Raw genomic sequence first — 56522 nt, 5'->3', positions numbered from 1 at the left:
TGCTGCAGTGCTTCATCATTGGTATATTCTCTAACAAATGGTTTCATAAAAGCCTCCTTTTGCTGCTTACTGCTATTGTTAATAAACAATTCTGGCTTTATTTAAACCGGCTGCCGTTAAACTCTTACTTTTCACCTATAGAGCGTGCGGTTCCATATAGTCCAAAAACTTTGTTTCAAATAAGTGGACATTATAATTAACCAGGCCTACCACCGTTTTTGTAATAAAGGAATCTTCATTGGCCTGGCCCGGCTCATAGTTTGATTTAATAATGCCATATTCTTTAAATGTGTCATTATGAATGTTTTTCAAATCCTCCCTGGCTTTTTCCAGGTCTTTCACAGTGTAAGTCACCTGTGATCCTGCTTCGCAACAGTCCGGAAACCTTCCCCGGAGTAGCTCTGCCGAACGTTCCATAATGTTCAGAATGATTTCTGATTTGTGTCTCTGCGATTTCATCGTTTCAGGCTGCATTTGCTCAATGTCTTTCATATGGTGCTTTTCCTGGATAATTATATCATCCCTTGAATTGTAATATTAAGCGCAACACGTAAAAAATAAAAAACACCCATGGTATCCCTGGGTAAAATGAAAGTACCACCAAACACTCACACGGAGGGATACCATGAGCTACTCTCATCTTACCATGATCGAACGCGGACAACTAGAGGCTCTGACGAGCCTTCACTGGTCCATCCGGCGAATTGCGGCTTTTCTGGGCCGACATCCATCGACTATCTCCCGGGAACGCCGGCGCCAGGCATCCTCCGATACCTATCAGGCCGCTCAGGCGCAGGAAGCTTATCATCAACGGCGGAAAGCCTGTGGGCGAAGAGGCAAAGCGACGCCCGAGCTGCTTCAAGCCATTACTCATCATCTCCATGCCACCTGGTCGCCCGAACAAATCGCCCGGTACGCCCCGGAGGTTACGGTGGGATGCGGGACGATCTATCGATGGCTGTATCAGGGGTTATTGGCGAAGGGAGACCTGCGCTGCCTCCGCCAGAAAGGCAAACGGAAGAAGGTACGGGAAACCCGTGGCCGTTTCACGGTCGGCCGGCGTATCGAGGAACGCCCCGCCGCGGTCGAGACCCGGCAAACCTTTGGCCACTGGGAAATGGATACCATTGTTTCCTCCCGTGGAAAAAGCAAGGGCTGCCTGGTGACGCTCACCGAACGCAAAAGCCGGTACCTGTTAGCTGCTCCCATGCCGGACCGGCGGTCCGGGACCGTAGCCACTGCCGTGGAAACGCTGATGGACCAGTATCCCCGTGGTGTCTTTGAAAGCATAACGGTGGATCGGGGCAAAGAATTCGCCTGTTTTCCCGCCCTCGAAGCCCGGGGCGTGCCCGTCTATTTCGCCGACCCCTATGCCGCCTGGCAGCGGGGAACCAATGAAAATGCCAACGGCCTTCTGCGGGAATTTTTCCCGAAGGGTATGGATTTAGCCCGCCTCAGCCGGCAGGAAGTGGACTACGTCACCGGACTGATTCATCGGCGCCCCAGAAATTGTTTACATGGGAAGACCACGGAAAATGTGTTTCATGAAGAAGTGTTGCGCTTAAATTGACAATCTAAGATCCAAAAAAAGAATAATTGCATGAATCTTGTCGGAAATAAATACTACTTCCTGGTCCTCTCTCTGCATTATGAAGCCACCTTTATTAGATTTTAGTTAACCTGTGCCTGTTGCTCTAAAATCTATACCCTTTTTATCCTTTTATCATACGGTGAATTTTATAATGTCTCCGTCCATTTGCAATACTTAATAAACGAGGCTTGTCATTACATTTCGGTTTCAAAGGCTTCCCCGCCGACAGTTTTAAAACGTCACAATTTTATCCTAAGGCAGGGATAGTGTTCCACGTGAAACAGCTGTGTGTAGAAAATCAACTACTCTCAGCTGAGCAGTTGATTTTTTGCACTATGGCTGAAATATTAAAACGTCAAAAAACAACCTTTGGCAAAAACAAGTGTTCACGAAGATCAGGAACGTATGCCATACTAAAAAACCGCGCTCTTCTATGAAGAGCACGGCTGCGCGGGTTGTTGCAATTAAACAGGCTGTTTTATTTTTTGCTAGCTGCCGGTCTTTTCTTTGCCGGTCTATTTTTATGGCTTAGCCTTTACTTTCCCTACATACACATTATATAAATATATTTACCTGCTTTTAACCAATAGATTGACAGCTTCCTGAATCAGCTCTTCGCTGTCTTCTCCTTTCTCTATCTGCTCACGAACGCATTCTTCCAGATTTGTGCTTACTACAAGGCCAATCGTGCGGTCAAGCGCTGTGCGCGCAGCATTCATCTGGGAAACGAGCTCCTTGCAATCCTTTTCTTCTTCCATCATGCGCAGAATGCCCCGGACCTGGCCTTCCACCCGTTTTACCCGGTTTTTCATCTGATCATTGTATTCCATCAAAACTTCCTCCTTTCAAATAGATTATTTATATGTCTGTCATTTATCTTTTCATTACCCTAAGGGGTATATAAAAAATATAAACGCCACTGCTGAATTTGTCAAACATATGTATAAATACAACAGCCCACGCACAGCCGTTAGCCTTTAAAATGTTTTCGATCCTTGCAATCCCCTTCTTTCTTTCTATATGATAAAAGAATAAGACTATACAGATAGCGGTGACTGAGCGTGTTAGAAGACACAGGAGAACGAATCATCCCTTCAAAAATGAAACCGACCAATGGTATGCTGCTCGAACATATGGCCCGTTATTATTTTGCCATGCCTTATGCCAGGGGGCGTTTGCTCGATATTGCCTGCGGGGTCGGCTACGGAGCCCAAATGACGGCGAAAGGAAAAAAACGCGAAGTGGGTCATGTTCTCGGCGTCGATATTGATGCTGAGGCAATCACATTTGCCCAAAAACACTATTATCATCCCCAGCTTTCCTTTCAGACCGGAGATGCACTTGACGAAAATCTTCCAGCACGAATAGGTACATTTGACACCATTGTTTCTTTCGAAACCATTGAACACGTGCCTGATGACCATACCTTTATGAAACGCATGTATGCCCTGCTCCGGCCTGGAGGTACGCTCGTCGTTTCTACGCCATTCGGCCGGGGAAGAGACAGACCCAGCAATTCTCCTTTTCACTACCACCAGTTAACCCTGGAGGAATGGAAAGAACTTTTAACCGATAAAGCCTGGCCCTGGCAGGAGTTGCAGCTTTATTACCAGCAGGGCGTCGCTTTCGAACGGTCCGCTCGTCCGGGTGTCCACTATCCTTTTGGCGTCGCTGTATGCATTAAACCGGAGAAATAAACACAGCAAGATCCCGTGCCTATTCCGGCCGGGATCTTTTTCTAAGCTCATTTCTTTCACGCAGTATCGCCAGTTCTGTTACGAGCTTCTTCTGGTCTTCATATGAAATATTTCCTTCAAGCAATGATTGAATTTCTTCCAGTCTTTCCCTGTCCTCTTCGTTTAAATAGCGAAGCTCTTCTTCCATGAAGGTCGTCCTTTCATGTGCAGGATAAAATATTTATTCTGGGCGGATACTGATAATCTGTTTGGCCTGACTGATGATGGTAAGCGTCCGGAGCCACCGGACCACTGTAAAGGCTACTATCCCCGTGAACAGTGAAAGCATAAAAAAGGCAAAATTCACCGCCATGCCCGGCAGGTTCAAATCAGTTATTACCAGGAGTAAAAAGATTATAAACAAAAGAACACTGATGGCAGCCATAATCCCCCACCGTCGGCACTTTTTCCGGTATTCCTCTAAAAAGTAAAGCGTCCAATGGTCCTGAAAGGAAGAAGCGTCTTTTTCCCCTTCGAATATGTGAAGAACTGGAGAAGAGCAAAGAAGCGTCCACTCATCTTCAGAAATTTTTCGCAGTCCCTGATAGTCTTTCGACATAATGAACTGGTATTCCTTTTCTTCTTCTCTTACTTCTGACAACGAATACCCGAGCAGAGAGCAGTCCTGGACCTGCCATCCTTTTTGACGCTGCTCCTTCAAACGGCTTTTTTCTTTGTCATAAGTAGTGAAAGGCATAAAAGAAAATAAAAATTTGGTTTCTCTTCGCAAGTAACTATACACCTCCTGTATATGAAATACACACAGTTGGAATTTAATAAGATAAAAACGATGAAGGGCAGATTAGCGCCGGGGAAGATCATAAGATTGAACGAAGTATATATCTTTATGCTACCATGAGCTATCTGCAGTCACAAATACTCTACCTGCCGCCGACTTCGGTTCAGGCGTTCTCCGCTGCTTTTCCCATAAGCCTCAGAAGTCTTTCTTTTTCTTCCTTTGTAAACTCTTTTGTCATAATTTCTGTCCATTCCTGCATTGTTTCCACGACTTCTTTTTCTATTCTCCAGGCCGCACCAGTAAGAAAAAGGGTCTTTTCTCTCCGATCTGAAACGCTGTCTTTTCGGTAAAGATACCTTTTTTTCAAGTCTTTTTATTGCGCGCGTGACGGTGGCTTTGTCCATCACTATCTGCCTTGTGATATACTCCTGCGATACATTTCCCTGTTCATACAGCGTTAAAAGTACAAGCCCTTCTGTATTCCCTAAACCAAAATGATTGAACCGTTTATCGATATACTGGTGAGTAAAACGCTGAATAATGGCAGCCCATTTGCCAACAGAATAAATTGTTATGCTATCTCTTCTCCTCCGAAACTGTACGGCCCTGGAAAGCTTTAAACAGAAAAACAAACGCTGCTGCGACCGCTGTGATTCCTGAAAAGGCATAAATAAATTGATTGGGGCCGAGCGGTCTACCCGCCAAACGACCGATAGCATTCAGCACAAGCGGAGACAAAAACTGCCCAAAATACATAAAGCTTTGCACTGTTTTCCTTTGGCCAGCGCATTAATAATTAGTTGCACGCGCAATTAATGTGCCTGTCTATACTTCTCCAGCATAAAAAGGGGCTGTCCCAAAAATAGGACAGCCCCTTTTTCTGTGCGCAAATAAAGAAAGAAATCATCCTTCGATGATATGGTTAAGTCACCACAACCTCCATACGACAAGGATGATTTCTTATGTTTACCGATGATAACACACAGCGCTTTCCGATACCAACGAGCCTGGAACCCATGATCCCCGAAGGGGATCTGGTGCGGATCGTCAACGACACCATTGATCGGCTGTCCGAGCGGTTTTGGGGTCCCCAGGCTTCTTCGGTGGGACGGCCGGCTTATCCGCCTCCAACCATGACCAAAATTGTCATCTATGCCTATGCCCGGGAGTGGTATTCGGCCCGGGTGATCGAACAGGCCCTGCAGGAAAACCTCCGCATGGCGTGGCTGGCCGGGGGTCGAACGCCCAACTTCCGAACCATTAACCGATTTCGCTCCGAACAGATGCAGGGGTGCATCGCTCCGCTGTTCCATCATGTGGTCCAGGAACTGCTCGATGAGCAGTTGATTACCGGGGAGCATTATTTTCTGGACGGCACCAAGATCGAGGCGGAGGCCAACCGGTATACGTTTGTATGGCGCAAATCCACCGTCCGGTATGAACAGCGGCTGCAGGAGCAATTAACTGCGCTCTGGCAGGAGCTGACGCCATTCCTGTCCCTGCCCGACGGGCAGGAACGGATCGACGCTGACACCCTTCGGACGGTGGCGGTCCAGATGGCCGGGCACCAGCAGGAGGCCGAACAGCGTAAGACCGATGCGTCATCTCCCGGCGAGCGCCGGGAAGCCAAATCCGCGTTTCAGTGGTGGCGGAAGCGGCATCGCCAGATCGAACGGGATTATCTGCCGCGTCTGGTCAAATATGAGCGGTACCTGGCGACCTTCGACGGGCGGAACAGCTTTTCGAAAACCGATCCGGATGCCACTTTTATGCGGATGAAAGACGACCACATGGGTAACGGCCAACTGAAACCGGGGTACAATATCCAGATCGGCACGGAAAACCAGTACATTGTTGGCTATACGGTGCACCCCAACCCGACGGATACCCGGTGTTTGTATCCGCATCTAACGATGCTGGACGAGCGACCCCTGCCGTTTCCGGGTCAAATCATTGCCGATGCCGGGTATGGCAGTGAACCCAACTACCTCACCCTGATCGAGGAAGGCCTTCCGTTTTTGATTCCGTATCCCCGCATGCGCCAGGAGCGGACCCGTGCCTTTCAGCGGGCCATTCATCCGGTGCAGAACTGGACCTATGACGAACAGGACGACCTGTACTGGTGCCCGAATCACCGAAAAGTGCGGTTTCAAGCCTATGAGCGGCGTACCGACCGCTATGGATACCAGCGGGATCTCAAACGGTATGAAAGTGAAGACTGCACGGACTGTCCGTTGAAACCCCAATGCACCACCGCAGAGGGCAACCGGCAGGTTCGCATCAACCCGGTATATGAAGAGGGCAAGGCGATCGCCCGCCGGGCGTTAACGAGTGATCAAGGAGCATCCACCTATGCCCGGCGCAAGATCGAAGCCGAAAGTGTTTTTGGGCACTTGAAAGCGAACCGCCGCTTTCGCCGGTTTGCCCTCCGGGGCACCGCCAAGGTGACCACGGAATTTGGATTGTTAGCCGTCGCTCACAATCTACGAAAAAAAGCGGAAACCACGAAAAAAGAAGCCGGAGAACCATCTCCAGCTTCCGTTTAAAAGAGCTATCATTCGATTTTTGGGACATCCCCTTACGCACTCTCGTTATAAAATAAAATAGAAGCAATCATAATCATATAGCCAGTCACTACCACTAGCGAAGGGAGCATGTAGGTAAACGCATTTCTGGTCCGGTCCCTTTTCACAATGATCATTACGAGCCCCGTGAGTACGAACCCGGCTACAGCCACCACCGTGGTCTGGTTGCTCGTATCCACCCAAATACTCCCGCCGCGGTAAAAGGCGTCTCCGATCGCTGTTACGAGTACGTTGAAAATATTGCTTCCAAGAATCGTACCAATCGCCATATTCACATTGGCAAGCCTCAGCGCTACAAATACGCTAACAGCATCCGGCAGGGAAGAGGCAGTTGCGACCAGAATACTGCCGACCGCTGTAGCGCTTATTCCCGTAGTAGTCGACATAATGTCTCCGAATATAGACAGAGTGCTTCCGGAAATAAAAATAATCACAGCAAACGTGATAAATTTAATAATAGTTCGCCGGATGTTTACATTTTGATCCGGCGAAGCTGTTTTTTCCTCTTCAGCAGTATCGTTCTGCTTTTGGGATATATAAAACATGCCGCCGAGGTAAATAATAACTACCAGTAAGCTGATAACACTTACGCCAAAATAGGAAAGCGGGTAGTGAAGTATTAGGCCGCCGGCCGTCACTACGCAGAGCAAAAGCGCAATGATGGCTGTATAAAGATGATCATCTGATACTTTAAGAAATAACCGTTTGTTTCGAAAGTAAATATCCAGTAAAAACAAAAAGAAAATATTAAAAATAATACTTCCAAGTCCGTTCCCTACTGCGATATCGGCGTTGCCAATCACACTAGCCGAGATCGTCGCGGTTAATTCAGGAAGAGACGTTGCAACGGCCAGAAGGATAGTACCCGCAAGCAGACCGCCAATTTTCGTATTTCTGCTGATAATATCTGCATAGCCTGACAATTTCACAGCTGAAAACACTGAGACTGCAGCAGAAAGTATAAATGCAACGATTGATAAAGTAGCAGTAATAAAGCATTGACTCCTTCCATCTATTTACAAATCACAGCTTCGAACTTTTAATATTAAAGAACTCCTTCCCGTTTTACCCTCTCGAATATGATAGTAACCTTCATTCTCTTATTCTCAGGAGGCACTACAGGATGTTTAAATATTTAAAATAGTAAAAAGCTTTTATCCCTGCAATGACTCCAAACGAAAAATATTATAAACATCTCCGAGGTTGCACGCGAAACTATCACATGGTTTCCAGGCCAGCCTAACGCCAATTCTCATATTGGTCCTGGATACTGTCTATTTCTATTAAACAGCGCTGCAGACCCGGCGTTGGGCAAAGCTGGTTATAACGACGAATTTTTTTATTTATTTTGCTGATTTCTTTTTTTATACGGTGTTCAGAGGCCTTTTTATACAACTGCTGGTTCAATACTTTCTCGAGCTCTTCCCGTATTTCCCGCTGAAGCCGAACCCACGAAGGCACAAATCCATTTCGCTTTAAAAGCGTATCAAAGGTGTCGCTCTGCAGATATTCTTTCGAAAGCGGCTTCCCACGTCCCTGCAGGTTGTCAAAACCGCCTTTTTTTTCGTGCTCCCGGATTAATTCACCAATCGGGTCGCGGTACGTTAGTCCTTCTTTTTCATCAGCCAGCTTCTCATTATATTCCTTCGATAATGCCATCTGTTCTGCTCCTTTATTCTAATGATAATTTTATTTTAACAAACAGAGCGCAGAGAGTCCTTCTAGAGACTTTCCCAGGCTTCTTCCGCCTCTTCCATAAGACGCTTAATCATGGCAGCTGCCGGCTCCTGTACACTAAGGCGTGTTCCTTGGCCGCTCCACAGAGACATAAATGCAGACTCGTTTTGCCTGGCCGCTTCCCGGCGAATTGGCTGGGTAAGCATGTTCTGGACTGGATACGGTGGCCATTTGTGATCAAACGCTTCCATCCACGCCATCATTTTATTCGTTATTCCCCTGGCCGGCTTGCCGCTGAATATAGTAGTAATGGCAGTGTCAGTTTCTTTACTCGTTAATACAGCCTGCTGGTGGGCGGGCGGGGCACCGCTTTCCCTGCTTGTTAAAAACGCAGTGCCCATCTGCACGGCTTCCGCGCCCAGAGCATGCGCAGCCAGAACACCACGACCATCCATAATCCCCCCAGCTGCAATAACTGGAATATCGACTTTATCTACGACCTGCGGTACCAGGGCCATGGTTCCTACCATCGCTTTCTCAAACGATTCTGCAAAGGTACCCCGATGTCCGCCTGCTTCACTTCCCTGGGCCACCACTGCGTCCATTCCTGCCTGCTCATTCCGGGCAGCTTCCTCCACGGAGGTGGCGGTGCCGATCAAAAAGACGCCGTGGGCTTTCAGCCGCTTCATTTGTTCAGGAGAAGGAAGCCCAAAGGTAAAGCTGCAGATTTCAATTTTTTCTTCTATAACAACTTCGAGCTGTTCTTCAAAAAAAGAGGGCAGCTTTTCGGGCACTGGTGCAGAGTCTAAATTTAACTTTTTATGAATCAGGGAGAGCTTTTCATTGGCTTTCTGCACATCTCCAGGAACCACTTCCGGGGTTTCCGGCACAAAAACGTTCACCGCAAACGCACCCTCTGTCTGCTTTTTAACACGTTGGATGGCAGAACGAAGATTCTCCGCGTGCATATACCCGGCTCCTATAGTTCCAAGTCCGCCAGCTTTTGTGACTTCTGCTACTAACTCCGGGGTAGTGATCCCGCCTGCCATCCCGGCTTGAATAATGGGTTTTTCAATTCGAAGACGCATAAGTAATTCAGGACGTGCCGCCATGTATGCTCTCTCCTTTATGACAATGTTTTATACAATTAATTGGAAATGTATTTATTATATCACGACACCAGACACGCCTGAATCTTTTGAATCGAGCCTAAAGTTTCATTATGCATTTTTCGAACAAAAAACAGGGGGCATAAGCTCGCTGCTTTTTACAAAATATTCTGAAATTGTTTTGCCCGTTCTTCCAGGCTCCTCGCTGCTGTGCCAATGTGTTCAAATTCTTCCACAGCCTGTTTGATGTGCTCCTGGCTGTTTTCCATCCCCTTCTGGGAACGGAGCGTGCCTTCGCTTATTTTACTTACTTCCCCGGTGATGCCCTCGACGTGCCCGTTTACCTCCTGGATAGAGGAATGGGCCCTCGTCGCCAGTTTCCGTACTTCATCTGCCACCACTGTAAACCCCCGGCCATGTTCCCCGGCCCGTGCTGCTTCAATGGCCGCATTTAAAGCTAACAAATTCGTCTGGTCTGCTATCTCACGAATCGTTTTTACGATGCCGCGTATAGAATCTGCCTGCTGTTCCAATGATGCGAGAATATCCAGGTTGTTATTTGCTTCTTCCACCACCTAATGAGAGCTTTCGGTGATATCACGGCTTTTTATCATCCCGTCCTCCGCTCTTTTCAACAGCTCCTCAGACATACTTTGTACGGAATTCGAAACTTTTGTCATCTCATTCTCCCGAAGTGTAATGTCTGTCGCTGCCTTCAATATGGCATGTACTTTCCCCCTATCATCAAATACGGGCATGTACGTAGCTTCAAGCCTTACCAGCTTGCCGCTTCTCGTCATCCGCTGGATTTTATCCTGAAAAGATTTTCCCGCGCGCAGATCCTGCCAAAATTTTTCGTAATCCCGGCTTGAGGCAAAATCCGGGGTACAAAACTGCCGGTGGTGCATACCAGCCATATCTTCTTCATGGTATTCCATTGCAGCAGCAAAATGGCGGTTCGCCCACAGAACTCTTCCATTGAGGTCAAATTCGATTAAAGCAAGCGATTGCTCAAGCGCGCGCAATACCTGGGACGCTTCTAAAACCTGGTCATTGTTTTTTATTGTTTGCATTACTATTACCTCTCTAGTTCTTTTTAATTATATATAATCAATACTTTATACTCATTAGGCTATTTTAAAAACACTTTTTTTAATACATATTTATAAAAAAGTCTTAATTATTCAATAACAATAAAAAAGACCTATTCTGTAAGGTCTTTTTTCGAATACATACATGTCTGGTTACGGCCTTGATCTTTTGCCTGGTACAAAGCTTCATCCGCCTGTTTAAAAAGCTCTCTCTCCTCCACAGCAGTATCAGGGAAAGTAGAAACTCCGGTTGACACAGTAATGTTCAATGTCCGGTGCTCTGTTATGAAAGGATATTTTTCCACCTGCTGACGTATGCGTTCAGCGATATCAGCTGCCCTAAAACCGGAACAGCCGAACAATATGATTGTAAATTCTTCCCCGCCTTTACGATATACAGAATCCTCAGGCCGGACCATTTCGAGAAGCACCGCGCCGAGCTGCCTTAGGATGTCATCTCCGGCTGTGTGACCGTATTGATCGTTAATATCTTTAAAATGATCGATGTCAATAATGAGTAGAGATACTGCCTGCTTTGTTTTCGAAGCCTGCTCCAGGTTTTTTGTTAAGGAATAAGTGAAGCTCCTTGGATTATCAAGGCCCGTAAGAGGATCCTTTAAGGATTCTGCACGGTACTTGTGAAGCAGCTGGTTGGAATAAGTCAGCCGCTTTACCATATATACAGCTGCGAATACTCCAGCAAATGAAACAAACCAATAACTGAGCGCTACTTCTGTATAAAGAGCGACAGTGTTTAACTGATAAAGCATGATAACGAGAAAATAGAGATTGGAGCTGAGAAGCATATAGAATGCTGCAAGCCACGGGTCCCGTACCGCACGGGCGATAAAAACCGATACCGCCGTGCTGAAAATAATCATGCTGAGCGGGTACAAAACGATTACTCCCCCTCCAAATGCGAGACGGGAAAACGAAATAATAACCGCAGCTGTGACTGCAGGCATCCATCCTCCAAACAAAGCACTGATCATAATTGGAATATGGCGAAGGTCGATCAGCGTGTATTCATTAACCTTGATGCCAAACTCGATTAAAACCATGCCGAGCAATCCAAAGAGCACGCCAGTCATCAACCTCACCGGTGTAGTAGTAATTTGTGAAAAAGAGTGCTCCCGGAATACTTGATAATAAAAGAAAAGGAATGACACCAAAATAGTTAAATTAACAAAAAGCTGACTTAACACCATGGCCCCCTCCCATCATTCAGTCCCCGTGCACGAATGTATCCCGTGGTTCGATCCTTTTAAGATGTAGTTTCTACGCTGGTTTGGGATACCTGGGCTTCTTTTTCGCCTTTTCACCTTTTCTTTGCTATACTACTTACTATACCGTCCAGACTGTTAACTATAAGGAGAATTAACAATGAGCAAACGAGTAGATATTATGCACGCTGCTGCCCGTATTATCCGCAGGGAAGGGTTTAACCGTCTTACGCTCCATGCGGTGGCGGAAGAAGCTGATGTAAGTAAAGGCGGCCTGCTTTATCATTTTCCTAATAAAGAACAGCTCATTTATGAGATGAACGCTTATGCGCTTGCACGCTTTCATGAATTAATTGAAGAAAAACGCCATGTGGCGGGAAGTTATATTAAAGCATATGCAGAAGCAACACTCGAAGAGCTTCGTTCAGGCAGTAATTTTTTAATAAATGCGAGTCTGCTGGCCACCCTTGCTGATCATAAAGAAGTGCTCGACCTTTGGAAGGAATACAACGAACGCTGGAAGACACTTTTTGCTTCTGACACCTTTCACGCTGATGATGCTTCCATGATCCGGCTGTTAAGTGACGGTATTTGGTTCTCCCATATTTTTGAGATTAACACCATGCCTCTTTCACAGGCTGAGCGTCTGCTTCAAAATCTTTTGAACCGTCTCGGCGAAGGAGAGCTGTAATGGTTTATGCGCTCATTATTATCTCTGTCGTTTGCGAAGTATTTGCCTCCTCCATGCTGAAGCTTTCGTATGGTTTTACCCGGCTGCTTCCCTCTCTCGGGTTTGCAGCGGGTATGGGCATTGCTTTTTATCTGCTTGCTCTAGTTCTTCAGACTCTCCCTCTTGGTGTTGTTTACGCTACCTGGAGCGGCCTTGGCACCATATTGACTACCGGCATTGGAGTTTTTTATTTCAGGGAAAAAATGAACAAAACGAACGCCGGAGGCATTATTTGCCTGGTAATCGGTATTCTCATGATGAATTTAGGATGAAAGGAAGGGACAAATTATGCGTGCTGCTCTTCTATTATTGGCCGCCATTTTATTTGAGGTCGTTGCTTCTACGTCTTTAAAGCTCTCCGAAGGATTTACCAACCTTATTCCCTCTCTAACTGTTTTTATAGCATTCATTAGTGCTTTTTTCTTTCTCAGCCTTGCTTTAAAATCGATCCCGCTGTCTGTCGCTTACGCTATCTGGGCAGGACTTGGCACGGCTTTAACAGCCGGAGCAGGCATTGTGCTTTTTCAGGAATCATTCGGATGGATGAAGGCCATCGGGCTGTTTTTAGTTATTTCCGGCCTTATCCTGCTTCATGTGAAGAGTGGCCGCCGTAATAGAAAAGGCAAGTATTTTCCCCGTGCCCGGCACACTTAAGCTTCGTTTTTAAAAACCCGCAGTCTCCGTGAAACATGGATATGCGGGATTTTTTTCTCACATTTTTACATAAAATTTTAAAAAAAGCGTTTACTCCCGACATTTATAAGGTAAAATTACCATAGAATACCAGAAGCCAGTATTTTTTCACATAAGCTTTTGATGAATACATGAAAGTAAAGAAAGGACGAATAATGATGAAAAAGTGGATTACAGGAAGCAGTGCCGGTGTTTTAGCACTTGGCGTAATTGCCGTGCCCGCTCAAGCGGAGGAATTGAATACCGGTGACATTTTACAGCAGTCAAACGAAACGATGGCTGAACTTGACAGCTATTCTGCCACTACAGAAATTTCACAGGAAATTACAAACGCCGCCGGTAAAGGTGAAACAATGACAAACAGCTCCACCTCGGAGCAGGATATTACAATGGATCCTTTCGCCCTCTACCAGACAACTAACACAGTCGATCCAGTCAGCGGTGAAGAAGTGTCTACAGAAATGTACTGGACAGAAGACGGTTACTACGTCGAAATGCCGGATGGCAGCTGGACTATGATGCCCGCTGATATGATGGGGAGCATGGAAGAGATGACTACAAGCCCCGGCATGCATATGGAAGCATCGGAAGCCTTCGCTGAAGAAATGGACATAGAGGAGACAGAAAATTCCTACGTACTCACCTACGAAGGAAGCGGTGAAGAAATAGAAGAAGCGGCCAGTAAAATGATGCAGTCTGATATGGGAAGCGGCATGGCAAATGAAGAAATGCTGGAAGAAACGTGGAGCATGATCGATATTAAGGATGTCTCCATGAGCTTAACCCTGGATAAGGAAACGCACTACATGACAGCGAGCACTATTAACCTGGATGCTTCTTATGATATGGAAGAAATTACAACAGACATGAAGCTGACAGCTGATTCCACTTATTCCAATTTCAACAGCGTGAGTGATATTACTGTTCCAGAGGAAGTTATGGACAACGCTGTACCGATGGATGAAATGGAAGGCATGGATGGAATGAACGAGATGGAAGAGATGCCTGAAGAAGGCATGGCCGGAGAAGACGCTTCCATGGAAGAAGACGCTGAAGGCGGAGAAATGCCTGAAACAGCCAGCTCCCAGCCGGCTTATATGGCTGCCGGCCTGGCCCTGAGCGTGATTGCCGGCGGGGCACTGCTTTGGACCAGACGCCGTCAGCAGGCATAATACACTTTTAACCATGCAGCAGCCTTCGCCTTCTCGGTGAAGGTTGTTTTTTTCTTTATGGAACGTGTATTATGGAAATAATAGTAACGTCTATTATGGTCCGTTATGTCCCTTTACTGGAGTGAACATATATGGAAAAAATATTTATTGCGATGATTGTTATCGGCCTGAGCATCACCGGCTACTTCGGTTATCAGTGGTTTGACGCCAGAGCCGGAGTAGATAAAATCTCTACGAATGAAGAAGATGTCATCGCCGATTCTTCGGACGATGCACCGAAAACCCCGGATAAAAATGTTTCTGAAGGGGAGAACGATTCCTCCGGCGAAGATGCTGCCGAAGAGCCTGAGGCCTACACGCTGCCTGAAGGAGAAAATTCAGACAGCGGTACAAGCGAAGTCCCCGCCTCTGAAAACAACGAAACTCCACCAGTGATGAGCGATGAAATAGAAAAATGGAGTAAAGGCGAAAATGTAGCCAAATTAAAAATCCCGGAGCTTGGAAACTCTTATTCTGTCTATTGGGGTACAGACGACGAATCGCTTGACCAGGGCGTTGGCATGTATGTCAGCGAATGGACAACCACTCCGGCGGAGTCCCGCCATACAGTACTCAGCGGTCACCGGGACACGGTTTTTACGGGACTCGACAACCTTGAAGACGGGGATTCTCTCATCGTCGAATATGACGATACCCAATACGTTTACCGGCTGCAGAAAACATGGGTGACGGATGCGGAAGACCGCTCCGTAATTGTTGATAAAGAGGAACCAACGCTTACGCTTACTACCTGTTATCCTTTTGATTATATCGGCAGCGCTCCTGACCGTTACATTGTAGAAGCCACACTCGAACAGACAAACAGCCTGTAAGCATTCAGAACGGCTCCGCCGGCCAACCGGCAGAGCCGTTTTCTCATTTCTTCAGCATCGATTTAAATGTATATCTCCCTCTTGCTATAATGAAATTTAATTGTTATTCTATCGATATCGGTTTTCGATATCGAAAACCGAAAGGATGATTGATCATGGAAGACAAAACACTTCGTAAGCTTTTCTTAGGCTTTATTCATATTCATATTCTGCATCACGCCTCCGAGCATCCCATTTACGGGCGGTGGATGCTCGAAGAGCTGCAGGAGCACGGCTATTCCATGAGTGCAGGCACTCTCTACCCCATTCTTCATACAATGGAAAGGGACGGTCTCTTACACAAAGAAAACAAAAACGTAAACGGAAAGATCCGCAAATACTACACCACTACCGACAAAGGAGGCCGCATTTTGCAGGAAGCCCGCGCAAAAGCTTACGAATTGTTTAAAGAAATTAAGTAAGGATAGGAGAGAACAGCATGGCAAAAACCCTGGGCCAAAAATGGATGGAAATATTTTTAATTTCCACACGGCTGGGCCTGACTTCTTTCGGGGGGCCCATCGCCCATTTAGGCTATTTTCACGAAGAATACGTGCGGCGAAAAAAATGGCTCGACGAACAGAGCTATGCGGACCTGGTCGCATTATGCCAGTTTCTTCCCGGTCCTGCGAGCAGCCAGGTGGGCATCGGAATAGGGATCATCCGAGGCGGGCTCGTGGGAGGATTTATTTCTTTTCTAGGGTTTACCCTCCCCTCTGTTATTGCCCTGGTGATATTCGCCCTCCTGCTTGAAGGGCTTGATGTCAGTGATGCCGGCTGGCTTCAGGGGCTTAAAATCGTGGCGGTGGCGGTAGTGGCCCACGCAGTATGGGGCATGGCGCAAAAACTCACTCCCGATCTTCAGCGTCGTACCATCGCTCTGCTCGCCATGAGCAGTACACTTTTATGGCAGACCTCTCTTGCACAGGTGCTAGTCATACTCGCAGCAGGCGGTACCGGCTGGCTGCTGTACCGCTCGGCCCAGGAGGCAGATAATACGGCGGTCATCGAAACCGTGTCGCGCAAAACAGGGTTTTTCTGTCTGACCCTCTTTTTTGTTCTACTCGCTGTCCTTCCACTTGCGCGGGACTGGACCGGTTCTGCCTTCATTGCCATGTTTGACAGTTTCTACCGGGCCGGAGCGCTTGTATTTGGCGGCGGCCACGTGGTTCTTCCTCTACTGGAACGGGAATTTGTCCCAACCGGGTGGATGAGTGAAGAGACGTTTCTCGCAGGCTACGGAGCGGCCCAGGCTGTACCGGGGCCTTTATTCACCTTCGCTTCTTATCTGGGGACTGTCCTTTCTGGCTGGCAGGGGGCCCTTATCGCTTCTGCAGGTATTTTTCTGCCCGCGTTTCTGTTAATCATTGGAGCTTTGCCTTTTTGGTCCCTGCTCCGTAAAAACACCCACATAAAAGGGGCTTTAACCGGCGTGAATGCCGCGGTCGTCGGCATCTTGCTTGCTGCCTTTTATAATCCAATCTGGACGTCATCAATTACGACCTCGCTTGACTTTATACTCGCTGCTTTTTTGTTTACAATGCTTGCTTTTTGGAAGCTGCCGCCGTGGGTCATCGTAGTGAGCGGGGCAGCTGCAGGCGCTGTTCTTTTATGAACAGCGTTTTTTTAATGCTGTTTTCGGTACATACGCCCAGCTGCTGTACGAAGTCTTCAAGAAATGGGATACTGGTACCAGAAAAAATTGAAATTATCAGGAACGAGAAAGGAAAGATGTGAATGGCCAACCAATTCGCCGGTACGCTGCGCAGTGCCTGGATGCTCGTCCGTGCCATTGCTGTTATCTCTTCGAGCATGCTACCATCGTTTCTACAATGCTGCCGCTGTTTTTGTATTCGTCGCTCTCTATTCCTTATTTGACAGCTATTTTTATTCTTTTGGCCATCGGAGCTTTTCTTATCCACGGGCTTCTCACTCACGCTTTTAATGATTACGCCGACTACCTTTCCGGGACCGATGCACATAGCCCGGCTATCCTTTCCGGGGGCAGCCGGGTGTTGCAGACTAACGCCATGTCGCTCAAATCATTGTGGCTGGTGGGAAAATGGCTCGCTATTTCATTAATTGGCGCTGCCGTACTTTGCTTTATTTTTGGCTATTTTAAAGTAGGCGTGCTTCTTCTTATCGGAGTCTTCGCAGCTGCTTCTTACTCCCTGCCCCCACTCAGTCTCAGCTACAAACCATTTCTCGGAGAATGGATCAGCCTTTTTCCATCCATATTTTCTCTTGGCATCGGCGGAGCCTGGCTGGCACTCGGCACGGTGCCCGAGTGGGCCCTGCAGAACGCGTTTATCAATGCCATGATCTGTCTTGCCTGGGTGATGGTCCATCATATTCCGGACCGGGAAGCAGATATGCAGGCCTCTCCCGAAAAGCGAACCACTGTAGTATGGTTCACCCGTAAATTCGGCTCTCCTTATGCCCATATGCCTGCTGTATGCTATTTAGCAGTCTCGGCTCTATCCATTTTCTGGCTCGGGAGCGAACGCTTGGAGGCCGCTATCGGGCTTGCCATACTTATGGCAGCGTCCCTTATACTCGTCAGCCGCATGGATAACTCCAACCCCGAGCATGTATCAGCTGTTGAAAAGACTCTTTTACTGATTGCCATGATAAACGCTGGGTGGCTGGGTATTTTTATTTAGAATCGGCAATGCAGCGATTTAGAAAGGGAATTTGTTGTTTTCTCTTTTTAATTGTCTGCTATAATAAAGCATCACCTTTGAAAGGAATGGCATACTATGGACGGCACAAAGCGTAAAGATATTACCCCGGGAGCGGAAGTAGATATTGTCTTAAAAAAAGATCAGCGAAGCGGCGCACTGACCCGCGGAGTAGTCAAAGATCTGCTTACCAATTCCCCAAGCCATCCGCACGGCATAAAAGTCCGGCTTGAAGACGGCCAGGTCGGCCGCGTCAAGCATATTCATTAGAATGAAAGCTCCTCTCTTTGCTCAAAGAGACGGAGTTTTTTCATTTTATAAAACGAAAATAAACTATATTAATATACCAATGACAGGAGGCTTATAGTGAAATTCCAGCAAAAAGGAAGGAGTACGGAGCGGTTAATCCTGCGCCCGTTGCAGCCGAATGACTTCGATAACTACAAGCAGGCACTCTCGGAGCGAAAAGCACCTCAACATTTTTATGATCCTGGACGCCCCAAAATCAACCGCTTTACTAAACGGCAATTTACAAATATGATTCAGCAGCGCGAGGATATGGCTGAGCAGGACCGCACTTATGTATACGATATTTTCCACAAAAACGGCAGCCACCTGGGACATGCAGACATCACTACCCTAATACGCGAGGAATTCCAGTGGGGGATGCTGGGCTATATTATCCATAACCAGCACTGGAATCAGGGTTTTGGCAAAGAAGCTGTACGTGAGGTTCTAAAGGCTTCTTTTGAAGATTTGCATTTTCACCGGATTGAAGCCCACATTAATGTAGATAACGAGCCCTCCATCTCTATTGCAGAAAAAGCCGGGATGGAATATGAATGTACACGCCATAAGTTCATTTATGAAAATGATACATGGACAGACAACCTTATTTATTATAAGAACTCATAAATAAAGTGTTTCACGTGAAACATTTTATTTCTTATCTGGTTTCATACTTTCACACGCATCTATATTTTATTCTTCTAATCAATTAACACTTTATCACCATAATAAATGCGGGGCCCTTATATTCACATAAGGACCCCGCATTTATTATATTAGTATTATTTTAAGGCTTCAAAATCACTTTAATGCTTCCGTCTTCTTTTTCATCAAAGATACGGTAGCCTTCGGCCGCATCTTCTAATGCAATAGGGTGTGTGATAATATCGGTCGGGTCAAATAGTTTGTTTTCAATCATGCGATACAGGCTAGGCATCATGTGGATAACCGGCGCCTGGCCCATCGTAAGCGCGACGTTTCTTGTGAAGAAGTCACCAATTGGGAAACTGTTGGCTTCTGTGCCGTAAACACCAGTCAGCTGTACTACTCCGTTTTTCTTCACGGACTGAGAAGCTGTCACAATCGGGCTGATGGTACCAAACTGATTGTCACTCTCAGAACCGAATGTTGTGTCCGGCGGCACGGTACCATCCATGCCTACACAGTCCACTACTACATCTGCCCCGCCTTTTGTATTTTCATGAAGAAGCTTGCCTATTTCTTTCGTATCGCTGAAGTTGTACGTTTCCACATTGTTTGTTCTTCTTGCATGCTCAAGACGATGAGGCACCTGATCCACAGCAATAACTCGGGAAGCCCCTTTCATCCACGCAAACTTCTGGGCCATTAATCCGATCGGCCCGCAGCCTAAAATAATGATCGTATCCCCATAAGTCGCTCCACTGTTTTCAATGCTCCAGAATGCAGTAGGCACGACATCAGAAAGGAACAATACGCTTTCGTCCTTCAGTTCACTGTCTTCCGGTACTTTAAAGGAAGTAAAATCAGCATACGGCACGCGCAGATACTCTGCCTGGCCGCCCGGGAAGTTCCCGAAATCCTCAGAAAATCCGAACAAACCGCCCATTTCAGCATGCGGGTTTGAATTGTCACACTGGCTTTCCATTTGGTGAGTACAGTAATAACATTCCCCGCACCCAATGTTAAACGGGATGACAACGCGGTCTCCTTTTTTTAATGTTTTGACATCAGGGCCGACTTCTTCTACGATCCCCATTGGCTCATGACCGACAACATAATCCTCCGGAGCTGGAATACCGCCTTTATATAAATGCAAATCCGATCCACAAATACCACTGGCTGTAATGCGTACAATCATGTCATCGCTGCGCTCAATTTTCGGGTCTGCGACTTCTTTGACTTCCATGTGTTCTTTGCCTTGAATCGTTACTGCCTTCATTATTTTAGACCAGCCTTTCTGTTATTTTGATCTGTGTCTGGAGTTACTGGTTTTAAATACTGTTTCCGCTTATATGACTTCGTAAACTTCGAATTATTCATATCCTAAATAACGAAGGGCCGGCTGCACCGCTTTTTCGAGCGTCGTTATTTTCTCTTCTGGAAGACCGGGCCACGTATCAGGCTTGGGATTGATGCGGCTGGCACCCGCCTTGATCCATTCTTCATTTTCCTCTCCCGATACAGAGGGCGGGTTTATAAATGCAATCAGGCTCCGTAATTCTTTTTCAGGCTGTTGCAGTAATTCTTCGTATCGGAGCCATTGCTGCTGAGCCTCTGGAAGGCTTTCGATCACCCGGCCTGCATGCAGCAGTGATTTTGAAATCCAGGACCCGAGTTCATTGTAAGGTATCTCCACCTGGTGCAGCTTTTCAAGTTCAAAATAATCTGGATGCAGCCATTGATAGACACCAAGCTTTTCGGCCTCGGTGGAAGGGTCTGAAGGATCAAGCCCTGTATCTTCCATCGCTTTTAAGATGGTTTTTCCCATTTTCATCGTCTGAAAACGGTTAAAAGCTACGGCAATTTCACGGGGATCCCGGTATAAAAAAATAAATTTTGCGTTCGGGAACATGTCTATTAAGTATTCCACTGCGTCTGTAGAAAATCCGGAACGCTCGACACTCGTGTCGCCTCCAAAACGATCCTGCATCCATTCAAATAACCGCAGATACTGCTCTGATAGCGAACCTTCTGGAAAGGCCGGTACCACTGCTTCAAGCTCTTGATACAGCTTGTCCGGCTCATTAGTTAAATGAGGAAGAGTGATTGAAGCAATAGCCGGCAGCCCTGTTTTTTCGTTAAACAGAGAATTTTCTTTTCTTTCATAGAGAATTTCTTTATTGTACAGCCCTTTCTTTTCATACGGGGCCAGGCGTACCGGTTCTTTTTGGGCAAGCAGTTCCCAGAACTCTTTGCCTGTCCAAACTTGTTTATCGAATCCCTTCCATCCTTCCCCGCTGATCCCGAAATTGTAATGGACAGAAAGAATCATTTCGGACAGACTCACAAGTTTAGGATGGAGGTTAATGCAGTTGGAAATGGCTGTTGATCCGCTTCTTCCGGTAGAAATAATAAACACTGGTTCAGTCATTGAACGCCCTCCTTTTTATCATGATACGTTCCCCTTTTTCTCTACCCTCTTTTATCATGATTATGACGCCTGAAGCTGCTTTTAGATTATTTCAGTGCAAGAGGAAAAAATATGAGCAGGAGAAGGCTTCTCTGACGAAATCAACAGCTTGGGCTGCATCCGGAGGGTTTGGCTTTCGCCAGGTTTGACCAAACGCCGAAAAGGAAATAGCCTGCTTAAATACATCCTAAAGGAGCTTTCTTATGTCCAGGGAACAGCAAAAACAAGATGCAGCAGCGAAAGCTGTTGAGTATATTCCAGATAATTCTATTGTCGGTCTGGGCTCCGGATCCACTATGTACTGGGTTATGCAGCAGCTCGGAGAACTGGTGCAGCAAGGGATGCATGTCCAGGGTATCCCCTCCTCCCCCACTACAGAACAATGGGCCAAGGAATTTCACGTGCCGCTCGTGTACTTTTCCACCGAAATTACGAAAGCAGATGTGGCTATTGACGGAGCAGATGAAGTGGACCCCGGCTTTCATATGACCAAGGGAGGCGGCGGCTCCCTGTTAAGGGAAAAAATTATTGCCGACGCAGCAGACAAGCTGATAATTGCTGTGGATGAAAGCAAAATTGTCCAACAGCTCGGCTCCTTTCCACTGCCGGTCGAAGTCACACCCTTCGGATGGCAGAAAACAGTACGTGACATCCAATCGCTTGGCTGCGACCCTGTCCTCCGCCGAAGCCATGGTGTTCCATTTGAAACAGATAACGGCAATTACGTGATTGATTGTGATTTTCAGTTGATCGAGCGCCCGGATGAGCTGCACAACCAGCTAATTCAGCTGGTCGGAGTTGTAGAAACTGGTTTATTTGCCGATCAGGCAGATATCGTCATTGCAGGTACAGACAGCGGAGCAGAAATGTTCGAAAATAAACGGTAAAATCAACCATTATAATTCCGTTAACAAACCCGGAGGCAGAAAGCCTTCCGGGTTTTTCCTACATTCGCAGCAACTGCGCATTGATAGCGACTACCACCGTACTGATACTCATCAACAAAGCCCCGACAGCCGGACTGAGCAGAATGCCAATTGGTGCCAGTACTCCGGCGGCAAGTGGAATAGCAGCAATATTATAGCCGGCAGCCCACCAGAGATTCTGTACCATTTTCCGGTACGTTTTACCGGAAAGATCAATAACGGAAAGCACATCAAGTGGATTGCTCTGCACAAGCACAATGTCGGCCGTTTCCATGGCGACATCTGTGCCGCTGCCAATTGCAATACCGATGTCTGCGGTCGCGAGTGCCGGCGCGTCGTTGATGCCGTCGCCCGTCATCGCCACCTTCCGCCCGGACTGCTGTATTTTCTTCACCTGCTCTGCTTTATGATCCGGCAGCACTTCCGCGTAGACCTCTTCAATACCGAGCTGGCCGGCTACCCAATCTGCTACCCGCTGATTGTCCCCTGTAAGCATAATCGATTTGATTCCTTGTTCATTTAGGCGCTTCACGGCTTCTTTGGCAGAATCCCTTACCATGTCAGCGAGCGCTATCATACCGGTCAGTTCTCCATTGACCAGTACAAATACCACCGTTTTTCCTTCTTCTGCTTTTTCCTGGAAAGTTTTCTCATCATACGCCAGCTGCTGGTCTTTCATATAGCCGGGACTGACAATTTTCACTGCAGACCCGTTCACAGATCCTTCGAGTCCCTGACCGGTCATCGTTTGGAAATTTTCTACCGTGTGCAGCTTGATACTGCGAGCTTGGGCTTCATTAACGATTCCTTCCGCCAGCGGGTGCTCCGATTCCTGTTCTACGGAGCCGGCGAATTCAAGCACCTGCTCTTCAGAATAACTGTCACTTGGAACAACGTTGGTTACGCCGAAGCTTCCCTGGGTCAGAGTCCCTGTTTTGTCAAAAATGACTGCGTCGAGCTTCCGGGCACTTTCAAATGGCGACCGGTTACGAATTAACAGTCCCTTTCTTGCAGATAATGCCGTAGAGACAGAGACGACAAGAGGAGCTGCGAGTCCAAGGGCGTGCGGACAGCTGATAACCATCACCGTCACGGCCCGTTCTACTGCACTGTCTGTCGAACCGCTTACCAGCCGCCAGATAACAAACGTCACGATACCCGACCCGAGCGCAGCATAAAACAGCCATTTAGCTGCCCGGTTTGCCAGGTCCTGAGCCCGCGACTTGGACTCCTGTGCCTCCTGTACAAGCGTAACTACCTGCGAAAGATACGTCTGATCGCCGGTTTTTGTTACTTCAATTGTTAAGCTTCCGTCCTGGTTGACTGCTCCTCCAATTGCTTCATCCTGCTCGTTCTTTTCCACGGGGAGCGACTCCCCGGTCAGCATGGATTCGTCCACCGAGGACCTTCCTTTAATAATCGTGCCGTCCACCGGCACTTTTTCCCCCGGCTTAATAAGCAAATGGTCTCCCTGTTGAAGTTCGTCCACGCTAACTTCTTCTGTATCACCGTCTGCTTTCACCCGGCGGGCTTCATGAGGCATGAGCTTAATCAGCTCCTGCAGGGCGTTCGATGCACCCATAATCGAGCGCATCTCGATCCAGTGCCCGAGGAGCATGATATCAATTAATGTAGCAAGCTCCCAGAAAAACTGAGTGCCTTCCCAGCCAAATACCACCATCGTGCTGTAGCCGTAAGCTACGACGACAGCAAGTCCAATCAGCGTCATCATTCCCGGACTTTTTTGCTTCAATTCGTCTCCTGCTCCGGTTAAAAACGGCCATCCGCCGTAAAAAAATACGACTGTTGCGAGTCCGAAAAGAATCCACTGATCAGAAGGAAACGCCCAGTCCAGGCCGAGGAACCCCTGGATCACTGGGGTCAAAAGCAAAATAGGAATGGTCAATATGACTGATACGAAAAACCTTCGCTTAAAGTCAGCAATCATAGCGCTATGGTGCTCGTGATGATCATGACTATCGCCGTAACCTTCGTGTTCTTCATGCTCTTCATGATGCCCCTGTCCATGGTCGCCGTGCTGATGTGCCATTACTCCGCCTCCTTTAATATAACTCCTATAAATACCCTACCCCTGTATAAAAAATGATAAACAAAAGACTCTTCGCATAACAAAGCAAGGATAAGGGAAAAGAGCTCTGCAAACTACGTATTAGGAGGCGACAATTTTATGCAGACCGACTATCAGGGTATCACCATCGAATCTGTCAAAGGCGATATTACAAAGCAGGACGACCTCGAATCTGTAGTCAATGCCGCCAATGCCCAGCTTTTAATCGGCGGAGGCGTCGCCGGTGCCATTCACCGGGCGGCAGGTCCCGAGCTCGAAGAAGCCTGTAAACCGCTGGCTCCTATTTCTCCCGGGGAAGCAGTAATTACGGAAGGATTTCAAATGCCAAACGATTATATTATTCACTGCCTCGGTCCCGTCTACGGTGTCGACAAGCCTTCAGACGAACTCCTTCGTGCCTGCTACCTTAACACCATGCAGCTGGCCGAAGATAAAGAGATTGCAAGCATTGGATTCCCAGCCCTCTCCACTGGGGCCTTTGGCTATCCCCTTGAGGAAGCTCTTGAAGACTTTATGCCTCCCTTTTTAGACAGACTTTCTCATGCTGCTTCTGTCCAGCATATCCGGTTTGTGCTCTTTAGTGACCAGGACGCTGCCGTCTACGAAAAATATATCGAGCAGGCTGTTTCGCCCTAACCTCTCTAAGAACCAGGGACCGCAGCAATAAAAAATAACTGTCACTAAACTACTGGTTCGTGACTATTCGGCTAAGGTGCTCCAACTTTCGAATTGAATCTGCCGCTGCTGGTTACGTTTCCTTTTACGAAGGGAAAATAGAGACATATCTTTCTTTGAAAGGAGACTATATATGAAAAAATTCTTTACTGTCTTCGGTCTCGCAGCTCTATTTGTGACAGGATCGGCTGTTCCGGCGCACGCTTCTGAAACTCCAACAACTGTCCAGCAGGAGCAGAAACAGGAATTCACCCCTTATGAAGCGGTTCAGACGGTGCATGATCAGAAAGGCACAGAAGCAGAATTAAAAGTTGACCAGTATCCTTCCAGCAATGAAGAAGGCCAGACTTACTATCAGGTAGAGGCGTTGGATCCTTCGCTTATTGAACAGGGAGAAGATGGCCTGCTTCGGACGTACCATGTATATGAAGATGGGCGCATTCTGGTCATATAAATATTAACCCCGTGCAGCCAGTGCTGTGCGGGGTTTTTCTACTAAATGGTAGGAGGTTTTTTCATCAGGAGGGGCCGGTAAAAATATTCAGGGTCCTTCCAGCCAAGCTCGGCGTGCAGAAAAGTAAACGTAGTGCGGAAAAACTGCTGCACAGTCGAGCCAGCAAAGCTGTCTGTAAGAGGAAGAAAGTATTCGCTCGCCTGTGGATCGTAATAGGCTTCTTTAGGCTCGATTGCCGGGCTGTTTAAATCCTTTTCCTGAAAAGGGTACGGCAGGACAAAAAAGGAAGGATGGTCTGTATTATCATCACCGGGCCAAAATCCAAGCTCGATAAACTGTTCATCAAAAGCTGCCTTTTCAATTGTTTTTTCTTCGGGAAACGGCTCTGGAATATTTTCCACGATGAGCGTCGAGACGTCAAAGGTGCCCCAGAATAACCCCGGTTTAATTTTACGGCCTCGCAGTGGTCCGATAAAAGCTAATTCTTCCTGATACGCCGCCTGCATCATTTTAAGTCCCTTCATGGCCTTTTCAGCATCGTACCGTTTATGCACCTGGTCTTCAGAAAGCCATACCGTTACCGGCATCTCCTGTGGCTTGGGATAGATGCGCACGTGGATGCCTGCCTGATGAAGACAGCTGAAAATCCATTCGTAGTACGTCTGAATAGGCGTCCCATCTTCAAGCTTTGTGGCTTCCACAGTATCTTCCACTACCGCCAGAAGACGGCTGTTCCGTATATCTATTTCGAGTTCAAAAGCTTTCCCGTCCTGGATCAGCATCCCTGTAGAGAAGCCATTCGGAGTAATCTCAAGCATCACGTGCGCCCACTGAGGCTCCTGCGGGGCTGTTTCGAGCCGTATCTTACCAAGAATCTGAGACAGAAGCTGCAGTGTCAGTTTTGTATCCTTCCATTCCTTAAAAGGCATGATTTCCACTAAACGTTACCCCTTTCTCCCGGAAGCTTTTTTGCTTTCTGATGACTTTATACTACACAGCGTCCTCATCCATATACATAACTTCCCAGAGATGGCCATCGATGTCCTGAAAACTCCATCCATACATAAACCCGCCGTCCATTGGCTCGTTGGACGGAAGGCCTCCTGCATCCAGAGCTTTTTGAACAATCTCGTTCACCTGTTCTTTGCTGTCTGCAGAAATGGTCAGGATTGCTTCCGCCCCGGTATTGGTATCAACTACACTTTTATTAGTAAACGTTTGAAAAAATGCTTCGTGAAGCAGCATCACATACATACCGTTCCCCAGTACCATGCACGCTGCATTTTCATCCGTGAAGCGCTGCTCAAATGAAAAGCCGACATTTTGAAAAAACTCCATGGAAGCTTCGAGATTTTTAACTGGAATGTTTACAAATATTTGCTTTGTCTGCAGAGCCATTATTCTTAAACCTCTCTTTCTTGACTTGATTTTTCCTTAAACGACTATGTGCCAAAAAACACCGAATTGGTCTTTCAGCTGGCCGTAAGAGGAACTGAAGAATGTTTCTGCCAGAGGCATGATTATTTCTCCGCCCGGTTCAAGAGCATGAAACGTTTTGGCAGCCGAGGAAGCATCATTTACGCTGAGCGCAATGGACACCAGGCTTCCTGAAAGCTGTTGCTGGTCCGGAGCCCCGGGTAACGTATCGGAGAGCATTATCTCCATGTCTTTAATTTTTAAATAAGCATGCATGATTAGTGATTCGGTTCCCGGCGGTAATTCCATCCCTTCGACTTCCCCATAGGTCTGACGTTCGATCACCTCTGCCCCTAAAGCCTTTTCATAGAATGCGGCTGCCTCCCCGGCCTTCCCTTCAAATGTAAGGTACGGGTTCATTCCGATAATCATTGGCGCTCCTCTCCCCTCATATGAATAATTATCTTTATTATAGCACGGCCGCCGCTGCTTTATTTCTTACCGATTGCGGTTTCGGCCTGACGCCTCAGAAAATTATTCATTAACAGGGATAACGAAACGAGAATAGGAGGATCATCGAAGCGCGGCGGATATAAATATATATCCTTTTTTTCCAGCGGCCGTCCGGCTTCTACATGAAGCGCTTCTCTTGAGCGGGTGCGGAACGTATGGTGAGGGATTAAAATGTCATTCACCTTCATTTTCCAGGCAATTGACGTAGCCATTACATAATACACTCCTGGCTTTACACACGGAATGTGATATTCATCTGCAGTATCGCAAAGCGTACCATAAAGCGGTACACCTTCCGGCATCGGACGGGGAAAAAGGCCGATTAATACAAATCCTTCAAAAGGGACTTCACTGTAAATACGGCCTTGAATACTCGTTTCCACCGTAGGAAGAGCCGGCTCTGCCCAGTGCCGTGTCGTTTTTAACGAGGAAAAAGAATTTTCTGCAGAGGCCGCGGAAACACGAAAGGCACCCGGCGTCATTCCCACCCTTGCAGCAAAGCTCGTAGTAAATGTCCCTACGCTTTGCTGGCCAATTTCCATCCCGATATCACGCACAGGGAAAGTGGTTTCAATCAGCAGTTCTTTGGCCCTTTGAAGTCGTAGTCCGGAAAGATAGTACAACGGAGGCACTCCAACACTTTTCTTGAACAGGCGTGAAAAATGATACGGACTGTAAGCGGCCTGGGCGGCCAGTCCGGTCAGGTCCAACGGTTCGTGAAGATGAGCTTGCATATACGTAATGGCATCATAAACAGCCGCCGAATATGATTGTTCCATCAAAACTACCTCCCGACTTGCGGCCTAATCCTGAAGATATTCTGTTTCATTCAAGGGGTTCTTTTATTAATTATATCAGAAAGCGATTTCATAAAACCTCTGGCTATGTAAATTTTTCCTTAAAATTGCCCCTGCCTCATGGCAGGGGCACAACTGTATTCTATCCGGGCTGTACCGCTTCTTTTATACGCTTTTTCAAGGTGGTAATGAGCAGTTGAAGATCTTTATCTTCAATGTTCAAAGGCGGGGAAAGAGTTAAAACATTGTTATGGTGCCTGGCAATATCAGACGTTTTGCCAACAATGACCCCATCTTTTTTGCAGCTTGCAAGAATTTGCTTCACGAGCTTTTCTGGTACTGTCTTTTTTATCGTTTTGTCCTCGACAAATTCAATACCGGCTAACAGCCCCTGGCCCCGGACCTGGCCAACGTAAGGAAGCTCTTCCAAATCTGCCAGCGCCTCCAGCAGCTCTCTGCCCTTTTTCTCCGATCGTTCCACTAATTTTTCCCGCTCCATGATTTCCAGGTTTTTCACAGCGGCTGCGCAGGCTGCAGGGTGACCCCCAAAAGTATTTACATGGCGGAAATGGTCATAGGCTTCACTGCCGGTAAACGCCTGGTACATATCCTTTCGCACTGCGGTAACAGATAAAGGCATATATCCGCTTGTGATTCCCTTCGCCATTGTCACAATATCCGGCTTTACGTCTGCGTGCATAAATCCAAAACGCTTCCCAGTCCGTCCAAATCCACAAATAACTTCATCGCTGATTAAAAGAACACCGTAGCGGTCACAAATGTCCCGGACCCGTTTCATATAGGAAGTGTGAGGAACCAACACTCCGCCGCCGGTAATAATGGGCTCCATTATTACTGCCGCTATGGATTCTTCAGCTTCCCATAAAATCGCCTGTTCAATTTCATCAGCGCACGCCAGGCTGTACTCCTCGTAGGATTGACCTTCCGGCTTCCGGTACGGATCTGGAGGAGTAACGTGTACAAAGCCCGGCGGCAGCGGTTCATACCGGTATTTCCGCTGCGTCTGTCCTCCAGCCGCCATCGTTGCAAGCGTGCTTCCATGATAGGTCCGGTAGCGGGAAATGGTTTTATACCGGCTGCCTTCCCCAATTTGTTGAAAATATTGACGCACCAGTTTCAGGGCAGTTTCATTTGCTTCCGATCCGCTATTGGAAAAAAAGTACATATAGCCGTCCCCGAGCCACTCATCAAGCTTTGCCGAAAGCTGTACGGCAGGAGTATGGCTTTGCGTTAAAGGATAGAATGGAAGCTTCAGCATTTGCTCGTAGGCAGCGTCGGCAATTTCTTTTCGTCCATATCCGGCATTTACACACCAGAGACCCGCCATGCCATCAAGGTATGACTTTCCATCTATATCAGTCACCCAAGAACCTTCTGCTTTCTCCGCCACCATGCCTCCCTCTGGATTGTAAGGCCTCATGGCATGCCAAACACTTTCTTCATCTTTTTTCTTTATTTCTTCCGGTTCCCAATTCATGACGATCACCCTTCCTGCTTTAAATGTCAGCGCATACAAAATGTGGTCTACCGTGATCTTCTCACGTCTCTACTGAAAAGAAAAGGTCCACTTCCGGGCCATTTATGAATAGAACCTGCTGCCCGTATTTTCAGCGGTTTTCAGAAGCATATTGATAACACTTCCATATTTAGGTAGTATTGCTTTTATACTATTATGCTTTAATACTAGAAAAGAGAGAGTCCCGTTGACTAAGTTCCAAGCACTGCACACAAACATTAAAATACGCCTCATCACTGATTTTTCCATGGAATTTGTATTGATGGCCATTCTTCCATTTATGGCAGTTTATTTCAGCAGCCGCCTTGGAGCCGGCACTGCCGGGCTGTTGCTGGCATTTACTATGGCTGCAGGCATTGGTATCGGTTTATGGACCGGACATTTATCGGATGTTATCGGCCGTAAGCGTATCATCGTTACTGCTCAGGGCCTGCAGGTATTGAGCCTTGGCGTAATGGCGCTGGCGAGCTCCCCCGTATTTGAATCCGTATGGCTGATGTTTGCAGCTTTTCTTGTCGCTAACGCATGCTTTAACGCCGCTGATCCTCCGTCCGAAGCAATGATTATAGACTACAGCTCTGAAGCCGAGCGCCCCTACGTTTATCAGCTTGCCTACTGGCTTGGCAACGTGGCATACGCCTTTGGGGCTGTTATTGGAGGGCTGTTTTTTGAGAGCGGGCGCGTGTATTTATTTGTTGCTTTATTTCTTGTGAGCATATGTATTTGGTACGTGGTGGCTTTTAAATTAACGGAAAAAAAGCAGGCGGTTTCTTTTTCCAAGAAAGGTCTTCAAAAAACTCAGGCCCCTCTTACTATATGGAAACGGTACGCCGCTATACTAAAAGACCGGCGCTTTCTATTCTTTTTAATCGGTACCGTTTGTATCGCCAGCCTGGAATTTCAGCTGGACAAATACGTCGCTGTCCGCCTGGATGAACAATTTCACCTGATGCTTGGAGGATTTGAACTCACGGGAGTAAGAATGTTCAGTCTTATTATGTTTATTAACACGCTTGGCGTTGTCTTTTTTACCATGCCGGTTTCCGCACGGGTTTCTTCTTTAAATTATAAAAAAGTGTTAGCTGCCGGTCTCGGAATCTACACTCTCGCCTTCGGATTTTTCGGGTTCAGCACTTCGTTTTTAGTTCTTATAATCGCTGCTGCAGCCTTCACCCTGGGAGAGATCGTTTATATTCCTGTCCGCCAGACGATACTCGCCGGCATTGTTCATGATGATTCCCGTGGTTCTTACATGGCAATGGAGTCAATGATGTATAATGCCGCCCTCCTTCTCAGCAGTTTTATGCTTACGGCAAGTGCCGTCATTCCTCCAGCGGGAATGTCGACACTATTCGTTCTCTTAGGCGTTGTTGGCTTCATCAGCTACCAGCTCTGCCTTCCGTTAACAAAAAGCGGGAAGGTCCGTGCTTCTTAATTTCTGCCCTCTGGCAGCTACCTTTTTTTTCGCCGGCGCAGGTCTACTGTCAGTGAAGGAACATCCACGCGGAGCAGTGTCCACCGGAACAGCTTTACCTTTAGCTCTCCGGCCACTACCACTGCTTCCACCGGATTCCAGTTTTCAACTCTTCGCGCTGCCTCTACCACAGGCACGTGCGGCTCCGGAAATGTTTTTCTTGGCACTGGACGACTTCCTCCAAACAAGTGGCGGGGCTCTGACAACCTATATATTTTAGTCGCTGGACGCTGCCCGCTGTTTCTCATCTTTTTCCTCCTCTTCTGTATAACTTCGTTTCTTTTTTCCTTTCCCTTTTTTCCGCTAAACCTTTCACCGTCTGTGCTTTTCTTCCAGTTCATCACTTTTTATTGGTCAGAAACGTTTAGACTTTCGCAAAAACGTTAATACATTCTCTACCGTTTTCCACAGATATTATTCGAGCATATTTCTTGAAACTCTCTTCTCCATTTCCTATTATGTAGGTGTAAATCAATTGGTCAGAGAAAATCAAATTTATCTCTTGCATTATACAGGAAGCGGGTATATAATACTGTTACAAGGTCAAAGATAGTCAAAGTCAACGAAGTAATTCTGACCTTACGAAGATGAATACGAACGATGCACACGTCAATAATACTACTTTAAAAATAAGGAGGTTCGGTTCAGTTATGATGAGATGTGAACATTGTGAACAGCGTCCAGCACGCATTGAACTGAACATGAATGTTAATGGAAGCCATCAAAAGATGCACCTGTGCGAACGGTGCTATAGAGAAATCCGCCAAAGCATGAATCAGCCATCCGGTCAGGGCGGCTTCGGCGGCTCCCAGTCCCCATTTGACCAATTCTTTAATAATATGATGGGCGGCTCAGAACAAAACGCAGGACAGGGGCAGGAACAGCAGGCTCAGTCCGGCGGCGGCCAGGGCGGCGGTCTTCTTGACGATTTAGGTAAAAATCTGTCCGACGTTGCACGTGCCGGCCTCATTGACCCAGTCATCGGCCGCGATAAAGAAGTTGAACGTGTCATTGAAACATTAAACCGCCGCAATAAAAACAATCCGGTTCTTATCGGCGAACCGGGTGTCGGTAAGACAGCGATTGCTGAAGGTCTTGCCCTCCGTATTTCGGAAGGTGATGTGCCAAACAAGCTGAAAAATAAAAGCATTTATCTGTTGGACGTAACCTCCCTCGTAGCAAATACTGGGGTACGCGGCCAGTTTGAAGAACGCATGAAGCAGCTGCTGAAGGAATTGCAGGAACGCCAGGATGTCATCGTCTTTATTGATGAAGTCCACCAAATCGTTGGCGCAGGTTCAGCAGAAGGCTCTTCTGACGCAGGCAACATTATGAAACCAGCGCTTGCCCGCGGGGAAATTCAATTAATTGGTGCAACTACACTTGCTGAATACCGCAAAATTGAAAAAGATGCAGCGCTTGAACGCCGCTTTCAGCCGGTCATGGTTAACGAACCAAACCTCGAAGACAGCGTAGCGATCCTAAAAGGCCTGCAGGCAAACTATGAAAAATTCCATCACGTTGCTTTTACCGATGAAGCACTAGAAGCCTGCGTCAATTTGTCCAATCGCTATGTACAGGACCGGTTCCTGCCGGACAAAGCGATCGACTTAATGGATGAAGCAGGCTCCAAGATAAACCTCGCCCACAGCGATGACGACAGCGAGTCCCTGCAAAGCCGCATCGAGCAGATTGCCGCAGAAAAAGAACGTGCTACCCAGCAGGAGGATTACGAACGTGCAGCTAAGCTTCGGGATGAAGAAGCCAAGCTGCAGGAGCAGGTAAAAGAAGCTGAACAAAACGGCAAGATTCAAAAAGAAACACCAACAGTGAATGTAGAAACGATCCAGATGATCGTGGAAAATAAAACCGGCATCCCTGTTCGCCGCCTCCAGCGCGATGAACAAAAGAAAATGCGCGATCTGCCTGAACGTCTAAATGCGAATGTCATCGGCCAGGAAGAAGCTGTAAGCAAAGTTGCCCGTTCCATTCGCAGAAATCGTGCCGGCCTGCGCCGCGGAAGCCGTCCAATTGGTTCCTTCCTATTTGTCGGACCAACCGGTGTCGGTAAAACTGAGCTTTCCAAAACGCTCGCTTCTGAAATGTTTGGCGACCCTGAAGCGATGATCCGCCTCGACATGAGTGAGTATATGGAAAAACACTCGGTATCCAAGCTTATCGGTTCGCCGCCAGGATATGTCGGACACGATGAAGCCGGGCAGCTTACAGAAAAAGTACGCCGGAAACCGTACAGCATTATTCTTTTGGACGAGATTGAAAAAGCGCACCCTGATGTGCAGCATATGTTCCTGCAGATCATGGAAGACGGCCGCCTGACTGACAGTCAGGGACGCACGGTCAGCTTTAAGGATACAGTCATTATTATGACTTCAAACGCCGGCTCACAAATGAAACGTGTTACGGTAGGCTTTGGAGATAAGGACCAGGTAGAGCCAAAAATCATGGAATCTCTCAGCGATTATTTCCGCCCGGAATTCCTGAACCGTTTCGACAGCATTGTAAGCTTCAAAGAACTGGCTCGTGAAGATCTGGTCACTATCGTGGATCTGATGCTTAAAGACATCTTAGAAGCAGCCAGTGAGCAGGGATTGAACGTTACCGTTTCTGATGATGCTAAACGCATGCTGGCCGATCAAGGCTACGATCCTGCCTTCGGTGCCCGCCCTCTTCGCCGGGTAATCGAAGAAAAAGTAGAAGACGGCATTGCCGATCTCATGCTTGAAGAAGAGGATGTGCAAAACATTACGATCACCGTAAATGACACTGACATTCAGGTAGCCAGTGCCCAAACATCCGCTTCCACTGAAGAGTAATTCTTATACGAGGACAAGCCCTGCGGCATTCTGCTGCAGGGCTTTTTTGCTTAAGGTTGATTAGATGAGGGAAAATGTACTCTGTTTTTTGTGGGCAATATTTATACTATCCACGGTTCTTTTTACAGCAGCCGGCATTCAGGCTGGAGAATGGAATTTTTTCATCGTTTTATTAAGCAGGGTGGCGGGCACGTATTATAAGCTCTCTCCTCTGAAATCTTAAATGTTCCACGTGGAACATTTTTTGTGTAAATGTATTTCTCATCTTCCTTTTACTTTTACATAAAAAGAGCGTACAATGTAATTGATAACGATTATCACTAAAGGAGCTGGACACCTTGTCTGACTTTCAAATACATGACGTTACTATCATCGGCGGCGGACCCGCCGGCCTGTATACTGCTTTTTATTGTGGAATGCGGGCGCTTGATACTCACATTATTGAAGCACAGCCGGATTTGGGCGGAAAAATTCACGCCTATCCCGAAAAAATTGTCTGGGATGTTGGCGGCCTGCCCCCTTCCTCTGGAAAACAGCTGATGGATCAGCTGGTAGCCCAGGCAGAAACTTTCCGCCCCGCGATCACGACAAATGAAAAAATTATTCACGTAGAAAAAGACGAGGCCGGGCTTTTTCGCCTGGAGGCGGAAACAGGCGGCGTTTACTATTCCCGCTCTGTCATCGTCGCTGTCGGGCACGGCATTCTTCATGCCCAAAAGCTCGACATCGAAGGCGCAGAAAAATTCGAGCTTTCCAACCTTCACTATACTGTACAGCACCTTGAGCGATTTCGTAATCAGAGGGTTATCATTTCCGGCGGCGGAAACTCTGCCGTCGACTGGGCTAATGCTCTCTGCCCGATCGCAAGCGAAGTTACAGTCGTACACCGGCGCGATGAGTTCGGCGGCCATGAGCGGCATGTCCAGGAAATGAAGGACTCCGAAGTGAACGTGCAGACTCCTTTTGCCCTTTCCGGGCTTCGCGGCAACGACGCGGGCACCGCTATCGAAAAAGTGCTGTGCACAAATCTTGATACTGACGAACGTGTGGAAAAAGAAGTGGACGCCGTCATCGTGAACCACGGTTTCCAGATGGAATTTGAGCTTCTCGAAAACCTGCAGCTGCAAACAGAAGAAAATAAAATTCTCGTAAACGAGCGGATGGGCACAAATATCGAAGGTTTGTTTGCTGCCGGGGACATTACCAGCCACCATGGAAAGGTTCACCTGATTGCCGGAGCGTTTGTAGAAGGCGCTTCCGCTGCGAACAGCGTCAAGCAGTACCTGGAACCCGACGCCGGGGCGAAAGCAATGGTTTCTTCCCATAACGAACGATTCGCAGAAAAAAACCAGGAAATTCAAAAAAATCTTCTTTCCAAGCAACTTTAAAAGAGTTTACCGAAAGACTGGGAGACCTGCCAGCTGCTAATTTTAATCAAAGAGGTGAAAGCGTTGCGACTCCCCCGCTCCACAGAACGTCTTTCATTTCGTTCTATGCAGCATAAAGACCACCCACTGCTGAAAAATATTTTTCAGGATAAAGAGGTTATGCGCTATTACGCCGACTTAAAGTCCGAAAAAGAAATCAATGAATGGATCCATTGGAACAAAAGTCACTATCTATCATACGGGGTCGGGATGTGGATAGTGGAAGACCGGCACACTCAAAGCTTTATCGGCCAGTGCGGACTTGTGCCCGAAAGAATAGAAGGAAACATTTCTATTGAACTTGGGTACCTGCTCACCCCTGAAAACTGGGGACTGGGCTATGCTTCTGAATCAGCAGCTATGGTCCGGGATTTTGCATTCTATTCACTTGCCATCCCAAAGCTTGTTTCAGTCATCGATCCTGCCAATACGCCTTCTATTAAAGTAGCAGAAAACATCGGGATGACCTACCAGCGCCCTGTCAGGCGGTGGAACCGTTCCTTAAGCTTATATGCGGCTGAACGCTCCTAACGTAACTGTCACAATTCGTCCATTGTTCCGGCTTCCCTCTTGTGCTATGTTAACGATGTATTCTTATCGTGATTTTGCTATTAGAAAGGAAGGCCGTGCATGAATTCTCTCCAATCGCTTAGGTGGGCCGGTATTATTGAAGGAATCTCGTTTCTGCTCCTGCTCTTTATTGCCATGCCGTTAAAGTATGGAGCTGGCTTTGACATGGCTGTTACCGTTGTTGGAGCTGCCCATGGTGGATTGTTTATCTTATATGTAGCTATTGCTCTTTTTGTCTGGATCCAAAAACGCTGGCCGTTTCTGCGTATGCTCATTGCTGTTATTGTATCTGTCATTCCGTTTGGCCCGTTCGTGTTTGAACGAAGCCTCCGCCGCGAAGAAAATGACGAGCTCGAGCCTGACGCCGTTTTTTAAACCGAACCCTTTGTTCGGTTTTTTTCATGGACTGCTGAGGGTTATAGTAATTTCTTTTAAAACGTGATATAAAGAATTGAAGCTGTGAAAAATTTGCAGCTTTTACATAAACCAATTTCTGATGAACGAGGAGTCTCGATGTACATGATTGAATGGAAAAATATTTTACGCGGCATGGCCATGGGCGCCAGTGACGTTATCCCGGGCGTGAGCGGTGGCACTCTGGCATTGATACTTGGCATTTACTACCGGCTTTTGTCTGCGATCAGCCTGCTTTTTTCACGCCAGTGGAAGCAGCAGCTCGGCTTTTTAATTCCTTTGGGAGTAGGAATGGGGGCAGCTATCCTGTCGCTTGCCCATCTGCTCGAATGGCTGCTTGCCGAACATCCACAGCCAACGTTTTTCTTCTTTTTTGGGCTGATACTCGGAACGATTCCTTTTATTTTGTATAAAGTGAATTATAAAACAAATTTCAAAAAGAACCATTACGTCATTTTACTGCTCGCAGCCGTGATTGTCTTACTCTCCGGCCTTTTCCAGGGGGATGAGGAGACAGCTGTGATTGCTACCGGGAGCGCAGGAAGCTTTGCCATTTTGTTTTTCTCGGGCTGGCTTGCGAGCACAGCGATGATTCTTCCCGGCATCAGTGGTTCATTTGTGCTTGTGATTATTGGCGTTTATCAAACCGTCATTAATGCTCTGACAGAATTGAACCTGCCCGTGCTCTTCACCTTCGGCGTTGGCGTTCTTGTAGGAATAGCGATCATGAGCAAGCTATTGCGCTACATGCTGCATGCTCATACGGTGGGAACGTATGCAGTAATTACCGGCCTGCTTGTTGGTTCGCTTTATGTTATATTTCCAGGTTTAAATGACGGCGTAATTGCTTTCGTCGTAAGTCTCGTAACATTTGTTACCGGCCTCGGCCTGGCACTTTTTCTTGGCCGGATTGACCGCACAAGAGCAGTATAGTTTTTATTACAAACAGAAAAAGGCCGGCCGCGGATAAACCACCCGCAGCCGGCCCTTTTTATGCCTTTTAGGCTTTCAGCACATATATAATTAAACAAATCCAACCGGCGATAAAAGCAACTCCGCCTAAAGGAGTGACGGCCCCCAGCCAGGAAATGCCTGAAAGCGACAATGCGTACAAACTGCCTGAAAACAAAACGATACCTGCAAATAAAAGCCATCCGGACCACCCCACCAGTGCTGAACCTCCGCCGGTGTATGCTGCGACTGCACCAATAGCGATCAGCCCCAGGGAATGATACATATGGTACTGTGCGCCAGTCTGATACGTGTCAATCATACGGTCTGAAAGCCGGCCCTCCAGGCCGTGGGCTCCGAATGCCCCTATTCCTACAGCCATCGCAGCGTTCACTGCTCCTAATATCACGAGTACTTTCCAAAGCATGCCCAAATCTCCTTCTTTTTAAAAATCCAGTAAATTACCTTCCGTGGACGGAATTTCCTCTTCCTCCCCGGACGGTTCCCGGCGGGGGTTCCTTGCCGCAGTCACTCCCGAAGCAGAAGCTGGCGCCCCGGAACGAGGGGGCGATGCAGCTGGCTGCTTCACTTCAGCCTCCCTTGAAGAAAGCAGAATATCGCAGTAGTTTCGAAGCGTTCTTGCATGCTCCTGCAGCGCCCGCTCGTCTCCTTTTTCCCCCTGCTCGGCGAGCTGGAGCAATTCCTCTTCCATTTTTTCAATCACGGTCTGAACAGATATCTGCATAAGCTCTGCCCTCCCTTTCTTTGCGTTCATCATAGTACAATTAGGATCCTGCCAAATTATATCATATGTGCAGCCCGCAGCCTTACGTTTCCTCTTATTGTCACGAGACGTTCGCAATTGGCTGATGCAAAAGAAATACCGGGGCGGAAAAACCGGCCCGGCAGGCAATTGCTTATTGACTGAACTCATTTTGAATTTCATGCATTTTCTGCACTTTATTTTCCCAGCATTTCGGGCTTAAGTCGACCGGGTATTCTTCCGGGTTTAACGAACGTTTGTATTCTTCCCATAAAAGCGGAAGATTTGATTGCATATAGGCCTGGATATCTGCCATGGAAGGCAGGCTGTAAACCAGCTTCCCATCTTTAAATATTGTTTCATGAAGATTCACAGCTTTGAAATTCCGGACCTTTTTGCTGATGTACGTATGCACGGGATGGAACATATGCAGTTCCTCCTGCTCGTTTGGCTCTTCCCCGGCAAGCGTAACGTAATCTCCTTCTGAGCGTTTGTTTTCAGTATTTATAATCCGATAGACGTTTTTCACACCGGGTGTAGTCATTTTCTCCAGATTACCGGATTTTTTTGCCCCAATCTTCATCGTGTCACGCATGCGGGCGTTATCGCCCTCAATGGCTACAAGCTTGTATACTGCCCCAAGAGCAGGCTGGTCATAGCCAGTAATAAGCTTTGTTCCGATACCCCACGTATCAATCTCTGCTCCTTGGGATTTCAAATTGGTGATCGTGTACTCATCCAGATCTCCGGAAGCGATAATCTGGGTGTCGGTAAAGCCGGCTTCATCGAGCATTCGCCTCGCTTCTTTGGATAGATAGGCCAGATCCCCGCTGTCAAGACGCACGCCTTTAAAGCGGATATTTTCTCCCATTTCTTCTGCAACCTTAATTGCGTTAGGAACTCCGGAACGAAGGGTGTCGTACGTATCCACTAAGAACACGCAATCCGTATGGTGCTCAGCATACATTTTAAAAGCTTCATATTCAGTCTCGCAGGCCTGAACCATAGAATGCGCATGTGTGCCTGCTGTAGGGAGTCCGAATACCTTTCCTGCCCTGACGTTGCTCGTTACTTCAAAACCGCCGACAAAGGCTGCTCTGCTTCCCCATAAGCCGGCATCCAGCTCTTGGGCCCGCCGCAGGCCAAAATCCATCGCGCGCCCATTTCCCCCTGTCACCTGTTTAATCCGGGCTGCTTTCGTAGCGATCAGCGTTTGATAGTTCACCATGTTTAAAAGCGCCGTTTCGATTAACTGGGCTTCTCCAAGCGGCGCTTCTACTTTGAGCAGCGGCTCGTTGCCAAAGACAAGCTCGCCTTCTTTCATAGCATAAACGCTGCCGGTAAACCTGAGTTCCTCTAAATAGGAAAGAAAATCTTCTCCGTAGCCTGCTTCCCGCAAGTAGGCAAGATCCTCCTCTGTCATCCGGAAGTTTTCTAAAAAATTCACCACCCGTTCCAACCCGGCAAATACGCCGAAGCCATTACCAAACGGAAGCTCCCGAAAGTATAGATCAAATACGGCATTACGGGTATGCATACCGCTTCGCCAATACGTTTCCACCATATTCACCTGATACAAATCCGTATGCAGCGATAAACTGTCATCTTCATAGCGTGTCATTCCAGTCCTCCTCCTAAAAAACCTGTCATTTATACTTTCCTGAGCCGTTTTTGCACTACTTGTACTTTTTCACTTCTTCTTTCCTTTGAAACCCGTTTCCATTTCCGCTTTTTTCCGGATTTATTTACATTTAAAAAAGAGTCCGCCCTAAAATTAGGTGCGGACTCTTATACGTGTGTTTACTTCTCTACAAGCTCATAGCCATAGGCTTCGATCTTTGCGTAGTCTTCCTCATCAACCACCCAGTACTGGCCATCGTTATTGCGCACAATAACTTCCTTTTCCGATGCGTCTTCACGGGCGTTCTCAAGCTCGTCGAATTTTTTCGCCGGCACTTGAATATCTTCTACAATGATAAATGACATGAATAAAACACCTCCGTTGTTTCGAAAGTGTTCCCGTTCATTTCTTTATTCAAACAAATATAAAGAATTTTTTTGAAAAAGGGACTTTTTTATTAATACATTTCCAGCCTTCTAATTGTCAGCCGGAATTTTTGTCCCGGGCGGAGAGCACGGCTTTAATGCCGGCAATATTTAACCCCTGGTCAATAAGCTCTTTGATTTCCTGACACCGGTCAATATCATTCATCGAAAACAGGCGCTGGTTTCCTTGGTTTCGTTCCGGATCAACCAGCCCCTGCTCTTCGTAGTAACGGATTTGGCGAGCTGACAGTGATGTGATTTCTTGTACCACGCTAATGGGAAAACAGGCAGCGCTACGAGGGATATTACCTTTCACCGCGCCCTCCTCCTTTTTAAATTTTTTCAGCCGGCCGTACGGGGCGTTCATTTACGGCGGTGACTGAGATGGGCATAGACGTCTTGAAGTGTTTCGTATCCGAGCTCCTGGACTGTCTGAATGGAACGTACCCAGAGCTCGGCAGCCATAATGGCATCCCCGAGAGCATTGTGTCTTCCTTTTATGGGGATATCGTAATAGCTGCAGCAATCATCAAGCGAACGAAACTCAAAGTCCGGCGCAGCAATACTGAATACAAATGAAGTATCAAGCAGGCGGTGCTGAAGATTCGACCCCATTGTCCGGTACGTATACTTCTGCAAAAACTTTCGTTCATGACTGGCATGATGGGCTACGAGTATATCTGCCTGGGCAAATTGATAGAACTGCTCGAGAGCCCCGCTGATTGGCTGACCGTCCGCCGCTAGCTCCTCCGCTGTTAATCCGGTAACCTCGCTTACCTCCGGGGACACAGCCTCCGGTTCACGAACAAGCGTATAAAAGGCGTCATCCCGCACCAGCCGGTTGTGTTTAATTTTAATAGCTCCCATCGACAATATCTTATCTCCGGCATCCGCATTAAAGCCCGAGGTTTCCAAGTCAAGGACGGTAACATTCAGCGAAGAAAGCGATTTCTGCAGAGGCTGCTCCGCTTTTACGTCTTTTTGCAGCTGGCGCATGAAAGACTGGTGCTGGGGGTTCGTGGAGTCCAGGCCGCCAAATCGACTCGAAATACTGCGCATCCATTGGAACATTTAAAAATCACCCGACTCCATGATTTTTTTTGTATGCTGAAACAGGTGCTTTCCTTCTTTTAACGCAGCCTTCAGTTCGGACTTCTGGGTTTTCGAAAGCTGCTGTACCGGCACGTAGTGAACGTCTTCATAGGCGTGCTGCTGCTCGGAAAACGAGGCCCGCAGCTCCAGCAAATTTTTAAAATGTATGTCTTTGCCCTGGACATAAGCATGCTTTTCTGACACCTGGCGGATACGTTCTATCGTGGAAGAAGCATGCACTCTTTCATAAATGGCGAGCAGCCGAAGGGCATGGACATACGGGAAAAAACCTACGTCTTTTATATGCATCGAACCCGCATACGGCCCTTTCTCTTCCGGAAGCAGCTGCCTGAAAGCATTGAGCCCCTTATGCAGGTACGCGGTATTTTCCGATAAGCGTCTTAACACGTCTTCCTGGCCGGCCTGCTCAAAGACATGCTCCTTCACTTCCTCCAGAAGCTTATCTTCTCCAAGCAGCGTTCTGGCATCGATGAAGGTGAGGAGGTGGCGGAACGGCCCCCATTCATCGGCTTCAATCCAGCCGTCCACCTGCTTTTTCCATCCTTCCACATCGTGACACCAGCGTTTATGCGAAGCCATAACCAACCCTTCGCACCGCGGATAGCCAACAACCGCCATCCCTTCCCGTATTTCCGCTCCCAGGCCGAGGAAATAATCCTGATGTTCATCGTCTCTGCCCTCGAAAACAATTCCATGGTCCTGATCACTGAATTTTGCCTGCTCCTGCCTTCCTGCGCTTCCCATAAGAAAAAAAGCAAAGTGAGCAGGAAGGTCTCCCCGCTCACTCTGGTGATGATGAACAGCAAGAGTAACCGTCTCTGAAATCCACCTATCGTGGGCTTCATTAAGCTTTACTGGCTCTCCCGCCAAATCATTCATCTTCTCTTCTTTGTCTTTTTTTATTTCTTCATAGCTCTTAAAGGAAGGTTCTGGTGAAAATCCCTGTACTTGTGAGAATGAAGAATTCGACATATTTTATGCTCCTGTTCTTTCTGAAGAATTGTCCAGAGTAGGCTGCACGTTTTCCGGATAACCGTATGCACCGTGCTCACTCATATCAAGACCCATAATTTCTTCTTCCTCCGATACGCGAAGTCCGCCGATAATCGATTTCGTAATCAAGAGTAGAATATACGAAGCAATGAAAGCGAACAACCCGCATGCTACGACACTGATAATTTGTACCCCAAGCTGGGTTAACCCGCCGCCGTAGAACAACCCGGCGCGGCCGCCATTCATCTCAGCAAGCTGTGGTGTAGCGAAGAAACCGGTAGAAATCGTTCCCCAGGCGCCGGCCATGCCGTGCACTGAAAGGGCGAAGATCGGATCGTCGATGTTGCGTTTTTCAAAGAAACGAACGCTGAAGAAGCAGAGCATACCGCCAATTGCACCGATAACTACAGATGCCCATGGTGCTACAAATGCGCAGGAAGCGGTAATTGCTACCAGCCCTGCAAGTGCTCCGTTGAGCATGCTTGGTACGTCTGCTTTCCCAAGTACCGCCCAGGCAATCAAAAGCGCTGCAAAAGCACCTGCTGCAGCTGCAAGCTGCGTGTTCATAGAAACGTAACCAAAGAATCCGTCCGCTACCCCAAATGTACTGGCACCGTTAAACCCGAACCAGCCGACCCACAGCAGAAGTACACCTAAGGCAGTAAATACCTGGTTGTGGCCTGGAAGGTTGTTAACTGAGCCATCTTTATTATATTTCCCAATCCGCGGCTTAAGTAAAATTGTTGCCGCAAGAGCACCCATTGCACCAGTGAGGTGGACTACCGTGGAACCGGCAAAGTCCTGTTTGCCAAGACCGGAGATCCAGCCGCCGCCCCAGATCCAGTGTGCTACGATTGGGTATACAATAGCAGAGAATAAAATAGCGAATACTACGTAAGCAGCAAGCTTGGCACGTTCAGCGAATCCGCCGAAAGCAATCGTAAGGGCAATCGCTGCAAACGCCAGCTGGAAGATAAAGTCGACGGCAGGCGTTAAACCGTCTGCAGTGCTTGCATCTCCGTAAAAGAAGTTCGAAAGCCCAATGATACCACCGACATCGTTGCCGTAAATAAAACCGTACCCGACAGCCCAGAAGACAAGTGAGGAAATTCCCAGTGTGAAGATTGTTTTTCCTGCAATATGACCCGCGTTTTTCATCCGGGTCGAACCTGCTTCCAATAGAATAAATCCACCCTGCATAAGAATAACTAAAATAAATCCAATCATAACCCAAAGGTTATCAAGCAATACTATCGGATCCACGTTTTTTCCCCCTCTGTTATTATCGTGCAAGATTCATGTGAACTTAGTTAACATCTTGCGTTAAATAGTATTTTACCGTTTAAATTTTCAGAATCTAGTATTGTGTAAGATAATCTCACACAAAAATATTGCCCTGATTATTTAAAAATTCGAAAAACCAGTGATACATAAGGAGTTCAAAAGGTTTGCTTTTTACGAAATAATTTTATTTCTATTATCATTGAAGCGTTATCGTAAAAAGTCAGCTCTTTTTAACATTTTCGCCTCCAAAGAAAGCAAAAAAAGACGATAAAATTAATTATCGTCCCAGCTGTTTATATCTATTTGTTTCAGCTATGCAGACTGCTTCTGGATCAGCTTCTGCAGCAGGCGTACAAAAAACGGCAGGCAGATAAATAACACAAGCACTCTTATAATGTGAAGGCTCGACACAAGAGTAGGCTCAAGGTCTAACGCAATCGCTGTGCTGCTCATCTCCGCTGCCCCTGCCGGTACTGTACTGAGCAGACTCGTTACGTACGGCAGGCCGGTCGCAGCGTGAAACATCAGAGCAAGCAGCAGACTGAAAACAAAGTAAAAAGTCAGAAGTACCGCACTCGGCCGCCCAATCTCTTTTAATTTGTAAAATGTCGGGCGGTCAAAGCGGATACCAACCATCGCACCGAGCAGAGCCTGGCCGCTTCCCCCGATAATAGACGGCAGGCCATGGGCCGTGGTCACCATCCAGTGGCCGGCCACAAACCCGATAACCAAACCGTAAAACAGTGTCCCCGCCGGCACTTTATACAAATAATAAAGCAGGACTGTCACTGCAACGCAAATGCCAAACACTCCCATTACTACTGGAGAAACTTCGGACACTGCCGGTCCGGCATTTCCCATCGAACCAATGTCTGCCGGGGTCGTAAGACCGATAAAAATTGGTATTGTTAACACAAACAGCGTTATACGCGTAGTGTGAAAGGCAGCAACCATCCGGTTATCAGCTCCGTAATCACTGCTTAAGCCGATCACCTCCGAAGCCCCTCCCGGCACACAGCAAAAATAAGCCGTCAGCGGGTCCAGGTCCGTCCAGCGGTTCATCAGCCATCCAAGCCCGACACCAAGCGCCATCGTTAAGCTGAGCGTAAGAATCAGCGGAAAAATGTACTGCCCTAGAAGGGCAAAGATGCCGGGCTCCATCATAAAACCAATGTTGCATCCAATCAGGGCAAGGACGGTGCGGAACGGCCAGCCATCAAAGACGAGCCGTCTATATGCCATGCCGCAGGTAACTCCTGTGACAAGCCCGCCGAGCAGCCATCCTGCCGGAATCTGTAAGTAGGAGAACAAGCTGCCTGTGAATATGGCAGCTGCTAATAAAAGTAGTTTTGTTCCCTTCATCATGATGCCTTCTTTCCTCATTCATCCATATCGGTTACTATTATAGCACCCTGGTGCAATTGAAAAACCTTCCTGCTATTTCCTGCATTAATTGCATTTTGTTCACAGCAGAGGAGTTTAAATGGGAAATACGAAGGTTATACGGAAAGTATCATTCACTCTAAAGGAGGAAACATATGACAGCCGGCATTTATAATATCGAGGCCGTCGAGGCTGACGGCACGGAAAAAACGCTAAGTGAGTACCAGGGAGATGTACTTTTAATCGTCAATACCGCTTCAGAATGTGGATTCACTCCACAGTATGAGGAACTGGAGGAGCTGTACCAACGCTACAAAAATCGAGGCTTTCAGGTACTGGGCTTTCCTTCAAACGATTTTGGCGGCCAGGAACCAGACACTATTGAAAACATCACGGAGTTTTGTGAAACCAACTACGGAGTCAGCTTTGACATTTTTGACAAAACCCATACCAAAGGAAATGAAAAGCATCCATTGTTTGCCTGGCTTCTGGACCAGACTGCCCCCGGCCGTGAGATCGAATGGAATTTTGAAAAGTTTCTTGTTTCCCGTCGCGGCGAAGTTTTAGGCAGCTTCAAAAGCAGCACCAGGCCTACTGATCCGCAAATAACAAGTATGATCGAAACCGGGCTTGAACAGTCTTAAAAATTTCACATAAAAAACAGCCGGCATCACGAATGTGCCGGCTGTTTTACTGCGTTATTTTGTCGTTGATGCATAATCGAATTCATCCGGGTGCATCCCGTAACGGGCATTTTCGTTCATGCCGTTAATGGTGTCCATATCTTTCGTATCGAGTTCAAAATCGAAGACCTCCGCATTGGAGCGGATCCGTTCGGCTGTTACTGATTTAGGAATAGACACAACGTTGTGCTGGAGTGCCCAGCGTACGAGAACCTGTGCCGGCGTTTTGCCGTGCTTGTCAGCAATTTCTTTCACAGCATCGTGTTCGAGAAGGTCGCCCTTGCCAAGCGGTCTCCATCCTTCAAGCTGAATGTCATGGTTTTGGCAATATTCCAGCAGCGCTTTTTGGAACAGGCGCGGATGGAACTCTACCTGGTTAACCATCGGTGTGATTTCCGCTGTTTTTAGCAGCTCTTCGAGGTGCTGGTCCGTAAAGTTACTGACACCAATGGCACGCACCTTGCCATCTTTATACAGCTTCTCGAGCGCTCCCCAGGTCTCTTTGAATTTTCCGGGAACTGGCCAGTGGATTAAATAAAGATCCACCACGTCCACTCCGAGCTTTTTACGGGAGCGTTCAAAGGCCTCCAGCGCTTCGTCGAAGCCATGTTCGTTGTTCCAGAGCTTTGTAGTAATAAACAATTCGTTATGCGGCACACCGCTTTCCTGAATCGCTTCTCCGACGCTTTCTTCATTGTCGTAAAAGGATGCAGTGTCAATAGAGCGGTAGCCTGTCTGCAGGGCTGTTAACACAGCATTTTTCACCTCATCGCCCTTTTCTGCCTGGTAGACACCAAGGCCGAGCCAAGGCATTTTTACTCCGTTTGCTAACGTTGTTGCAGATGTTTGGATACTCATGTCTGATCTTCCTCCTCTGTTGGAATACACCAGTCAATCTCCGGCCGCCCGGCTTCTTTTAAAAACTGATTTGTTTTTGAAAATGGACGGCTGCCGAAAAATCCCTTGTTTGCGGAAAACGGACTCGGATGTGGTGATTTAATGACTAAATGGTGCTCATTAGTAATAAGTTCTTCTTTCGCCTGAGCATGGCGCCCCCACAAAATAAATACAACAGGATACTCTTTTTCATTCGTCAGTCGGATAACTTCATTCGTGAAGTCTTCCCACCCTTTTCCTTTGTGCGAATTTGCTTCCCCTTTTCGCACCGTAAGTACTGTGTTCAGCAGAAGCACTCCCTGCTTTGCCCAGGAAACCAAAGACCCATGCCGGGGCCTTTCACATCCCAGATCTTCTTCAAGCTCTGCGTGAATATTTTTTAGCGATGGCGGAATAGAGACCTCCGGATTCACTGAAAAACTTAACCCATGAGCCTGGTTTGGCCCATGATAAGGGTCCTGGCCGAGTATAACTACTTTAGTATTTTCATAGCCAGTGTAATGCAGCGCATTAAAGATGTCGTGCATATCAGGATAGACGGTATGCTCCTGATATTCCTTTTTTAAAAATTCCCGCAGCTCCTGATAGTATTCTTTGTCGAACTCTTTCTTGAGTACAGGAGCCCAGTCATTCTGCAGAATTTCCATCACGGCGTCGACTCCTTCATCAGCTGACTTCTTTTACTGTCCATCCTAAATCATTAATATCCTTTTTTTCGACAGATCAAACGTAGCCCGACCCAGAATTGTCAATAGAACGCCACTCCTATCCATTGTTTTTGCTTTACGGGCGCGTTACGATAAAAGAACATGAATGTGAGCCAGGAAAGTGAAGGAGCGGCAGGCCATGAACGATACTCATACAGAAGCAAGACAGCCAAGCAGCATTAAAGCCATTATTTCGTTAGTACTTGGTTTTGATGCATTTATTTTTCTTGTAATTCTTTTTCCTTTCAGCCTAATTTTTGGCATTATCGGTTTGTGGACCGGCCTCAAAGCATTGAAGGATATTAAGAACCATCATTACCGAGGCAGAAAAGCGGCCTGGGCCGGAGTGATTTTCAGCTTAATTGGAATGGTGACAGGAGCCATTATTACGTTAAATGTATTTGTGCTATGAGAAAAGGCCGGCGGTTTCAGGTGTGTATATTCTGATAGCGCCGGCCTTTTTTGTATAAAAAAAGAAGCACCTGGCAAATAAATGTTTGTTTACCCTCTGCTAAAACAGTACTATATAACCACTAAATACATTTTACAGAGAGGTATACGGATAAAAAGTTTGCCCTTTCCGTAGGTCTTGTTTCTTTACTCTCATTGTCAGCCTGCAGCACTTCCGCAAATTCTGAAGCTGCTGGAAGGATCTTCTGCGAAAGAAGAACTGCAGGAAGAAACGGCAGAAATTTTCCTTGAACCCAGCAAAGAGACAGAAGCTACACCAACGTTATTGCTTCTATTACGGAAAGCGACGCAGACGACCGCCTATCAAAACTTATCAGAGCTTTCCATCCAATACCGGTTCGAAAGAAACACTGCTACAACATGCTTATGACACCCGAATACAGCTTTGTTATAGTCGAATTCACATATGAAGAACAATTAAGTGGCTACAATGATTAAAACTCACTCAAGCGCATACTCTTTCAAGAGTAAGCGCTTTTTGCATAGCTTTTATTTATGATACGGACTTCCTGCGTTAATCTGTACAGCCCGGTAAATCTGTTCTGTAAGCATCAAGCGTATTAATTGGTGGGGAAAAGTCAATTTGGAGAATGACCATTTAAAATCAGCCCGTTTTAATACTTCTTCAGAAAGACCGAGCGATCCCCCTATAACAAAAATGATAGTACTGGTTCCCTGTACAGCTGATTCGTGAAAGGTTGCAGCCAGTTGTTCAGAAGAAATCATTCTGCCTTCCGGCTCAAGAGCGATCACATACCCACGTTCGGGAACCTTTTTGAGAATACGTGCCCCTTCTGTCTCCTTCACCTGCTCCTTCTCCTTCTCGCTTGCCTGTTCCGGTGTTTTTTCATCCTTTACTTCCACAATTTCCACTGAGCCTTGTTTCGTCAGTCTTTTTCTATACTCAGCGATTCCTTCATTGATAAATGCTTCTTTGCATTTGCCGACAGCAATGATTAATATATTCACAGGTACTCCTCCAAAGTCTTAATTTTCCACAGAAATTGTCCACATATTCACAAGTGAACGACCTTAAATTGACACGGTAAATGCTGCTCTTTTTGTAAAATACTCACAGCCTGTGGATATTTTTTAGTGTTTATCCACAATTTTATACACACCCGGAGCTTTTTCTCTACCGTTTTCCACGGCATCACCCAACGCTTCTTCTAAGCGTTCTTCACAGCAGTATACCAAGGGGTTCCGTTGTTTCGCTTCCCGATTTTTTCAGCATCCATTGTAGCACAAATTCTTTTTCCAGCCATCGCCCTCCCTATTTATCCACAAAAAAAGACCTTCGTTAAAAGGTCTTTAAATAATTTATTCACCTGTGGATGCAGTTTGGGTTAATTCTATTTCTGTAGTCTGCTTCTCTCCGTCCCGGTAATACGTTATAGTAACCGTATCCCCAATCTCAGCACTATTATACAGATACTCCCGGAGATCGCTGCCTCCCTGCACTTCTTCACCATCAATTTGCGTAATCACGTCGTTTTGCTCAAGGCCTGCCTCCTGGGCATCAGAATTTGGCTGTACCTGAGTCACATATACTCCGTGATCCACGTCTTCCGGAAGCCCTAATTCTTCCGTCCAGTTATAGCTTGACAGCTCAGAAATAGATTGAATGGCTACTCCCAGCTGCGGGCGTTCTACTTCACCGTCTTCTTCTAAATCCTCAATGATCGGCACAGCTACCGACGTCGGGATTGAAAAGCCGATGCCTTCCACGGAAGATTGTGCAATTTTCATCGAATTAATTCCGATTACCTGGCCGGCACTATTAACCAGAGGGCCTCCGCTGTTACCTGGGTTAATCGCAGCGTCTGTCTGCATAACGTCTGCTTCCCAGTCATTCTGGCCGTCCCCGTTGTAATCGACAGGGATACTTCGGTCTTTTGCGCTGATAATCCCTTCAGTTACCGTCCGTGTTAAATCTGTACCGAGCGGGTTCCCGATAGCGATAGCCTGGTCGCCAACCTGCACATCCTCGGAGCTGCCAAAGTCCGCGACGGTATTTATTTTTTCGCCGTCTACTTTTAACACAGCCAGATCAGTATAAGGATCGGTGCCGACAATTTCTGCTTCCAGCCGGGTATCATCCGCTAAGCTGATTTCTACAGAATTGGCTCCTTCCACTACATGATTGTTGGTCACAATAAATGCCGAGCCGTTTTCTTTTTTATAAATGACACCAGAGCCGGTTCCCTGTTCCACAGAGCCATCTTCCTGCCCCTCACTTCCCTGGCTGCCTTGAACGCCGGCGTTTTGTGCCTGTACCTGGTTAAATACTCCAACTACAGCTCCGGAGACTTTATCCGCTGCTGCTGTCACCGTACCGGAATCAGCGCTTACTTCCTCCGTGGAAACATTGGACCCGGAGCTGTCGTTTGAAAGATCAGCCGTCCCATCAACCGTTTCCGTGTTTTCCCCTGAAACTGAATCATATATAAAAGGTGCTGATACTGTCATTACCCCTGCACCGATAATGGCCCCCACAAAGCCTGCGATACCTACATTTCTGCGACTTCTTTTTTGTTTATGGCTTTCTTTTCTTGCATGATCATCATAATAACCCATATTCCGACACTTCCTTTTCCATAAGATACCGGGACTTCTTTCAGTGCTTTTGATGCAGGTTGAAACAAGAGCCCTTTATCATACCCGTCTCGGGTGCCGGGATGTATATTTATTGTACGAAGAAAAAGCACGCTCCGTCTAGTAAAAGGGCGTGCTTTTGATAATTTTTTACGTTTATAAAAAATACCCGGCAGGTGTACTATATGTCTTAGGTTAGAGGGTATGCAGGCTGGTGGGAACAAACGGATCCGTATCGTAAAGGTGAAACGTATGGCCTATCCCTGTTTCCTCTTCCTCAAGTACCTGCTGCACCGTCATTCGTGCCAGGTCTTTCATATTATTATCCCGACTTAAGTGAGCAAGATAAATTCTACTCGTCCGGTCACCGACAACATCAGCGAGTGCATAGGCGGAGTCTTCATTCGATACGTGGCCGGAATCACCAAGGATACGTTTTTTAACATTCCACGGATAGTGGCCCATGCGCAGCAGATTAATATCATGATTTGACTCGAAAATGTACGCATCGGCATTTTTTACCGTGCCTTTGATCTGGTCGCTGACATACCCCATGTCTGTGGCAAGCGCCAACTTTTTACCTTCATGATGGAAAACAAAAAACATTGGATCCACAGCATCATGCGATACATGGAACGGTTCGAGCTCAATGTTTCCGAACAACGCCGGCTGATTCCGTTCAAGATGAAATTTTTGTTCGAGAGGTACCTTGCCGATCAGCCCTTCCATGGCCTGCCAGGTTTTTGGGTTGGCATAAACCGGCAGCTGGTATTTTCGGCTTAATACTCCCGCACTTTTAATATGGTCGCTGTGTTCATGCGTGATAATCAAGGCATCCAGTGCCGCTGGATCAACGCCGATAGCACATAAATTCTCCACTATTTTTTTGCCGCTCAAGCCTGCATCAATCAACAAACGCTGCTTTCCGGTCTGTACGTATATGGCATTACCTGTACTGCCGCTGGCAAGTACGCTGAACTGCAATGTCATTCTATCCTCCTGCTTTCTCTATTCACCGGCCGGTGCTTCTTCCCCGTTTTCTGCCGGTCCATTCTCTTCCGCATTTTCCTCAGAGCCGGTGCCATTCTCAGGCACTTCCGGCTCGACCATAACGTCTTCTTCGCCGTTATTCTCCATAACCTGATCCCATGACTGGACACGCTGAGTTCTTGCATTCACCAGGTACCTGGATTCTCCATTTACTTCTACAATATACATGGGTGTATATAAATAAACGTTTTCCCCCTGTGGTGTCACCTGGTTAAAGTAACCGACGCTCACATCGGTCACCGTATCGTTAGTCTGCAAAATACCGTTACTTGGGTTCCCCAGGGCTTCGATAGCATCCTCTGGGGGAATTGTACTATCGGCAGGAGTGGCGTCGAGCTCAAAATATGACTGGCGGAAGCCGACAATCTCGTTTTGGTCGTTAAACATCAGTTCAAGCTGAGCAGACGTCTCCGGCTTATATATTTGTTTATTGTCAAATGTCTGGTAGTAATACTGCCTGTTTAACTCTTCATCCATCTGGCCCTGCTCATAGTCTTCCGCTCTCCAGACATAATTGTTTAAAAAGGCAGCCAAATCTTCGTTCCGGTTATCCTCAGATATTTCTACCGGCTCCTCGAGGGTAGCGCTCATTCCAATCAATCGTTCGTTTGATATATACGTAATATCGTTGATGTTTGAATTACCCTCTACTTTCTGGGAGCGGTTGCCACTTTCAAAATCCATGTAGCTCGCTTCGAGGTGAAGCTGTTCAATCCGCTCCGGAAGCTCCTCTTCCTCGTAACCATAAAGCCGCTGTTCCGATTCTTCTCCGCTCGTTTGAGAGGCGGAGCTTTGCTGGTAGTTGGTCTGCTGTTCTAAATAGCTAGAGAGCAAAAACGTATTAAGAAGCAGGAAAACAATAATAAAAATGGTCTTTGTTCTTGCCCAGTCCATCTTATTCTCCTCCTTCTCCGTTGTCGTCTCCATTAAAGTCCACAGGAGACCAGCTGCCGTCGCAGCGGACAAACCATCCGGGCTCCAAGTCATAATAGCCGGAATTCTCCCCGTTCCTTGAAATGCTGTATCCAATTTGGATATCTTCGATCAGGGAGGAACTGCACTGCTCCTGGACCGCGTTAAGCGTTTCTTCCCCAGTGGGAAGATCGGTGGAAACACCAGCGTCCCCGGTTCTGACCGGATTGTTTTCTAAATCAAACAGCGGGCGCGAGTATCCACTCGTCTGCGTTCCCACATTAGACACCTGAATGGAAGCAAAATCGCTGCCGTTGGAATCACGAAAGACGGGCAGGCCCCCTTTATTCATCCTGAACGTAACCGTCGTTTCCCCGTCCAGGGTATTAGAATCATAATACTGGTAATCATCCGACCAGCCGGCGTGATTATTTACAAATTCAAATGAAGAAACCAGGCTGCTCGTGTCATTCCCGTCTGTCTGCTCGGAGTAAGTCGGATTAGCGTAGCGAAGGTAATCGCCGGCATTGTTAATCCGCAGCTCTCTTGTGCCGTCTGTAATAACCTCTGACGAGTCATAGTTATACGTCTGAAGGTTTTGGCCATTTCCTTCCGGCAGCAATACCTGCTGAAAGCTGTCGGCTGACAGACTTGTTGAAGCGTAGGTATAGTTCGTACGGGAGCCGGGATTCTCAGGAATATAAATATGCTTTTCATACCCTTCCTCATCAGTGCTGTATGTGAGCATGCTTTCGTGCTCTGTGAGATACCGTTCGTACTCTACATCGTTTTTATCAAGGCTTGTATTGCTGTTTACAACGACACCTTCACTATAGGAAACAAATGCAGCGTTCAGTTCTTCGCTTCCAGGTGAAGCTGTTAATATAATACGGTCAATTGAGCCGTCCAGGATGCTGGAGGCTTCCTCGCTTTCATCTTCAAAGCTGAACAACTCGTTTACCATCGACCACGACACCGGTGACGGAAATACAAACTCCGTGGAGTACTCCGCTGAGGAAGCGTTTTGATACAGTTCGTCATGATCGAGATCGGTTGCTGTTGTTTCTGTAATACTCGCTTCCTCAAGCTGCCGGAAGGCTTTATCCAGATCGGTTGAAGCCTGGTCCTCTGTCATGAGAACATTTCTTCCGTTTGAACGCACGACTGCCTGATTCGGGCGGATGACTTCTCCTGCTTCCCGGGTCTCTGCTATTTCCGTCGTTTCCTGTACGCTTTCAGAGGAATTGACATTATCATATTCGGGCTGAAACGACCAATTCTGCCAGGTAAGAAGCAAACTTCCCAGCACTAGAATCGTCAACACCCAGGATTTAATGGTTTCTTTCATGATCCAGCCTCCGCTTTATTAATTACTGAATACGGCAGCGTAATTAATATAGTGGTTCCTTTTTTCCATTCACTGTCAGCCGCAATCCTTCCACCGTGTGCGTGGATAAATTCTTTGGCAATCGCAAGCCCCAGGCCGGTACCGCCAAGATTTCTCGCTCTTGCTTTATCCACCCGGTAAAAGCGATCAAAAATACGGTGCTGGCTTTCTTTTGGAATTCCAACGCCCTGGTCGCTGATTTCAACATCTACAGCATCGGCACGCGTAAACATCTGCACACTGATTTCTCCTCCATCCGGTGAGTATTTCACGGCATTCGAAAGCACATTATCAAATACTTGATAAATTCTGTCTTTGTCCATGTCTACATATACCGGGTAGGAGGGGACCTCTTTATAGAAAGCAATGTTTTTATCTTTATTAATCATTTCAAAACGTTCAATGACCTGGTTTATCATTTCAGACAGATCCACTGTAAAAAACTCCAGGCTGATTTCGTCACTATCCATCCGTGAAAGCTGAAGCAGATCATTCACGAGCCGGATCATTCTGTCCGTTTCATTCTGGGTTACCTGTAAAAACCGGGGCCCAAGATTTTCGTCCTGCATCGCTCCGTCCTCCAGGGCTTCCATGTAGCTTTTCAGCGTAGTCAGCGGAGTTCTTAATTCATGGGAGACGTTCGATACAAATTCCCGGCGCTCTCTTTCGATTTTTTCCTGCTCCGTGACATCATGAAGCACTGTAATCAGCCCGGTCACCGGCCCGTCTTCGTTCCGTACGATCGAAAAGTTTGCCTGCAGCAGAAAATCCTGTTCCTCGCTGCTGAAATCAAGCATAATCGCTTCATTATAATCGTACAGATCACTCGACGTTAACGTCTCTGACAGGTGCAGTGCCTCCGTAATATACGTGCCTTCCATTTCATCGCTGTTTTTGTTCAACAGCTGCTCGGCACGCTTGTTCATCAAAATAATACGGCCAAGTTCGTCAGTAGCTATAACGCCATCCGTCATATGGGTCAACACCGAGCTTAATTTCTTTCGCTCGTCTTCGGTGCTTGCCTGGCTTTCTTTTAATTTCAGCGTCAGCTGGTTAAAGGAATGGGCCAACTGCCCAATCTCATCGTTACCATACACACGAACTCTGCGGGAAAAGTCTCCCTCTCCCATAATTTTCGCCTGGCGCTGCATATCTGCGATTGGGCGCGTAATTGTGCGCGCAAGCAGAATTCCAAGGATGGCATTTAAAATCAGCACGATAATGCTTGCTGCAATCAAGATACTGCTAATATCGTTTACCAGGCTGTATACGCTCGACATGTCAGAACGCACATACAATACGCCCAGAATTTCCCCATCCTCTTCGATCGGCCGCACAATTAAGCTGACCCTGTGGCCGCTCTCGGCATCCCAGCGTACTTCCTCCAGCGTATTTCCTAATAACGCCCGCTGCACAAGGTCATCGTTCGATTGATTATTGACGATATCCTGCTCATTTATATTCGACGTACCTAAAATAATTTGATTAGAGCCGATGACCCTTGCTTCCGGACTCGAGTGGCCGGGATCATTGTTGGCTCCTGAGTTGGCAAATTGGCTTAATAAACTGTCGATATCTTCCTGAACCGTATTATCGTCTTCTCCCCGACTCTGTGTCAGTTCCTCCTGCACATTATACTCCAGAAGATCTGTCTGCTCGGCGAGCGTATCATTAAAATTCTCTACGAGCGTATCTTCAAGCGCGCTCGTAAAGAATACGGTAATGAACTGCATCGCTACAAAAATCAGCAGCACGAAGATCAAAATGAGTTTAAAATGAATCGATTTGAAAAAATCGATAATCTTCATACCTTACTTCTCCTGTTCTGGATGTTTTAAGTAGTAACCTACCCCACGTCTTGTCACAATCCATTCAGGGAAGCTCGGATTGTCTTCTACTTTCTCTCTCAGACGGCGTACCGTTACGTCCACGGTACGTACGTCCCCAAAGTAATCGTAGCCCCACACCGCCTGAAGAAGATGCTCTCTCGTCATCACCTGGCCGATGTGGCGGGCAAGATATAGCACCAACTCAAATTCACGGTGCGTAAGATCCATCGGGTCCCCGCGTTTTGTTACCAAATACGCATCCGGATCTACTAGAAGGTCGCCGATTTTTATAGCGTTCTGGGGCTCCGTACTTCCTTCTTCCGCTGCCGGCTGTTTCCTGCGGAGATTGGCTTTCACTCTGGCCAGAAGCTCCCGGTTGCTGAACGGCTTTGTTACATAATCATCTGCTCCAAGCTCCAGGCCGAGAACCTTATCGATTTCCCCGTCTTTGGCGGTTAACATAATAATCGGCATATCAAACCGTTTTCGGACTTCTCTGCATACTTCCATGCCATCCTTGTTTGGAAGCATGACGTCGAGAAGAATAAGGTCAGGACCGAAATTGTCCACCTTTTCTAGTGCTTCATCACCATCGTAAGCACAAACGACCTGAAACCCTTCTTTTTGAAGATTAAACTCCAATATATCAGCAATTGGCTGTTCATCATCGACTACTAATATTTTCTCGTCCATGTTCCCACCGCTCCATTCCTCAAATGTGAAAAGGCATAAATTCACTCATCTATGTGTAGTAACACTCAGCACGGGCATGCCTTTTTATGTTTATTGCAAAATATTTAAGCGGATTACAATACTCTTTCATATTGTAACATAGCTCTTTATCTCTTCCTATCGAGGCCCGGAGCCTGTGAAAAAAGCGCCTGGACGTTGAAGTCCAGGCGCTGGTTATCTTATAAAATGGTGGCTCGAGACGGAATCGAACCGCCGACACGAGGATTTTCAGTCCACTGCTCTACCGACTGAGCTATCGAGC

61 protein-coding genes and 2 pseudogenes (1 of these 63 running past the window's edge) are annotated in these 56522 nt (G+C 47.1%); 24 read left to right on the top strand and 39 right to left on the bottom strand.

The window, feature by feature from the left end; translation table 11 throughout:
- On the bottom strand, window positions 1-47 hold the beginning of the coding sequence (locus ACTTK6_RS08375; RefSeq protein WP_079474545.1) for a YflT domain-containing protein. The gene continues 301 nt to the left of window position 1, outside the view; only the first 47 of its 348 coding nucleotides appear in the window; it begins with the start codon at window positions 45-47; its stop codon lies off the left edge, out of view.
- A gap of 88 nt (window positions 48-135) precedes the next feature.
- Window positions 136-492 (bottom strand): hypothetical protein, encoded by a 357-nt coding sequence (locus ACTTK6_RS08370; protein WP_462833165.1) that lies wholly within the window; start codon window positions 490-492, stop codon window positions 136-138.
- Between the two features lie 133 nt (window positions 493-625).
- On the opposite strand from ACTTK6_RS08370, the gene ACTTK6_RS08365 reads away from it, so the two are divergent.
- Window positions 626-1570: an IS30 family transposase gene (locus ACTTK6_RS08365; protein ID WP_462833164.1), complete on the top strand. Its 945-nt coding sequence runs from the start codon at window positions 626-628 to the stop codon at window positions 1568-1570.
- Between the two features lie 590 nt (window positions 1571-2160).
- On the opposite strand, the gene ACTTK6_RS08360 is transcribed toward ACTTK6_RS08365, so the two are convergent.
- A complete protein-coding gene (locus ACTTK6_RS08360) occupies window positions 2161-2421 on the bottom strand; it encodes a metal-sensitive transcriptional regulator (protein ID WP_079474543.1) in 261 nt (86 codons plus the stop codon).
- 231 nt (window positions 2422-2652) lie between these two features.
- On the opposite strand from ACTTK6_RS08360, the gene ACTTK6_RS08355 reads away from it, so the two are divergent.
- Window positions 2653-3288, top strand: coding sequence for a class I SAM-dependent methyltransferase (locus ACTTK6_RS08355; protein WP_233133247.1), 636 nt, complete (start codon window positions 2653-2655; stop codon window positions 3286-3288).
- A gap of 19 nt (window positions 3289-3307) precedes the next feature.
- On the opposite strand, the gene ACTTK6_RS08350 is transcribed toward ACTTK6_RS08355, so the two are convergent.
- The 3 genes from ACTTK6_RS08350 to ACTTK6_RS08340 form a co-directional block, all read right to left on the bottom strand.
- Window positions 3308-3475 (bottom strand): hypothetical protein, encoded by a 168-nt coding sequence (locus tag ACTTK6_RS08350; RefSeq protein ID WP_158219092.1) that lies wholly within the window; start codon window positions 3473-3475, stop codon window positions 3308-3310.
- Between the two features lie 33 nt (window positions 3476-3508).
- Window positions 3509-4057, bottom strand: a complete 549-nt coding sequence (locus ACTTK6_RS08345; RefSeq protein WP_079474541.1) for a DUF2812 domain-containing protein — start codon at window positions 4055-4057, stop codon at window positions 3509-3511.
- Between the two features lie 140 nt (window positions 4058-4197).
- Entirely contained in the window at window positions 4198-4734 is a 537-nt protein-coding gene (locus ACTTK6_RS08340; RefSeq protein ID WP_261763954.1) for a MarR family winged helix-turn-helix transcriptional regulator, read from the bottom strand.
- 294 nt (window positions 4735-5028) lie between these two features.
- On the opposite strand from ACTTK6_RS08340, the gene ACTTK6_RS08335 reads away from it, so the two are divergent.
- Complete coding sequence (locus tag ACTTK6_RS08335) at window positions 5029-6612, top strand: IS1182 family transposase (protein ID WP_462833163.1); 1584 nt, start codon at window positions 5029-5031, stop codon at window positions 6610-6612.
- A gap of 32 nt (window positions 6613-6644) precedes the next feature.
- Here the strand turns inward: ACTTK6_RS08335 and ACTTK6_RS08330 are convergent, their stop codons facing one another.
- From ACTTK6_RS08330 to ACTTK6_RS08305, 6 genes and pseudogenes are all read right to left on the bottom strand, one after another.
- Window positions 6645-7625, bottom strand: coding sequence for a sodium:calcium antiporter (locus ACTTK6_RS08330; RefSeq protein ID WP_462833216.1), 981 nt, complete (start codon window positions 7623-7625; stop codon window positions 6645-6647).
- Window positions 7626-7890: 265 nt separating this feature from the next.
- The gene (locus tag ACTTK6_RS08325; protein WP_462833162.1) at window positions 7891-8310 is read right to left on the bottom strand and encodes a DnaJ family domain-containing protein; all 420 of its coding nucleotides are present in this window, start codon (window positions 8308-8310) and stop codon (window positions 7891-7893) included.
- 62 nt (window positions 8311-8372) lie between these two features.
- Complete coding sequence (locus ACTTK6_RS08320) at window positions 8373-9440, bottom strand: NAD(P)H-dependent flavin oxidoreductase (RefSeq protein WP_462833161.1); 1068 nt, start codon at window positions 9438-9440, stop codon at window positions 8373-8375.
- A gap of 155 nt (window positions 9441-9595) precedes the next feature.
- Window positions 9596-9937 (bottom strand): annotated as a pseudogene (locus ACTTK6_RS08315) (methyl-accepting chemotaxis protein); the annotation flags it as partial.
- Between the two features lie 75 nt (window positions 9938-10012).
- The gene (locus tag ACTTK6_RS08310) at window positions 10013-10510 is read right to left on the bottom strand and encodes a PAS domain-containing protein (protein ID WP_462833160.1); all 498 of its coding nucleotides are present in this window, start codon (window positions 10508-10510) and stop codon (window positions 10013-10015) included.
- A 131-nt stretch (window positions 10511-10641) separates the two neighbouring features.
- Window positions 10642-11736, bottom strand: a complete 1095-nt coding sequence (locus ACTTK6_RS08305) for a GGDEF domain-containing protein (protein WP_462833159.1) — start codon at window positions 11734-11736, stop codon at window positions 10642-10644.
- Window positions 11737-11911: 175 nt separating this feature from the next.
- Here ACTTK6_RS08305 and ACTTK6_RS08300 point away from each other — a divergent pair, with 175 nt between their 5' ends.
- The 10 genes from ACTTK6_RS08300 to ACTTK6_RS08255 all read left to right on the top strand — a co-directional run bounded on the left by ACTTK6_RS08300 (window position 11912) and on the right by ACTTK6_RS08255 (window position 18853).
- Complete coding sequence (locus tag ACTTK6_RS08300; protein WP_462833158.1) at window positions 11912-12442, top strand: TetR/AcrR family transcriptional regulator; 531 nt, start codon at window positions 11912-11914, stop codon at window positions 12440-12442.
- Complete coding sequence (locus ACTTK6_RS08295; protein ID WP_079474533.1) at window positions 12442-12753, top strand: DMT family transporter; 312 nt, start codon at window positions 12442-12444, stop codon at window positions 12751-12753. Before ACTTK6_RS08300 ends, ACTTK6_RS08295 begins: the two co-directional genes overlap by 1 nt.
- A gap of 16 nt (window positions 12754-12769) precedes the next feature.
- Entirely contained in the window at window positions 12770-13135 is a 366-nt protein-coding gene (locus tag ACTTK6_RS08290) for a DMT family transporter (RefSeq protein ID WP_079474532.1), read from the top strand.
- Window positions 13136-13332: 197 nt separating this feature from the next.
- Window positions 13333-14346 (top strand): DUF6612 family protein, encoded by a 1014-nt coding sequence (locus tag ACTTK6_RS08285; protein WP_094908149.1) that lies wholly within the window; start codon window positions 13333-13335, stop codon window positions 14344-14346.
- Window positions 14347-14477: 131 nt separating this feature from the next.
- Window positions 14478-15218: a class D sortase gene (locus ACTTK6_RS08280; protein WP_462833157.1), complete on the top strand. Its 741-nt coding sequence runs from the start codon at window positions 14478-14480 to the stop codon at window positions 15216-15218.
- Between the two features lie 155 nt (window positions 15219-15373).
- Window positions 15374-15679 (top strand): PadR family transcriptional regulator, encoded by a 306-nt coding sequence (locus tag ACTTK6_RS08275; protein ID WP_462833156.1) that lies wholly within the window; start codon window positions 15374-15376, stop codon window positions 15677-15679.
- Window positions 15680-15696: 17 nt separating this feature from the next.
- Entirely contained in the window at window positions 15697-16872 is a 1176-nt protein-coding gene (gene chrA / locus ACTTK6_RS08270) for a chromate efflux transporter (RefSeq protein WP_462833155.1), read from the top strand.
- 118 nt (window positions 16873-16990) lie between these two features.
- On the top strand, window positions 16991-17920 hold the full coding sequence (locus tag ACTTK6_RS08265) for a prenyltransferase (RefSeq protein WP_462833154.1): 930 nt from the start codon (window positions 16991-16993) through the stop codon (window positions 17918-17920).
- A 96-nt stretch (window positions 17921-18016) separates the two neighbouring features.
- Window positions 18017-18208: a YwbE family protein gene (locus tag ACTTK6_RS08260; protein ID WP_462833153.1), complete on the top strand. Its 192-nt coding sequence runs from the start codon at window positions 18017-18019 to the stop codon at window positions 18206-18208.
- Between the two features lie 96 nt (window positions 18209-18304).
- Window positions 18305-18853 (top strand): GNAT family N-acetyltransferase, encoded by a 549-nt coding sequence (locus ACTTK6_RS08255; protein ID WP_094908153.1) that lies wholly within the window; start codon window positions 18305-18307, stop codon window positions 18851-18853.
- A gap of 160 nt (window positions 18854-19013) precedes the next feature.
- Here the strand turns inward: ACTTK6_RS08255 and ACTTK6_RS08250 are convergent, their stop codons facing one another.
- Both ACTTK6_RS08250 and ACTTK6_RS08245 read right to left on the bottom strand, forming a co-directional pair.
- Entirely contained in the window at window positions 19014-20147 is a 1134-nt protein-coding gene (locus ACTTK6_RS08250) for an alcohol dehydrogenase catalytic domain-containing protein (protein ID WP_462833152.1), read from the bottom strand.
- Between the two features lie 93 nt (window positions 20148-20240).
- The gene (locus ACTTK6_RS08245) at window positions 20241-21299 is read right to left on the bottom strand and encodes a sulfotransferase family protein (RefSeq protein WP_462833151.1); all 1059 of its coding nucleotides are present in this window, start codon (window positions 21297-21299) and stop codon (window positions 20241-20243) included.
- A gap of 242 nt (window positions 21300-21541) precedes the next feature.
- Between ACTTK6_RS08245 and rpiA the strand changes: the two genes are divergently transcribed.
- Window positions 21542-22225 carry a ribose-5-phosphate isomerase RpiA gene (gene rpiA / locus ACTTK6_RS08240; RefSeq protein WP_462833150.1) on the top strand — a complete coding sequence of 228 codons (684 nt, stop codon included), beginning with the start codon at window positions 21542-21544 and terminating at the stop codon, window positions 22223-22225.
- Window positions 22226-22283: 58 nt separating this feature from the next.
- Here rpiA and ACTTK6_RS08235 read toward each other — a convergent pair whose 3' ends face one another.
- A complete protein-coding gene (locus ACTTK6_RS08235; protein WP_462833149.1) occupies window positions 22284-24314 on the bottom strand; it encodes a heavy metal translocating P-type ATPase in 2031 nt (676 codons plus the stop codon).
- 138 nt (window positions 24315-24452) lie between these two features.
- Here ACTTK6_RS08235 and ACTTK6_RS08230 point away from each other — a divergent pair, with 138 nt between their 5' ends.
- Together ACTTK6_RS08230 and ACTTK6_RS08225 are read left to right on the top strand one after the other, a co-directional pair.
- A complete protein-coding gene (locus ACTTK6_RS08230) occupies window positions 24453-24989 on the top strand; it encodes a macro domain-containing protein (protein ID WP_462833148.1) in 537 nt (178 codons plus the stop codon).
- A 172-nt stretch (window positions 24990-25161) separates the two neighbouring features.
- On the top strand, window positions 25162-25482 hold the full coding sequence (locus ACTTK6_RS08225) for a hypothetical protein (RefSeq protein ID WP_462833147.1): 321 nt from the start codon (window positions 25162-25164) through the stop codon (window positions 25480-25482).
- Window positions 25483-25523: 41 nt separating this feature from the next.
- On the opposite strand, the gene ACTTK6_RS08220 is transcribed toward ACTTK6_RS08225, so the two are convergent.
- From ACTTK6_RS08220 to ACTTK6_RS08200, 5 genes are all read right to left on the bottom strand, one after another.
- Entirely contained in the window at window positions 25524-26411 is an 888-nt protein-coding gene (locus ACTTK6_RS08220; protein WP_462833215.1) for a DUF5996 family protein, read from the bottom strand.
- A gap of 61 nt (window positions 26412-26472) precedes the next feature.
- Window positions 26473-26880 (bottom strand): VOC family protein, encoded by a 408-nt coding sequence (locus ACTTK6_RS08215; protein ID WP_462833146.1) that lies wholly within the window; start codon window positions 26878-26880, stop codon window positions 26473-26475.
- A gap of 36 nt (window positions 26881-26916) precedes the next feature.
- Window positions 26917-27330 (bottom strand): VOC family protein, encoded by a 414-nt coding sequence (locus ACTTK6_RS08210; protein ID WP_462833145.1) that lies wholly within the window; start codon window positions 27328-27330, stop codon window positions 26917-26919.
- A gap of 59 nt (window positions 27331-27389) precedes the next feature.
- Window positions 27390-28190, bottom strand: a complete 801-nt coding sequence (locus ACTTK6_RS08205) for a helix-turn-helix domain-containing protein (RefSeq protein WP_462833144.1) — start codon at window positions 28188-28190, stop codon at window positions 27390-27392.
- 160 nt (window positions 28191-28350) lie between these two features.
- Window positions 28351-29706 (bottom strand): aminotransferase, encoded by a 1356-nt coding sequence (locus ACTTK6_RS08200; protein WP_462833143.1) that lies wholly within the window; start codon window positions 29704-29706, stop codon window positions 28351-28353.
- 226 nt (window positions 29707-29932) lie between these two features.
- Between ACTTK6_RS08200 and ACTTK6_RS08195 the strand changes: the two genes are divergently transcribed.
- Entirely contained in the window at window positions 29933-31180 is a 1248-nt protein-coding gene (locus ACTTK6_RS08195) for an MFS transporter (protein ID WP_462833142.1), read from the top strand.
- A 17-nt stretch (window positions 31181-31197) separates the two neighbouring features.
- Here the strand turns inward: ACTTK6_RS08195 and ACTTK6_RS08190 are convergent, their stop codons facing one another.
- Window positions 31198-31386 (bottom strand): hypothetical protein, encoded by a 189-nt coding sequence (locus ACTTK6_RS08190; protein ID WP_462833141.1) that lies wholly within the window; start codon window positions 31384-31386, stop codon window positions 31198-31200.
- A 486-nt stretch (window positions 31387-31872) separates the two neighbouring features.
- Here ACTTK6_RS08190 and ACTTK6_RS08185 point away from each other — a divergent pair, with 486 nt between their 5' ends.
- From ACTTK6_RS08185 to ACTTK6_RS08165, 5 genes are all read left to right on the top strand, one after another.
- Window positions 31873-34053: an ATP-dependent Clp protease ATP-binding subunit gene (locus ACTTK6_RS08185; RefSeq protein WP_079475046.1), complete on the top strand. Its 2181-nt coding sequence runs from the start codon at window positions 31873-31875 to the stop codon at window positions 34051-34053.
- Between the two features lie 338 nt (window positions 34054-34391).
- A complete protein-coding gene (locus ACTTK6_RS08180; protein WP_462833140.1) occupies window positions 34392-35441 on the top strand; it encodes an NAD(P)/FAD-dependent oxidoreductase in 1050 nt (349 codons plus the stop codon).
- A 63-nt stretch (window positions 35442-35504) separates the two neighbouring features.
- On the top strand, window positions 35505-36011 hold the full coding sequence (locus ACTTK6_RS08175; RefSeq protein WP_462833139.1) for a GNAT family N-acetyltransferase: 507 nt from the start codon (window positions 35505-35507) through the stop codon (window positions 36009-36011).
- Between the two features lie 99 nt (window positions 36012-36110).
- Complete coding sequence (locus ACTTK6_RS08170; RefSeq protein ID WP_079474512.1) at window positions 36111-36425, top strand: DUF3817 domain-containing protein; 315 nt, start codon at window positions 36111-36113, stop codon at window positions 36423-36425.
- Between the two features lie 144 nt (window positions 36426-36569).
- A complete protein-coding gene (locus ACTTK6_RS08165) occupies window positions 36570-37397 on the top strand; it encodes a DUF368 domain-containing protein (RefSeq protein WP_079474511.1) in 828 nt (275 codons plus the stop codon).
- Between the two features lie 67 nt (window positions 37398-37464).
- On the opposite strand, the gene ACTTK6_RS08160 is transcribed toward ACTTK6_RS08165, so the two are convergent.
- The 9 genes and pseudogenes from ACTTK6_RS08160 to ACTTK6_RS08120 form a co-directional block, all read right to left on the bottom strand.
- Complete coding sequence (locus ACTTK6_RS08160; RefSeq protein WP_079474510.1) at window positions 37465-37842, bottom strand: DUF423 domain-containing protein; 378 nt, start codon at window positions 37840-37842, stop codon at window positions 37465-37467.
- A gap of 18 nt (window positions 37843-37860) precedes the next feature.
- Window positions 37861-38160, bottom strand: coding sequence for a DUF5327 family protein (locus ACTTK6_RS08155; protein WP_462833138.1), 300 nt, complete (start codon window positions 38158-38160; stop codon window positions 37861-37863).
- A gap of 172 nt (window positions 38161-38332) precedes the next feature.
- A complete protein-coding gene (locus ACTTK6_RS08150; protein ID WP_079474508.1) occupies window positions 38333-39799 on the bottom strand; it encodes a nicotinate phosphoribosyltransferase in 1467 nt (488 codons plus the stop codon).
- Between the two features lie 179 nt (window positions 39800-39978).
- Complete coding sequence (locus tag ACTTK6_RS08145; RefSeq protein WP_022792988.1) at window positions 39979-40164, bottom strand: hypothetical protein; 186 nt, start codon at window positions 40162-40164, stop codon at window positions 39979-39981.
- Window positions 40165-40294: 130 nt separating this feature from the next.
- A pseudogene (locus tag ACTTK6_RS08140) lies at window positions 40295-40540 on the bottom strand (MerR family transcriptional regulator); the annotation flags it as partial.
- Window positions 40541-40587: 47 nt separating this feature from the next.
- Window positions 40588-41295: an exonuclease domain-containing protein gene (locus tag ACTTK6_RS08135; RefSeq protein ID WP_462833137.1), complete on the bottom strand. Its 708-nt coding sequence runs from the start codon at window positions 41293-41295 to the stop codon at window positions 40588-40590.
- Window positions 41296-42309, bottom strand: a complete 1014-nt coding sequence (locus tag ACTTK6_RS08130; RefSeq protein ID WP_462833136.1) for a DUF294 nucleotidyltransferase-like domain-containing protein — start codon at window positions 42307-42309, stop codon at window positions 41296-41298. It lies immediately after the preceding gene.
- 3 nt (window positions 42310-42312) lie between these two features.
- A complete protein-coding gene (locus ACTTK6_RS08125) occupies window positions 42313-43593 on the bottom strand; it encodes an ammonium transporter (protein WP_079474504.1) in 1281 nt (426 codons plus the stop codon).
- A gap of 333 nt (window positions 43594-43926) precedes the next feature.
- Window positions 43927-44979 carry an AbrB family transcriptional regulator gene (locus ACTTK6_RS08120; protein ID WP_462833135.1) on the bottom strand — a complete coding sequence of 351 codons (1053 nt, stop codon included), beginning with the start codon at window positions 44977-44979 and terminating at the stop codon, window positions 43927-43929.
- A 173-nt stretch (window positions 44980-45152) separates the two neighbouring features.
- Between ACTTK6_RS08120 and ACTTK6_RS08115 the strand changes: the two genes are divergently transcribed.
- Window positions 45153-45641 carry a glutathione peroxidase gene (locus ACTTK6_RS08115; protein ID WP_462833134.1) on the top strand — a complete coding sequence of 163 codons (489 nt, stop codon included), beginning with the start codon at window positions 45153-45155 and terminating at the stop codon, window positions 45639-45641.
- Window positions 45642-45695: 54 nt separating this feature from the next.
- Here the strand turns inward: ACTTK6_RS08115 and ACTTK6_RS08110 are convergent, their stop codons facing one another.
- Window positions 45696-46538 (bottom strand): aldo/keto reductase, encoded by an 843-nt coding sequence (locus ACTTK6_RS08110; protein ID WP_462833133.1) that lies wholly within the window; start codon window positions 46536-46538, stop codon window positions 45696-45698.
- The gene (locus tag ACTTK6_RS08105; RefSeq protein WP_462833214.1) at window positions 46535-47224 is read right to left on the bottom strand and encodes a uracil-DNA glycosylase; all 690 of its coding nucleotides are present in this window, start codon (window positions 47222-47224) and stop codon (window positions 46535-46537) included. The genes ACTTK6_RS08110 and ACTTK6_RS08105 overlap by 4 nt, the downstream gene beginning before the upstream one ends.
- 199 nt (window positions 47225-47423) lie before the next feature.
- Between ACTTK6_RS08105 and ACTTK6_RS08100 the strand changes: the two genes are divergently transcribed.
- Window positions 47424-47696 (top strand): DUF4190 domain-containing protein, encoded by a 273-nt coding sequence (locus ACTTK6_RS08100; protein ID WP_079474499.1) that lies wholly within the window; start codon window positions 47424-47426, stop codon window positions 47694-47696.
- Window positions 47697-48244: 548 nt separating this feature from the next.
- On the opposite strand, the gene rlmH is transcribed toward ACTTK6_RS08100, so the two are convergent.
- From rlmH to yycF, 7 genes are all read right to left on the bottom strand, one after another.
- On the bottom strand, window positions 48245-48724 hold the full coding sequence (gene rlmH / locus ACTTK6_RS08095) for a 23S rRNA (pseudouridine(1915)-N(3))-methyltransferase RlmH (RefSeq protein WP_079474497.1): 480 nt from the start codon (window positions 48722-48724) through the stop codon (window positions 48245-48247).
- A 351-nt stretch (window positions 48725-49075) separates the two neighbouring features.
- Entirely contained in the window at window positions 49076-50332 is a 1257-nt protein-coding gene (locus tag ACTTK6_RS08090; RefSeq protein WP_079474496.1) for a S1C family serine protease, read from the bottom strand.
- 213 nt (window positions 50333-50545) lie between these two features.
- Complete coding sequence (locus ACTTK6_RS08085) at window positions 50546-51340, bottom strand: MBL fold metallo-hydrolase (protein WP_079474495.1); 795 nt, start codon at window positions 51338-51340, stop codon at window positions 50546-50548.
- Window positions 51341-51358: 18 nt separating this feature from the next.
- The gene (gene yycI, locus ACTTK6_RS08080; protein WP_462833132.1) at window positions 51359-52294 is read right to left on the bottom strand and encodes a two-component system regulatory protein YycI; all 936 of its coding nucleotides are present in this window, start codon (window positions 52292-52294) and stop codon (window positions 51359-51361) included.
- A 1-nt stretch (window position 52295) separates the two neighbouring features.
- The gene (locus ACTTK6_RS08075; protein WP_462833131.1) at window positions 52296-53660 is read right to left on the bottom strand and encodes a YycH family regulatory protein; all 1365 of its coding nucleotides are present in this window, start codon (window positions 53658-53660) and stop codon (window positions 52296-52298) included.
- A complete protein-coding gene (walK, locus tag ACTTK6_RS08070) occupies window positions 53657-55507 on the bottom strand; it encodes a cell wall metabolism sensor histidine kinase WalK (protein ID WP_079474492.1) in 1851 nt (616 codons plus the stop codon). Before walK ends, ACTTK6_RS08075 begins: the two co-directional genes overlap by 4 nt.
- 3 nt (window positions 55508-55510) lie before the next feature.
- On the bottom strand, window positions 55511-56221 hold the full coding sequence (gene yycF, locus ACTTK6_RS08065) for a response regulator YycF (protein WP_079474491.1): 711 nt from the start codon (window positions 56219-56221) through the stop codon (window positions 55511-55513).
- Window positions 56222-56522 lie beyond the last annotated feature (301 nt).

The sequence above is a fragment of the Marinococcus salis genome, assembly GCF_054971365.1.
Note: the sequence above shows the minus strand (reverse complement) of the source record. Positions and strands in the feature narration are given on the sequence as shown.

Excerpts from the sequence above, each read along its gene's own strand:
- ACTTK6_RS08185 (WP_079475046.1), top strand. The coding sequence starts at position 31,873 with ATGAGATGTGAACATTGTGAACAGCGTCCAGCACGCATTGAACTGAAC.
- ACTTK6_RS08365 (WP_462833164.1), top strand. The coding sequence starts at position 626 with ATGAGCTACTCTCATCTTACCATGATCGAACGCGGACAACTAGAGGCT.
- ACTTK6_RS08350 (WP_158219092.1), bottom strand. The coding sequence starts at position 3,475 with ATGGAAGAAGAGCTTCGCTATTTAAACGAAGAGGACAGGGAAAGACTG.
- ACTTK6_RS08215 (WP_462833146.1), bottom strand. The coding sequence starts at position 26,880 with ATGGCTCTGCAGACAAAGCAAATATTTGTAAACATTCCAGTTAAAAAT.
- ACTTK6_RS08225 (WP_462833147.1), top strand. The coding sequence starts at position 25,162 with ATGAAAAAATTCTTTACTGTCTTCGGTCTCGCAGCTCTATTTGTGACA.
- ACTTK6_RS08135 (WP_462833137.1), bottom strand. The coding sequence starts at position 41,295 with ATGTTCCAATGGATGCGCAGTATTTCGAGTCGATTTGGCGGCCTGGAC.
- ACTTK6_RS08105 (WP_462833214.1), bottom strand. The coding sequence starts at position 47,224 with ATGGAAATTCTGCAGAATGACTGGGCTCCTGTACTCAAGAAAGAGTTC.
- ACTTK6_RS08210 (WP_462833145.1), bottom strand. The coding sequence starts at position 27,330 with ATGATTATCGGAATGAACCCGTACCTTACATTTGAAGGGAAGGCCGGG.
- ACTTK6_RS08370 (WP_462833165.1), bottom strand. The coding sequence starts at position 492 with ATGAAAGACATTGAGCAAATGCAGCCTGAAACGATGAAATCGCAGAGA.
- ACTTK6_RS08320 (WP_462833161.1), bottom strand. The coding sequence starts at position 9,440 with ATGGCGGCACGTCCTGAATTACTTATGCGTCTTCGAATTGAAAAACCC.
- ACTTK6_RS08280 (WP_462833157.1), top strand. The coding sequence starts at position 14,478 with ATGGAAAAAATATTTATTGCGATGATTGTTATCGGCCTGAGCATCACC.
- ACTTK6_RS08150 (WP_079474508.1), bottom strand. The coding sequence starts at position 39,799 with ATGACACGCTATGAAGATGACAGTTTATCGCTGCATACGGATTTGTAT.
- ACTTK6_RS08300 (WP_462833158.1), top strand. The coding sequence starts at position 11,912 with ATGAGCAAACGAGTAGATATTATGCACGCTGCTGCCCGTATTATCCGC.
- ACTTK6_RS08230 (WP_462833148.1), top strand. The coding sequence starts at position 24,453 with ATGCAGACCGACTATCAGGGTATCACCATCGAATCTGTCAAAGGCGAT.
- ACTTK6_RS08145 (WP_022792988.1), bottom strand. The coding sequence starts at position 40,164 with ATGTCATTTATCATTGTAGAAGATATTCAAGTGCCGGCGAAAAAATTC.
- ACTTK6_RS08275 (WP_462833156.1), top strand. The coding sequence starts at position 15,374 with ATGGAAGACAAAACACTTCGTAAGCTTTTCTTAGGCTTTATTCATATT.
- ACTTK6_RS08200 (WP_462833143.1), bottom strand. The coding sequence starts at position 29,706 with ATGAATTGGGAACCGGAAGAAATAAAGAAAAAAGATGAAGAAAGTGTT.
- ACTTK6_RS08120 (WP_462833135.1), bottom strand. The coding sequence starts at position 44,979 with ATGATGAAGGGAACAAAACTACTTTTATTAGCAGCTGCCATATTCACA.
- ACTTK6_RS08220 (WP_462833215.1), bottom strand. The coding sequence starts at position 26,411 with ATGCCTTTTAAGGAATGGAAGGATACAAAACTGACACTGCAGCTTCTG.
- ACTTK6_RS08235 (WP_462833149.1), bottom strand. The coding sequence starts at position 24,314 with ATGGCACATCAGCACGGCGACCATGGACAGGGGCATCATGAAGAGCAT.
- ACTTK6_RS08260 (WP_462833153.1), top strand. The coding sequence starts at position 18,017 with ATGGACGGCACAAAGCGTAAAGATATTACCCCGGGAGCGGAAGTAGAT.
- ACTTK6_RS08160 (WP_079474510.1), bottom strand. The coding sequence starts at position 37,842 with ATGCTTTGGAAAGTACTCGTGATATTAGGAGCAGTGAACGCTGCGATG.
- ACTTK6_RS08245 (WP_462833151.1), bottom strand. The coding sequence starts at position 21,299 with ATGACTGAACCAGTGTTTATTATTTCTACCGGAAGAAGCGGATCAACA.
- ACTTK6_RS08115 (WP_462833134.1), top strand. The coding sequence starts at position 45,153 with ATGACAGCCGGCATTTATAATATCGAGGCCGTCGAGGCTGACGGCACG.
- walK (WP_079474492.1), bottom strand. The coding sequence starts at position 55,507 with ATGAAGATTATCGATTTTTTCAAATCGATTCATTTTAAACTCATTTTG.
- ACTTK6_RS08310 (WP_462833160.1), bottom strand. The coding sequence starts at position 10,510 with ATGCAAACAATAAAAAACAATGACCAGGTTTTAGAAGCGTCCCAGGTA.
- ACTTK6_RS08305 (WP_462833159.1), bottom strand. The coding sequence starts at position 11,736 with ATGGTGTTAAGTCAGCTTTTTGTTAATTTAACTATTTTGGTGTCATTC.
- chrA (WP_462833155.1), top strand. The coding sequence starts at position 15,697 with ATGGCAAAAACCCTGGGCCAAAAATGGATGGAAATATTTTTAATTTCC.
- yycI (WP_462833132.1), bottom strand. The coding sequence starts at position 52,294 with ATGGACTGGGCAAGAACAAAGACCATTTTTATTATTGTTTTCCTGCTT.
- ACTTK6_RS08295 (WP_079474533.1), top strand. The coding sequence starts at position 12,442 with ATGGTTTATGCGCTCATTATTATCTCTGTCGTTTGCGAAGTATTTGCC.
- ACTTK6_RS08165 (WP_079474511.1), top strand. The coding sequence starts at position 36,570 with ATGATTGAATGGAAAAATATTTTACGCGGCATGGCCATGGGCGCCAGT.
- ACTTK6_RS08090 (WP_079474496.1), bottom strand. The coding sequence starts at position 50,332 with ATGGGTTATTATGATGATCATGCAAGAAAAGAAAGCCATAAACAAAAA.
- ACTTK6_RS08250 (WP_462833152.1), bottom strand. The coding sequence starts at position 20,147 with ATGAAGGCAGTAACGATTCAAGGCAAAGAACACATGGAAGTCAAAGAA.
- ACTTK6_RS08155 (WP_462833138.1), bottom strand. The coding sequence starts at position 38,160 with ATGCAGATATCTGTTCAGACCGTGATTGAAAAAATGGAAGAGGAATTG.
- yycF (WP_079474491.1), bottom strand. The coding sequence starts at position 56,221 with ATGGACGAGAAAATATTAGTAGTCGATGATGAACAGCCAATTGCTGAT.
- ACTTK6_RS08340 (WP_261763954.1), bottom strand. The coding sequence starts at position 4,734 with ATGCCTTTTCAGGAATCACAGCGGTCGCAGCAGCGTTTGTTTTTCTGT.
- ACTTK6_RS08170 (WP_079474512.1), top strand. The coding sequence starts at position 36,111 with ATGAATTCTCTCCAATCGCTTAGGTGGGCCGGTATTATTGAAGGAATC.
- ACTTK6_RS08110 (WP_462833133.1), bottom strand. The coding sequence starts at position 46,538 with ATGAGTATCCAAACATCTGCAACAACGTTAGCAAACGGAGTAAAAATG.
- ACTTK6_RS08130 (WP_462833136.1), bottom strand. The coding sequence starts at position 42,309 with ATGTCGAATTCTTCATTCTCACAAGTACAGGGATTTTCACCAGAACCT.
- ACTTK6_RS08085 (WP_079474495.1), bottom strand. The coding sequence starts at position 51,340 with ATGACATTGCAGTTCAGCGTACTTGCCAGCGGCAGTACAGGTAATGCC.
- ACTTK6_RS08335 (WP_462833163.1), top strand. The coding sequence starts at position 5,029 with ATGTTTACCGATGATAACACACAGCGCTTTCCGATACCAACGAGCCTG.
- rpiA (WP_462833150.1), top strand. The coding sequence starts at position 21,542 with ATGTCCAGGGAACAGCAAAAACAAGATGCAGCAGCGAAAGCTGTTGAG.
- ACTTK6_RS08325 (WP_462833162.1), bottom strand. The coding sequence starts at position 8,310 with ATGGCATTATCGAAGGAATATAATGAGAAGCTGGCTGATGAAAAAGAA.
- ACTTK6_RS08205 (WP_462833144.1), bottom strand. The coding sequence starts at position 28,190 with ATGGAACAATCATATTCGGCGGCTGTTTATGATGCCATTACGTATATG.
- ACTTK6_RS08100 (WP_079474499.1), top strand. The coding sequence starts at position 47,424 with ATGAACGATACTCATACAGAAGCAAGACAGCCAAGCAGCATTAAAGCC.
- ACTTK6_RS08285 (WP_094908149.1), top strand. The coding sequence starts at position 13,333 with ATGAAAAAGTGGATTACAGGAAGCAGTGCCGGTGTTTTAGCACTTGGC.
- ACTTK6_RS08075 (WP_462833131.1), bottom strand. The coding sequence starts at position 53,660 with ATGAAAGAAACCATTAAATCCTGGGTGTTGACGATTCTAGTGCTGGGA.
- ACTTK6_RS08360 (WP_079474543.1), bottom strand. The coding sequence starts at position 2,421 with ATGGAATACAATGATCAGATGAAAAACCGGGTAAAACGGGTGGAAGGC.
- ACTTK6_RS08290 (WP_079474532.1), top strand. The coding sequence starts at position 12,770 with ATGCGTGCTGCTCTTCTATTATTGGCCGCCATTTTATTTGAGGTCGTT.